At 67.0% G+C, this 57,671-nt stretch carries 47 protein-coding genes and 1 tRNA gene (2 of these 48 cut by a window edge); 28 read left to right on the top strand and 20 right to left on the bottom strand.

The window, feature by feature from the left end:
* From fmt to AC24R4_RS16820, 8 genes are all read left to right on the top strand, one after another.
* Positions 1-843, top strand: the 3' portion of a protein-coding gene (gene fmt, locus AC24R4_RS16785; protein WP_400393617.1) for a methionyl-tRNA formyltransferase. 159 nt of this gene lie to the left of the window's left edge; 843 of the gene's 1,002 nt are visible here — the last part of the coding sequence; its start codon lies beyond the left edge, outside the window; it ends in the stop codon at positions 841-843.
* A 135-nt stretch (positions 844-978) separates the two neighbouring features.
* Positions 979-1,839, top strand: a complete 861-nt coding sequence (gene htpX / locus AC24R4_RS16790; protein ID WP_153946280.1) for a zinc metalloprotease HtpX — start codon at positions 979-981, stop codon at positions 1,837-1,839.
* A 163-nt stretch (positions 1,840-2,002) separates the two neighbouring features.
* Positions 2,003-3,376 carry a 16S rRNA (cytosine(967)-C(5))-methyltransferase RsmB gene (rsmB, locus tag AC24R4_RS16795; protein WP_400393615.1) on the top strand — a complete coding sequence of 458 codons (1,374 nt, stop codon included), beginning with the start codon at positions 2,003-2,005 and terminating at the stop codon, positions 3,374-3,376.
* Between the two features lie 11 nt (positions 3,377-3,387).
* Positions 3,388-4,212: a DUF4390 domain-containing protein gene (locus tag AC24R4_RS16800; protein WP_153946282.1), complete on the top strand. Its 825-nt coding sequence runs from the start codon at positions 3,388-3,390 to the stop codon at positions 4,210-4,212.
* Positions 4,209-6,692 carry a sensor histidine kinase gene (locus tag AC24R4_RS16805; RefSeq protein ID WP_400393613.1) on the top strand — a complete coding sequence of 828 codons (2,484 nt, stop codon included), beginning with the start codon at positions 4,209-4,211 and terminating at the stop codon, positions 6,690-6,692. The genes AC24R4_RS16800 and AC24R4_RS16805 overlap by 4 nt, the downstream gene beginning before the upstream one ends.
* Before the next feature lie 53 nt (positions 6,693-6,745).
* Entirely contained in the window at positions 6,746-7,462 is a 717-nt protein-coding gene (locus AC24R4_RS16810; protein ID WP_400393612.1) for a response regulator, read from the top strand.
* 59 nt (positions 7,463-7,521) lie between these two features.
* Positions 7,522-7,597, top strand: a tRNA-Phe gene (locus AC24R4_RS16815).
* Positions 7,598-7,713: 116 nt separating this feature from the next.
* Entirely contained in the window at positions 7,714-8,136 is a 423-nt protein-coding gene (locus AC24R4_RS16820) for a YkvA family protein (protein ID WP_487523374.1), read from the top strand.
* Here the strand turns inward: AC24R4_RS16820 and AC24R4_RS16825 are convergent, their stop codons facing one another.
* The 6 genes from AC24R4_RS16825 to AC24R4_RS16850 all read right to left on the bottom strand — a co-directional run bounded on the left by AC24R4_RS16825 (position 8,137) and on the right by AC24R4_RS16850 (position 14,437).
* Positions 8,137-9,618, bottom strand: a complete 1,482-nt coding sequence (locus AC24R4_RS16825) for a dihydrolipoyl dehydrogenase family protein (RefSeq protein ID WP_487523375.1) — start codon at positions 9,616-9,618, stop codon at positions 8,137-8,139. It abuts the gene before it with no gap.
* Positions 9,619-9,689: 71 nt separating this feature from the next.
* Positions 9,690-10,583: a patatin-like phospholipase family protein gene (locus AC24R4_RS16830; RefSeq protein WP_400395146.1), complete on the bottom strand. Its 894-nt coding sequence runs from the start codon at positions 10,581-10,583 to the stop codon at positions 9,690-9,692.
* A gap of 8 nt (positions 10,584-10,591) precedes the next feature.
* Positions 10,592-11,005 (bottom strand): PaaI family thioesterase, encoded by a 414-nt coding sequence (locus tag AC24R4_RS16835; RefSeq protein ID WP_400395148.1) that lies wholly within the window; start codon positions 11,003-11,005, stop codon positions 10,592-10,594.
* A gap of 96 nt (positions 11,006-11,101) precedes the next feature.
* Positions 11,102-12,616, bottom strand: coding sequence for a tripartite tricarboxylate transporter permease (locus AC24R4_RS16840; protein ID WP_400395150.1), 1,515 nt, complete (start codon positions 12,614-12,616; stop codon positions 11,102-11,104).
* 24 nt (positions 12,617-12,640) lie between these two features.
* Entirely contained in the window at positions 12,641-13,114 is a 474-nt protein-coding gene (locus AC24R4_RS16845; RefSeq protein WP_153946290.1) for a tripartite tricarboxylate transporter TctB family protein, read from the bottom strand.
* A gap of 354 nt (positions 13,115-13,468) precedes the next feature.
* Positions 13,469-14,437, bottom strand: a complete 969-nt coding sequence (locus AC24R4_RS16850; RefSeq protein ID WP_400396301.1) for a Bug family tripartite tricarboxylate transporter substrate binding protein — start codon at positions 14,435-14,437, stop codon at positions 13,469-13,471.
* Between the two features lie 474 nt (positions 14,438-14,911).
* On the opposite strand from AC24R4_RS16850, the gene AC24R4_RS16855 reads away from it, so the two are divergent.
* Complete coding sequence (locus AC24R4_RS16855; RefSeq protein ID WP_400396300.1) at positions 14,912-15,406, top strand: hypothetical protein; 495 nt, start codon at positions 14,912-14,914, stop codon at positions 15,404-15,406.
* Positions 15,407-15,439: 33 nt separating this feature from the next.
* Here AC24R4_RS16855 and AC24R4_RS16860 read toward each other — a convergent pair whose 3' ends face one another.
* Positions 15,440-17,266 (bottom strand): diguanylate cyclase, encoded by a 1,827-nt coding sequence (locus AC24R4_RS16860; protein ID WP_487523376.1) that lies wholly within the window; start codon positions 17,264-17,266, stop codon positions 15,440-15,442.
* Between the two features lie 168 nt (positions 17,267-17,434).
* On the opposite strand from AC24R4_RS16860, the gene AC24R4_RS16865 reads away from it, so the two are divergent.
* Complete coding sequence (locus AC24R4_RS16865) at positions 17,435-18,127, top strand: aspartate/glutamate racemase family protein (RefSeq protein ID WP_400395763.1); 693 nt, start codon at positions 17,435-17,437, stop codon at positions 18,125-18,127.
* Positions 18,128-18,144: 17 nt separating this feature from the next.
* On the opposite strand, the gene AC24R4_RS16870 is transcribed toward AC24R4_RS16865, so the two are convergent.
* From AC24R4_RS16870 to AC24R4_RS16885, 4 genes are all read right to left on the bottom strand, one after another.
* Entirely contained in the window at positions 18,145-19,338 is a 1,194-nt protein-coding gene (locus AC24R4_RS16870) for an MFS transporter (RefSeq protein WP_400395761.1), read from the bottom strand.
* 153 nt (positions 19,339-19,491) lie between these two features.
* The gene (gene dinB / locus AC24R4_RS16875; protein WP_400395760.1) at positions 19,492-20,664 is read right to left on the bottom strand and encodes a DNA polymerase IV; all 1,173 of its coding nucleotides are present in this window, start codon (positions 20,662-20,664) and stop codon (positions 19,492-19,494) included.
* Positions 20,665-20,780: 116 nt separating this feature from the next.
* The gene (gene rarD / locus AC24R4_RS16880) at positions 20,781-21,686 is read right to left on the bottom strand and encodes an EamA family transporter RarD (protein WP_487523377.1); all 906 of its coding nucleotides are present in this window, start codon (positions 21,684-21,686) and stop codon (positions 20,781-20,783) included.
* A gap of 137 nt (positions 21,687-21,823) precedes the next feature.
* Positions 21,824-22,963, bottom strand: coding sequence for a TRAP transporter substrate-binding protein (locus tag AC24R4_RS16885; RefSeq protein ID WP_400396365.1), 1,140 nt, complete (start codon positions 22,961-22,963; stop codon positions 21,824-21,826).
* A 346-nt stretch (positions 22,964-23,309) separates the two neighbouring features.
* On the opposite strand from AC24R4_RS16885, the gene AC24R4_RS16890 reads away from it, so the two are divergent.
* Entirely contained in the window at positions 23,310-25,082 is a 1,773-nt protein-coding gene (locus AC24R4_RS16890) for a carbohydrate porin (protein ID WP_487523378.1), read from the top strand.
* Here the strand turns inward: AC24R4_RS16890 and AC24R4_RS16895 are convergent.
* The 3 genes from AC24R4_RS16895 to AC24R4_RS16905 all read right to left on the bottom strand — a co-directional run bounded on the left by AC24R4_RS16895 (position 25,066) and on the right by AC24R4_RS16905 (position 27,472).
* A complete protein-coding gene (locus AC24R4_RS16895; RefSeq protein WP_400396097.1) occupies positions 25,066-25,839 on the bottom strand; it encodes an aquaporin in 774 nt (257 codons plus the stop codon). The two genes, AC24R4_RS16890 and AC24R4_RS16895, sit on opposite strands and share 17 nt — an antisense overlap.
* Positions 25,840-25,967: 128 nt before the next feature.
* Positions 25,968-26,954, bottom strand: coding sequence for a DUF2272 domain-containing protein (locus AC24R4_RS16900; RefSeq protein ID WP_487523379.1), 987 nt, complete (start codon positions 26,952-26,954; stop codon positions 25,968-25,970).
* Between the two features lie 239 nt (positions 26,955-27,193).
* Positions 27,194-27,472: an HU family DNA-binding protein gene (locus tag AC24R4_RS16905; RefSeq protein WP_066737795.1), complete on the bottom strand. Its 279-nt coding sequence runs from the start codon at positions 27,470-27,472 to the stop codon at positions 27,194-27,196.
* A gap of 971 nt (positions 27,473-28,443) precedes the next feature.
* Here AC24R4_RS16905 and AC24R4_RS16910 point away from each other — a divergent pair.
* The gene (locus AC24R4_RS16910) at positions 28,444-28,962 is read left to right on the top strand and encodes an SET domain-containing protein (RefSeq protein WP_400396283.1); all 519 of its coding nucleotides are present in this window, start codon (positions 28,444-28,446) and stop codon (positions 28,960-28,962) included.
* A gap of 18 nt (positions 28,963-28,980) precedes the next feature.
* Here AC24R4_RS16910 and AC24R4_RS16915 read toward each other — a convergent pair whose 3' ends face one another.
* The 4 genes from AC24R4_RS16915 to phhA all read right to left on the bottom strand — a co-directional run bounded on the left by AC24R4_RS16915 (position 28,981) and on the right by phhA (position 32,988).
* Entirely contained in the window at positions 28,981-30,720 is a 1,740-nt protein-coding gene (locus tag AC24R4_RS16915; protein WP_487523380.1) for a sensor histidine kinase N-terminal domain-containing protein, read from the bottom strand.
* Between the two features lie 59 nt (positions 30,721-30,779).
* Positions 30,780-31,484, bottom strand: a complete 705-nt coding sequence (locus tag AC24R4_RS16920; RefSeq protein WP_153946304.1) for a response regulator transcription factor — start codon at positions 31,482-31,484, stop codon at positions 30,780-30,782.
* Positions 31,485-31,587: 103 nt separating this feature from the next.
* A complete protein-coding gene (locus AC24R4_RS16925; RefSeq protein WP_400391476.1) occupies positions 31,588-31,890 on the bottom strand; it encodes a 4a-hydroxytetrahydrobiopterin dehydratase in 303 nt (100 codons plus the stop codon).
* A 168-nt stretch (positions 31,891-32,058) separates the two neighbouring features.
* On the bottom strand, positions 32,059-32,988 hold the full coding sequence (gene phhA, locus AC24R4_RS16930) for a phenylalanine 4-monooxygenase (RefSeq protein ID WP_400391473.1): 930 nt from the start codon (positions 32,986-32,988) through the stop codon (positions 32,059-32,061).
* Positions 32,989-33,151: 163 nt separating this feature from the next.
* Between phhA and AC24R4_RS16935 the strand changes: the two genes are divergently transcribed.
* The 4 genes from AC24R4_RS16935 (at position 33,152) to pbpC (ending at position 42,648) form a co-directional block, all read left to right on the top strand.
* Positions 33,152-33,631, top strand: a complete 480-nt coding sequence (locus AC24R4_RS16935) for an Lrp/AsnC family transcriptional regulator (RefSeq protein WP_092600716.1) — start codon at positions 33,152-33,154, stop codon at positions 33,629-33,631.
* A gap of 90 nt (positions 33,632-33,721) precedes the next feature.
* On the top strand, positions 33,722-39,697 hold the full coding sequence (locus AC24R4_RS16940) for an alpha-2-macroglobulin family protein (RefSeq protein ID WP_400391470.1): 5,976 nt from the start codon (positions 33,722-33,724) through the stop codon (positions 39,695-39,697).
* Positions 39,694-40,401: a lysoplasmalogenase gene (locus AC24R4_RS16945; RefSeq protein ID WP_487523381.1), complete on the top strand. Its 708-nt coding sequence runs from the start codon at positions 39,694-39,696 to the stop codon at positions 40,399-40,401. The genes AC24R4_RS16940 and AC24R4_RS16945 overlap by 4 nt, the downstream gene beginning before the upstream one ends.
* A 30-nt stretch (positions 40,402-40,431) precedes the next feature.
* Complete coding sequence (gene pbpC, locus AC24R4_RS16950; protein ID WP_400391465.1) at positions 40,432-42,648, top strand: penicillin-binding protein 1C; 2,217 nt, start codon at positions 40,432-40,434, stop codon at positions 42,646-42,648.
* A gap of 31 nt (positions 42,649-42,679) precedes the next feature.
* Here pbpC and AC24R4_RS16955 read toward each other — a convergent pair whose 3' ends face one another.
* Positions 42,680-43,612, bottom strand: a complete 933-nt coding sequence (locus AC24R4_RS16955; protein WP_400391463.1) for a LysR family transcriptional regulator — start codon at positions 43,610-43,612, stop codon at positions 42,680-42,682.
* A gap of 122 nt (positions 43,613-43,734) precedes the next feature.
* Between AC24R4_RS16955 and AC24R4_RS16960 the strand changes: the two genes are divergently transcribed.
* From AC24R4_RS16960 to AC24R4_RS16970, 3 genes are all read left to right on the top strand, one after another.
* Positions 43,735-44,730: an aldo/keto reductase gene (locus AC24R4_RS16960; RefSeq protein WP_400391460.1), complete on the top strand. Its 996-nt coding sequence runs from the start codon at positions 43,735-43,737 to the stop codon at positions 44,728-44,730.
* A gap of 75 nt (positions 44,731-44,805) precedes the next feature.
* Positions 44,806-45,777: a delta(1)-pyrroline-2-carboxylate reductase family protein gene (locus AC24R4_RS16965; protein WP_400391458.1), complete on the top strand. Its 972-nt coding sequence runs from the start codon at positions 44,806-44,808 to the stop codon at positions 45,775-45,777.
* A gap of 294 nt (positions 45,778-46,071) precedes the next feature.
* On the top strand, positions 46,072-46,797 hold the full coding sequence (locus AC24R4_RS16970) for an OmpW/AlkL family protein (protein WP_153946313.1): 726 nt from the start codon (positions 46,072-46,074) through the stop codon (positions 46,795-46,797).
* Positions 46,798-46,870: 73 nt separating this feature from the next.
* Here AC24R4_RS16970 and AC24R4_RS16975 read toward each other — a convergent pair whose 3' ends face one another.
* On the bottom strand, positions 46,871-47,071 hold the full coding sequence (locus AC24R4_RS16975) for a heavy-metal-associated domain-containing protein (RefSeq protein WP_400391454.1): 201 nt from the start codon (positions 47,069-47,071) through the stop codon (positions 46,871-46,873).
* A gap of 186 nt (positions 47,072-47,257) precedes the next feature.
* On the opposite strand from AC24R4_RS16975, the gene AC24R4_RS16980 reads away from it, so the two are divergent.
* From AC24R4_RS16980 to AC24R4_RS17020, 9 genes are all read left to right on the top strand, one after another.
* On the top strand, positions 47,258-49,744 hold the full coding sequence (locus AC24R4_RS16980) for a heavy metal translocating P-type ATPase (protein WP_400391451.1): 2,487 nt from the start codon (positions 47,258-47,260) through the stop codon (positions 49,742-49,744).
* Positions 49,741-50,175, top strand: a complete 435-nt coding sequence (gene cueR, locus AC24R4_RS16985; protein ID WP_400391448.1) for a Cu(I)-responsive transcriptional regulator — start codon at positions 49,741-49,743, stop codon at positions 50,173-50,175. The genes AC24R4_RS16980 and cueR overlap by 4 nt, the downstream gene beginning before the upstream one ends.
* Before the next feature lie 54 nt (positions 50,176-50,229).
* Positions 50,230-51,141: an alpha/beta hydrolase gene (locus AC24R4_RS16990; protein WP_400391446.1), complete on the top strand. Its 912-nt coding sequence runs from the start codon at positions 50,230-50,232 to the stop codon at positions 51,139-51,141.
* A gap of 87 nt (positions 51,142-51,228) precedes the next feature.
* Positions 51,229-52,896 carry a GMC family oxidoreductase gene (locus tag AC24R4_RS16995; protein WP_400391443.1) on the top strand — a complete coding sequence of 556 codons (1,668 nt, stop codon included), beginning with the start codon at positions 51,229-51,231 and terminating at the stop codon, positions 52,894-52,896.
* 307 nt (positions 52,897-53,203) lie between these two features.
* A complete protein-coding gene (locus AC24R4_RS17000) occupies positions 53,204-53,977 on the top strand; it encodes an ABC transporter ATP-binding protein (RefSeq protein ID WP_400391440.1) in 774 nt (257 codons plus the stop codon).
* 1 nt (position 53,978) lies between these two features.
* Positions 53,979-54,716: an ABC transporter ATP-binding protein gene (locus tag AC24R4_RS17005; protein WP_061958431.1), complete on the top strand. Its 738-nt coding sequence runs from the start codon at positions 53,979-53,981 to the stop codon at positions 54,714-54,716.
* Positions 54,717-54,827: 111 nt separating this feature from the next.
* The gene (locus tag AC24R4_RS17010) at positions 54,828-56,036 is read left to right on the top strand and encodes an ABC transporter substrate-binding protein (RefSeq protein WP_400391436.1); all 1,209 of its coding nucleotides are present in this window, start codon (positions 54,828-54,830) and stop codon (positions 56,034-56,036) included.
* Positions 56,037-56,209: 173 nt separating this feature from the next.
* Entirely contained in the window at positions 56,210-57,094 is an 885-nt protein-coding gene (locus tag AC24R4_RS17015; RefSeq protein WP_400391435.1) for a branched-chain amino acid ABC transporter permease, read from the top strand.
* Positions 57,094-57,671, top strand: the 5' portion of a protein-coding gene (locus AC24R4_RS17020) for a branched-chain amino acid ABC transporter permease (protein ID WP_400391432.1). It continues 466 nt past the right edge of the window; 578 of the gene's 1,044 nt are visible here — the first part of the coding sequence; its start codon is at positions 57,094-57,096; the stop codon falls past the right edge of the window. The genes AC24R4_RS17015 and AC24R4_RS17020 overlap by 1 nt, the downstream gene beginning before the upstream one ends.

Below are 57,671 nucleotides of genomic sequence, written 5' to 3' on the forward strand. Positions count from 1 at the left end.
GTCAAGCAGTTCGCGCTGGAAGCGGGGCTCGGCCCCGTGCTGCAGCCGCGCTCGTTGCGGCGCAACGGCAAGTATCCCGAGGAAGCCGGCGCCGCCGTCGACACGCTGGCGCAGATCGCCCCCGATGTCATGGTGGTGGCCGCCTATGGCCTGATCCTGCCGGCCGAGGTTCTCGATCTGCCGCGCCATGGGTGTCTGAACATCCATGCGTCGCTGCTGCCGCGCTGGCGCGGCGCGGCACCGATCCACCGCGCCATCGAGGCCGGCGACGCCGAGACCGGCATCACGCTGATGCAGATGGACGAAGGGCTCGATACCGGCGCGATGCTGTCGCGAGAATCGGTGGCGATCGGTCCGGAGGACAGTACCGGCAGCCTGCACGACACGCTGGCCGCACTGGGCGGCCGCATGATCGTCGATGCCTTGCGCCAGCTGGCCGCCGGCCAGCCGCTGGTGGCCACGCCCCAGCCCGAAGCCGGCATCACCTACGCCGAGAAGATCGCCAAGGACGAAGCGCCGCTGGACCTGACCCGCCCGGCCGCCGCGCTGGCCAGCCAGGTGCGCGCCTTCAATCCGTTCCCGGGGGCCACGATCCAGGTGGGCGACACCGTCATAAAGTGCTGGCAGGCGCTGCCGCTGGCCGCCGCCACGAGCCTGCCGCATGCGCCCGGCACCGTGCTGGCGGCGGATGCCGCCGGGGTCATCATCGCCTGTGGCGACGGCAGCGCCCTGCAGGTAACAGAATTGCAGAAGGCCGGCGGCCGCCGCCAGCTGGCGCAGCAGTTCCTGCAAGCCATGCCGCTGCCGCCGGGCACGCGCTGCCTGGTGCGCGCCGCGGCATAAGTTACGCTTGCGCCGCTTTGCATCGTAAAACCCTGTCATCCGCATTGAATTCCTGCGGTCCTGGCCCTATCTAACGAACATCGCGTCCCGCAGGGGCGGGTACGCGCCCCAATCGATCTCTCTGGAGACCAAGCCATGTTCAACTGGGTCAAGACCTTCATGCTGATGGCCGCCATCACGGCGCTGTTCATCGTCATCGGCGGCATGATCGGCGGCCGCAGCGGCATGATGTTCGCGCTGCTGATCGCGCTGGGCATGAACTTCTTTTCCTACTGGTTCTCGGACAAGATGGTCCTGCGCATGTACAACGCGCAGGAAGTGGATGCCAGCACCGCGCCGCAGTTCTACAACATGGTGCAGGAGCTGTCCCAGCGCGCGGGCCTGCCCATGCCGCGCGTGTACCTGATCAACGAGGACGCGCCCAACGCCTTTGCCACGGGCCGCAATCCCGAACACGCGGCCGTGGCCGCCACCACCGGCATCCTGCGCGTGCTGTCCGACCGCGAATTGCGCGGCGTGATGGCGCACGAACTGGCGCACGTGAAGCACCGCGACATCCTGACGTCGACCATCGCCGCCACCATGGCCGGTGCCATCTCGGCCCTGGCCAACATGGCGATGTTCTTCGGCGGCCGCGACGAGAACGGCAACCGTACCAACCCGATTGCCGCGATTGCCGTGGCCATCCTGGCCCCGCTGGCCGCATCGCTGATCCAGATGGCGATCTCGCGGGCGCGCGAGTTCGAAGCGGACCGGGGCGGTGCCGAGATCAGCGGCGACCCGCAGGCGCTGGCCAGTGCGCTGGACAAGATCCATCGCTATGCACAGGGCATCCCGTTCCAGGCGGCCGAGGAACATCCGGCCACCGCGCAGATGATGATCATGAACCCGCTGTCCGGCGGCGGCATCGCCAACCTGTTCTCGACGCACCCGGCCACCGAGGAGCGCATCTCTCGCCTGATGCACATGGCGCAGACCGGCAGCTATCCGGCCTGATGCCGGCGCCGGCGCGGGATTTGGCCAGTTTGACCGGCCAGTCCGCGACAACGGGTAAACTGCCCGCTGTGTTCCCCCGGGGACCGGCGGGCATTCTTGTATCCGCCCGGCCCGACGCCCGTTGCGTCACTCCTTTTCCTACGTTGCCTGTCTGATTTTCCGTATGCGCCTGCCTCACGATTCCCTTGCCTTCCAGATGCTCGGTGCTGCCGCGGCTGTTCGCGGCGTGCACGAAGGCGCGGCCCTGCCGCAGGCCATCGAAGATGTTGCCACCCACTTGCGGCTGGACCGCGTGCGCGACGCCGCCACGCGCGGCGCCATCCAGGATCTGGCGTATCGCTCCGTGCGCCTGTTCGGCACCACGCGCGCCCTGGTCACGCAACTGGTGACGCGTCCGCCCGGGGCGCTGGTCGATTCCCTGCTGGCCGTGGCGCTGGCGCTGCTGATCGAGGGCGAGGAGGGCGATGGCAGCAAGGTGGGGCGCGGCGGCTATTCCGACTTCACCGTGGTGGACCAGGCGGTCAGCGCGGCGGCCTCTGAGCCCAAGACCGCGCATGCGCGCGGGCTGGTAAATGCCGTCCTGCGCCGCTTCCTGCGCGAGCGCCGCGCGCTGATGCCGAAGATCATGCAGGACGAGGAAGCGCGCTGGAACCTGCCCTCGTGGTGGCTCGCGCAACTGCGCCGGGCCTACCCCGACCAGTGGATGGCCCTGGCCCAAAGCGTCAACGAACGCCCGCCGATGACCCTGCGCATCAATCCGCAGCGCATTTCGGTGCAGGCGTATCTCCAGGCGCTGGCCAATGCCGGCCTGGCCGGCACCGCCGTCGGCGAGCAGGCCGTGCGCCTGGCGCGGGCCTTTCCGGTATCGCAGATCCCCGGCTTTGCACAGGGCGACGTCTCCGTGCAAGACGCCGGCGCGCAACTGGCCGCGCCGCTGTGCGAAGTGTCCGACGGCATGCGCGTGCTGGACGCCTGCGCGGCGCCTGGCGGCAAGACCGGCCATCTGCTGGAGCTTGCCGACATCCACGTGACGGCGGTGGAAAGCGACGCCGAACGCGCCGCGCGCATCCACGACAACCTGGCCCGCCTGGGACAACGCGCCGAAGTGATCGTGGGCGACGCGAGCCGCCCCAAGGACTGGTGGGATGGCCAGCCATTCGATCGCATCCTGGCCGATGTGCCATGCTCGGCGTCGGGCATCGTGCGCCGGCACCCCGATATCCGCTGGCTGCGCCGCGAGTCCGACGTGGCCAAACTGATGACCGAGCAGCGCCGCATCGTTTCGCAACTGTGGCCGCTGCTGAAACCGGGCGGCATCCTGGTCTACGTGACCTGTTCTATTTTCCCAACGGAAGGCGAGGAGCAGGCGCTCTGGTTTGGTGCGCAGCTTCCAGATGCGATACGATTGCAGGCGCCGGGGCAGCTGCTGCCCGGCATCAAGGCGCCTGAGACGACCGGCAGCGGGACCGCCGGCAAGGCAAGCCTGCCATCGGATCACGATGGCTTCTACTACGCCCGCTTCCAGAAACGCGCCTGATATTTCCACCAATGCCGAACCTGCAGCGCCTGCTCGTCCTACGTGCCCCCGGCCGCGCGGTGCGCGAATGGCCGGCAGCACCGCTGGCCGGCATCCTGCGCACGTGGTACGCCACCGCTTTGCTGCTGCTGGCGCTGCTGGTGTACATGCCCCATGCTGGCGCACAGCTGATTGAAACCACCGAGGCTCGCATCGACTATCAGGACGGCGGCTTCGAGCTTGGCGCCTCGTTCGACTTCGATCTCCCGCCCGCGCTCGAAGACGCCCTGCACAAGGGCATCTCGCTCTATTTCGTGGTCGACTTCCAGCTGTCGCGGGCGCGCTGGTACTGGTTCGATGAAAAGCCGGTCAACACCTCGCGTTCGGTGCGCCTGTCGTATCAACCGCTGACGCGGCAATACCGCGTATCGACCGGCGGGCTGCAACTGCCGTTCAACCGCCTGAAGGGCGCGCTGCAGTTCATCCAGCAGGTGCGCGGCTGGCGCGTCTTCGAACGCCGCGACGTGAAGGCTGGCGAGACGTATCACGCTGAGACGCGCATGCGGCTGGATCTGTCGCAACTGCCCAAGCCGTTCCAGATCAACGCCGTGAACACGCGCGAGTGGAACCTGTCGTCGGAGTGGAAACGCTTCAACTACACGGTGCCGACCAACCTGGACGCACCGCCGCCGCCGCCTCCGCCACCGCCGGTGGCACCGCCCGCGCCGCCGGCCATGCCCGGGTCCGCGCCGTCCGCGGCGTCGGCCGCCTCCGCCGAACTGCGCGCCCCGTTCGCGCAAACGGTGTCGAACGTGCTGTCGCCGAGCCAACTGGTCCAGCCGGCCAGCCAGCCATGAACGGCAATCCGTGGGATAGCCGCTTCCGCCGCGTGCTGTACCGCGTGGTGGTGGGCATCATCGTCTTTCTGGCACTGGTGCTGGTGGGCCTGCTGGCCGGCGCGTCGGCCAATACCGAATTCTTCGACCGCTACTTCACGCTGCTGTTCAAGATCAACCTCGTCGTCGGGGCGTTGCTGGTTCTGACGGTTGGCGCGCTCGCGTTCACGCTGTGGGTACGCTACCGGCGCGGCAAGTTCGGTACGCGGCTGATGAGCAAGCTGGCCGTGTTCTTCGGCGTGGTGGGCGTGCTGCCGGGCGTGCTGATCTACCTGGTGTCGCTGCAGTTCGTATCGCGCAGCATCGAATCGTGGTTCGACGTGCGCGTGGAAAACGCGCTGGAGGCGGGGCTGAACCTGGGCCGCTCCACCATCGACAGCCAGCTGGCCGATCTGCAGGGCAAGGCGCGCCTGATGGCCGACCAGCTCACCGGCGCGTCGACCATGGCGTCGTCGCTGCAGCTGAACCGGCTGCGCGAGCAGTACGGCATCCAGGAAGCCGCGATCTTCACCGGCAGCGGCCGCGTGCTGGCCACGGCGTCGAGCAGCTACGCCACGCTGGTCCCGGACATTCCATCGGGCGTGCTGGCCGAACAGGCGCGCATGGCGGGCGGATACGCGGCCGTGGAAGGCGGCTCGGACCCCACCGGCAGCGACAAGGCGCCGGTCAATCTCGACAGCAGCCACCTGTACCGGATCCGCGTGATCATTCCGCTCGGCCCCGCGCCGGCCGCGACCACGCCCGATGAAGCGGCCCAGGCTTCGGTCAGCATCAGCGCCAGTGCGGCGGCCGCGGCCGCGGCGGCGCGGGCTCGCACGCGGCTGGCGCCGCCGGGCAGCCGCTGGGCCGGCTCGGGGCTTTCCATCGAACGCCGCCCCGAGGATGCCCCGGCCACGGGCTTCGGGCTGGTTGGCGACACGGTCCGCGAGGAGCGCTATCTGCAGGTGCTGCACCCTGTGCCGGCGGTGCTGGCGCGCAATGCCGACGAGGTCCAGCGCGCCTACCAGGAGTACCAGGAAAAGGCGCTCGGACGCACGGGCCTGCGCAAGATGTACATCGGCACGCTGACGCTGACGCTGTTCCTGGCCGTGTTCATCGCCGTGATGCTGGCGCTGCTGCTGGGCGGGCAGCTGGCCCGGCCGCTGCTGATGCTGCTTCAGGGCACGAAGGAAGTGGCCGAGGGCGACCTGTCGCCCAAACGCGAGTTGAAGAGCCGCGACGAACTGGGCCAGCTGACGCAGCAGTTCAACCAGATGACGCGCCAGCTGTCCGAAGCGCGCATCGCCGTGGAAGACAATCGCGTGGCGCTGGAACAGTCGAAGGCCTACCTGGAGAGCGTGCTGCAGAATCTGACCGCCGGCGTGCTGGTGTTCGACCGCCGCTTCACGCTGATCACGGCCAACCCCGGTGCCGAACGCATCTTCCGGCAGCCGTTCTCGGGCGTGCTGGGCCAGCCCGTGGAACAGATTCCGGGCATGGGCAACTTTGCCGACATCGTGCGCCAGGCATTCTCCGAGCAGACCACCCGCGAGGTGCTGGGCGGCTCGCAGCACTGGCAAAAGCAGATCGAACTGCCACAGGGCGACGAAGAACAGCCGCTCACCTTGCTGGTGCGCGGTGCACACCTGCCGGGCGGCAGCCGCGACGAGCCCGGCTACGTGGTGGTGTTCGACGATATCTCCGATGTGATCTCGGCCCAGCGTTCGGTGGCATGGGGCGAGGTGGCACGCCGGCTGGCGCACGAAATCAAGAATCCGCTGACGCCGATCCAGCTGTCGGCCGAGCGCCTGCAGATGAAGCTGTCGCCCAAGCTCGAACAGGCCGATGCCGAAGTGCTAAAGCGCGGGGCCACGACGATCGTTAACCAGGTAGCGGCGATGAAACGCATGGTGGACGATTTCCGCGACTATGCGCGCACGCCGCCCGCGGTGATGCAGTCGCTGTCGCTGAATGCCCTGGCCGCGGAAGTCCTGCATCTGTACGGCATCGACGATCCCGCCGTGCATGAACACCCGGTGATTCATGCTGCGCTGGGCCCGGATCTGCCTGAAATAAAGGGCGATCCGACACAGTTGCGGCAGGTGATCCACAACCTGTTACAGAATGCGCAGGATGCGGCTGCGGACAACGTGGCGGCCGGTAGGGCGGCGCCCCATATCACTCTGCACACCGAGACTGTAGAATACAAAGATTCCGCCGGCGAAGACCGGCAAGCCGTCAAGTTGTCCATTACGGACAATGGTCCTGGATTCGCACCACGCATCCTGAGTCGTGCGTTCGAACCGTATGTGACCACCAAAGCCAAGGGTACGGGTCTCGGGCTTGCGATGGTGAAAAAGATCATTGACGAACATGGCGCGCGCATTGAGTTGCGCAATCGCATGAACGGTACCGAGATCGCCGGAGCGCAGATCTCGATCCTGTTCGTTAAACTGGCTTAAATCTTGCGCGCCGGCGCCTCCGGTTGCGCTGCGGTGGGGTTAAGAGGGGAAGTATGGCAACCATCCTCGTAGTCGATGACGAAATGGGAATCCGGGAGCTGCTCTCGGAGATTCTCAGTGACGAAGGGCATGTGGTCGAGCTTGCGGAAAACGCCCAGAAGGCGCGTGAATTCCGTGCGAACGCCACGCCTGACCTGGTGCTGCTCGATATCTGGATGCCGGATACCGATGGCGTAACGCTGCTCAAGGAGTGGTCGGCGCAGGGCTATCTGACGATGCCGGTCATCATGATGTCGGGGCACGCCACGATCGATACCGCGGTGGAAGCCACGAAAATCGGCGCGCTGAATTTCCTTGAGAAGCCCATCGCGCTGCAGAAGCTGCTGTCTGCCGTGGAAGCAGGCCTGGCCCGCGGCATCGAGCGCCCACGCACCGCGCCTGCGGCCCCCGCACCGCTGACGGCGACCGGCATGCCGGAAGCGGCCGCCGCGACCGTCGCGCCGGCCGAGGCACCTGCCGAGGTGGCCGCCAACGGCAACCCATCGCGCGGCGTGCCCGAGGGCGAAATGCAGTTCTCGTTCGACATGCCGCTACGCGAGGCGCGCGACCTGTTCGAACGCGCGTATTTCGAATATCACCTGGTACGCGAACACGGCAGCATGACCCGCGTGGCGGAAAAGACCGGCCTGGAGCGCACCCACCTGTATCGCAAGCTCAAGCAGCTGGGTGTGGAGCTGGGCCGCAACAAGCCCGAACCGACCGAACAGTAGGCCGTGGCGCAGAAATCGCTTGACGAGGGCCAATCCCCCGGTTATAGTTTCGCTTCTTTGGCCCGGTAGCTCAGTCGGTAGAGCAGAGGATTGAAAATCCTTGTGTCGGCGGTTCGATTCCGTCCCAGGCCACCAGATTCAAGAAAACGGACGCTCAGGCGTCCGTTTTTGTTTTTGTGGTCTCCGTTTTTTGTTGCCTCGCCTATCGAATCCGGCTTCGGGTCACAATATCGCCAGCCGGAGCCGCGCCATTGCACCCCCAAAACGAATCACCACTCCCCCTGACCCAACGCCTGCGCACCTGGGCGCGTGCCATCAAGCGCGATGGCGTTGCGCTCTGGTTCGCGTGCCGGCATCCCGATACGCCCTGGTATGTAAAGGCGCTGGGCGCGTTCGTCGTGGCCTATGCGTTGAGTCCGATTGACCTGGTGCCGGACTTCATCCCGGTGCTCGGCTATGTCGATGACGTGCTGCTCTTGCCTGCACTGATCTGGCTGGCGGTCAGGCTGATGCCGGCCGCCGTGCTGGCTTCGTCGCGGGAACAGGCGAGTGCGTGGATGGCCGCCAGCGGCGCGAAGCCGCGCAGTCGCTGGGGCATTGTCCTGGTGGTGAGCGTGTGGGCGGTGGTGGCCTATGGCATCTGGCGCTGGCTCGGGCCTACCACCCTTCGCTAATTAGCCAAACAGCTCTTCGGCCACGGTGGGATGCAGCGGCATGGTGGTCTGCAGGTGCGAGGCCTTCGCGCCGAGCCGCAGCGCCAAGGCCATCGTCTGGACGATTTCCGGTGCGGCGCCATCCATCAGGTGGACGCCGAGCACCCGGCCGCTACGCGCGTTGAACACGAGCTTGAAGACCGACTGCTGCGGCACGCCGCCGAAGCGGCTTTCCAGCGAGACAAAACGCCTGATCTCGGTGCGGATGCGGTCGGCCTTGCCGCCGGCTTCCTCCAGGGCCTGGGCTTCGGTCAGCCCCACGGCGCCAATTGCCGGCTCGCAGAATACGGCCGTGGGCAGGAATTCGAAGTCCGTCATGTCACCGCGCCGGCCGAATAGCCGATCCGCCAGCCAGCGGCCTTGCGCAATCGCCACCGGCGTCAGGTGCACGTTGTCGGCCATGCAATCGCCGATGGCGTGGATCGACCGCACGCTGGTGCGGAATTGCCGGTCCACCTCGATGCCACCCTTGGCGTCGCGCTTCACGCCCAGGTCATCGAGTCCCAGTCCATCCACATTCGGCTTTCGGCCAATCGCGGCCAGCACCGCCTGAGTGCGCACGGTCTGCGTGCGGCCCCGATTGTCTTCCTGCGTGTAGCAGACGTCGAATGCACCGTTCGACTGCGACACCATTGTGACCTCTGTGCGGAAATGTATGCGTATGCCCTTGGCGATCAGGGCTTCTGCCAGGGCAGCGGCAATATCGTGATCGAACTTTGGCAGCAGCCGGTCCTCACGCACCAGCAGGTCCACCTTCACGCCGTAGCGGGACAGGATCGATGCCATCTCCACGGCGATATGGCCACCGCCGATCACGACAATCGAGGCGGGCACGGTCTGCCACGTGAACAGGTCGTCCGACGAGCTGACCAGTTCGCCCCCCGGCACCGGCAGATCGATCGGGCTGGCGCCCGTTGCAATCAGCGTCTTGCGGGCGCGGATGACTTCATTGCCGACGACGACATCGCCGCGCGCGTTGAAACCTGCCTCGCCGTGCCAGATCTCCACGCCGGCCTCGTTGAGCCGCTGCTTGTACGATGCGTTGAGCCGCGCCACCTCGGCATTCACGCGCACGATCGCATCGCGCCAGTCTTCCTTGCCGCCCGTGTGCGACAGGCACGTGGACAGGATCGATGCCCATCCCGCGCCGTACGACAGCATTTTCTTGGGCACGCAACCGCGATTGACACAGGTGCCGCCGACGGCATCGCGCTCCACCAGGATCACGCGCGCACCGTGCGATGCGGCGCGGCGCGCGGCAGCCACGCCGCCCGAGCCCGCACCGATCACCACGAAGTCGGCTTCGCGTGTCTTGGGGCGGGCATCGCGCTTGCGGGGCACCCGTTCGACAACGGGTTCGGCGCTGGCCTCGCTGGCGCGCCGACGCGCCTTCACGGTCCTTGCCTGGGTTGCGGTTTCGGTTGATGCCTGACGCTTTGTCATTCAATCCTCCTTGCCTGCGCGGCACCATCGCCGCATGCCAAACAATTGACCGGCGCCACGTGGCGCTTTGGCTATGACGCCGGCAACAGATCCTGCTGGATGACGGGCCAGTCGCGCAGGAACGATTCCGCGTCGCGCCGGCCCAGGTCATACGCATGCGTCATGGCTTCGGGCCTGGTGTAGTCCCAGCTCGAAATCGGCACGCGTTGCGAAGGTTGCAGATACAGGCGGCGCTGGCCGCCCGTGTCGATCAGGAAGCGGCGCGGCCGCGGATACAGCCGCGTCACCAGCACCAGGACATTGCCCGGCGTGGCATCGAGCGCATCGACCGGCACGTTGTCCACCAGCCCGCCGTCCAGCACCGCATGGCCATTGCGGCGCAGCACCGGCGTAAAGGGCGGCGTGGAGGCCGATTGCAGTAGCAGATCGGCCAGATCCTCGGGCGAGCCGCAGTCCTGCGCCAGCACGAATTCGGGATGGAAGCCAAGCTTGCGGCCCAGGCGCGGATGCAGCGTCTTCAGCAGGTGCTTGTCGATGTTGTACGCCAGCAGCCCAGCGGCCACGGCCAGGCGCGGGCCGGTCCAGCGCGGGATATGGGCCACGCCGATGCGGATCTCGGGCGCCTGTTGCAGCCGGTGCAGGCGGTTATCGCCAAACAGCGAGAGCAGGGCGTTGCGATAGATGCCGTAGTGCGGAAACACGCGCTCGCGGCGCAGCAGGTTGCCCCAGTATGCGTTGCGCGAATTGTTGGCCAGCACCTCGCGGTAGTAGGCCATGGTCTGATGCGAATCGTGCGCATAGACCATGCACGCCGTGGCCGCGCCCGCCGAGATGCCGGCGATGACACGCGGCCGCAGGTGCAGTTCGGGCGCCACGGTATCCCACCATCCAGCCTGCCACCAGCAGCGGTTGCCGCCGCCGGCAAAGACAATCTGGTCAAAGGGTTGGGGGGTGAGGTCGGACATCCTGGAATTCAAAGCAGCGCGTAGGTGGTGGTGGCCTGCACCGCGACCTTGCCGTCCTGGCCGGTCAGCGCGATTTCGCCGAAGACCACGGTCTTGCCCAGCCGCAGCACGCTGGCACGCACCAGCACATCGCCGTCGATCACGGGACGCATGAAGTTGGTGGTCAGCGTGACGGTGGTCATTGGCCGGAATTCGCCCAGTGCGGCAGAGATGGCGACGATCATCGCGGTGTCGGCGGCCGACATCAGCACCTGTCCGCAGACCACGCCGCCGGCATGGCGAAACGCCTCCTGGAAGGGCAGGCGCAGGGTCACGCCGGTGGCGTCCGCGGCCTCGGCACGCAGGCCCAGCTGGCGCACCCAGGGCGCCAGCACGCGTTCGAGCGTGGCATCGACATCCGCGATGGTGAAAGTGGCAGGCACGTCCCGGTCTCCTCGGCGCGCGGCATGTTGTTTGCGCCAATGATACAGGGGGCCGAAGCCCCCTGCCGATTCCTGCCAGGAACGCCCGCGCGGGCGTCAGGCTGCGTTGTCCGCCTCGGCGCGCGCCGTCGAACGGTTGGCGTGCCAGCGCAGCACGCGCGGCACCACCACCACGGCCACCGTCATGGCCAGGATCGTGGCCGAGATCGGCTGCTTGACGAACAGGGTCCAGTCGCCCTGGCCGATCGACAGCGCATTGCGCAGCTGCTTCTCGGCCATCGGCCCCAGGATCAGGCCGACGATCACCGGCGCGGTCGGGAAGTCGAAGCGGCGCATGGCCATGCCCAGCAGGCCGATCACGAACAGCAGCAGCAGGTCGAACCACGACTGGCGGATGCCGTACGCACCCAGACCGGCAAAGATCAGGATGCCGCCGTACAGCAGCGGCGTCGGGACGCGCAGCATGCGCACCCACAGGCCGATCGCCGGCAGGTTCAGCACCAGCAGCATCACATTGCCGATGTACAGCGACGCCAGCAGGCCCCAGACCAGGTCGCCCGAGGTCTGGAACAGCATCGGACCCGGCTGCAGGTTGTAGTTCTGGAACGCCGCCAGCAGGATGGCCGTGGTGTTCGAGGTCGGGATACCCAGCGTCAGCAGCGGGGCCAGCGTCGCCGTCACGGCGGCGTTGTTGGCCGCCTCGGGGCCGGCCACGCCTTCGATGGCACCCACCTTGCCGAATTCCGCCTTGTGGTTCGACAGCTTCTTCTCGGTGGCGTACGACAGGAAGGTCGGGATCTCGGCACCGCCGGCCGGGATCAGGCCAAACGGGAAGCCGATGAACGTGCCGCGAAGCCAGGCCGGGATCGACCGCTTCCAGTCGGACTTGCTCATGTGCACCGAACTGAGCTTGTTGAACGAGCCCTCCGGCTGCGGGAAGAACGCATTGAACAGCGCCTCGCCCACCGCGAACAGGCCCACGGCCACCACGACGATGTCCACGCCGTCGTACAGTTCCTGGACGTTCATCGAATAGCGCGTCTGGCCAGACAGCGAATCCATGCCGATCAGGCCGATGCCCAGGCCCAGGAACAGGCTGGTCATGCCGCGCAGCAGCGACGAACCCAGCACGGCCGACACCGTGGTGAAGGCCAGCAGCATGATCATGAAGTACTCGCCCGGGCCGAACTGCAGCGCCACGTCGGCCGCCACCGGCGCGAACATCGACAGCAGCACGGTGGCGATCGTGCCGGCCACGAACGAGCCGATGGCGGCGGTGGCCAGCGCGGGGCCTGCGCGGCCGTTCTTGGCCATCAGGTTGCCCTCCATCGCGGTGACCATCGTCGACGATTCACCCGGCGTGTTCATCAGGATCGACGTGGTCGAGCCGCCGTACATCGCGCCATAGTAGATGCCGGCGAACATGATCAGCGCGGCCGTGGGCTCCACCTTGGCTGTCAGCGGCAGCAGCATGGCCACGGTCAGGGCCGGACCAATGCCGGGCAGCACGCCAATGGCCGTGCCCAGGAAGCAGCCCACCAGGGCCCACATCAGGTTGATTGGCGTGATGGCCACGGCAAAGCCGTGCATCAGCTGGTTCAGGGTATCCATGTCAGTGTCTCCCGTAGGCGTGGATCAGAAGCCCGCGACGGGCAGCAGCGGCAGGTTGATGCCGAGCAGGAAATCAAACAGCGCCCACATCGGCAGCGTCAGCATCAGGCCGATCAGCGCGTCGCGCACGATGCGGCGGCTGCCGTAGCCGCGCGCCACGCACACCATCATCAGCGTGGACGAAAACACGAAGCCCAGCGTGCCGATCAGCGCCATGTTGGCCACCAGGCCGGCGGCCACCCACAGGAAGCCCTTGAAGTTGTGCGGCGCCGCGGGCAGCTCGGCATCTTCCTCGGGCATGTTCCGGAAGCCGCCGCGCACGCCCTGCCACAGCAGCAGCGCGCCGCAGACGGCCAGGCCGATGGCCACCAGCGTGGGCACGAAGCGCGGCGACAGGCCGGCATAGCCCTCGTCGCCCGAAATGCCCGGTATGCCGGCGAAGAAGAACACGGACAACGCCAGGACGGCGACGCCGATGGATACATGGGATGGTTTCATGGTGGGGCTCTCGGATGGTCCTGCCGCCCGCGCGGTCACGGGGCCCGGTGACGTAATGGTCTGTTTTTTTCGGTGTTGCGCAGGGGATGGCGGCACCGGGGCCCCGTGCCGTCCGCCGTGCGTGCCGATTTTGGATCGGCGGCCGGGCGGGAACGACAGGGTGAAGCAAACTTCCGCGACGCGGGTAACGAAATCCTGTACTGCTGTCTCGTACTGCTGTCTCGTATTACTTTTTCGTACTTCTACGACTTCACTGGCGGCGCCGGCGGCGGTGGCTGGCCGGTCGTCGACATGCGGAACCGAGGCGGCCGTGCCGATACGGCGCGGCGTGCGCCCGGTCCCTGCGGGCAGGTCTTACTTCGCTACGCCCAGTTCACGCAGCGTGGCGCCCAGACGGGCGGATTCCGCTTCCACGAACTTGCCGAACTCGTCGCCGGTCAGCAGGAACGGCGTCCAGTCGTTCTTCTGCAGCGCGTCCTTCCAGACCTGGTTCTCGGTGCCCTTCACCACGGCATCGATCAGGGCCTTGCGCTGGTCGGCGGTGATGCCGGGCGCGCCGTACACGCCGCGCCAGTTGTAGATCTCGACGTTCACGCCCTGTTCCTTCAGGGTCGGGATGTCGGCGGTGCGGTCCTTCGACGTCACGGCCAGCGCGCGCATCTTGCCGGTCTTGATGAACGGCAGGAATTCCGACACGCCGGCGATGCCCACGGTCACGTGGCCACCGAGAATCGACGCCGAGGCCTCGCCACCGCCCTGGAACGGCACGTAGTTGATCTTCTTCGGATCCACGCCGATGTCCTTGGCGATCAGGCCGGCCAGGATGTGGTCGATCGACCCCTTCGAACCGCCGCCCCAACTGACGCTGCCCGGATTGGCCTTGAGCTGCGTGGTCAGGTCTTTCATCGACTTGATCGGCGAGCTGGCCGGCACCGTGATCACCATCGTGTCGGCGAACAGGCGTGCGATCGGCGTGGCGTTCTTGAGCGTCACCGGCGGGTGGTTGGTCTCGATGGCACCGACCATCACGGCGCCCGTCACGATCAGCGCGTTCGGGTTGCCCTTGTCGGTGTTCACGAACTGCGTCAGGCCGATGGTGCCGCCCGCGCCGCCCTTGTTGTCATACGACGCCGACTTGGCCGTGCCAGCCGCCACCATGGCCGCGCCGAGCGAGCGGCCGGTCTGGTCGAAGCCGCCGCCGGGGTTGGCGCCGATCATCACCTTGAGGTTGTCGACGGCATAAGCCGGTGCGGCCACCACGGCAGCAGCCAGCGCAGCCGAAGCGACGAAGACATGGGTAAAGCGGGCAAGCGTGCGAGGCATCGCGTGTCTCCTGTCTTATTGGAATTTGGGTTGTGCTTTTAGGTTTTTGGCTATTGACCACCATCCACAAAGAGACAGCAGTAGCCATGGCCCGAATTCTAGAAGCGTGAAACTGTCAAAACCCTGTCAAAACGTCTGCTTGATGCTCGGGGTTTACGTGGTGTTGTCTGCTTTGTCTGCCTCTCTCCCGTCCCGGCCGTACCAGGCGCCTGTCGTTTTTTGGCATCGTTGTATCTGCCAGATCAGATCTGCACATCTTTGACTTGGCTCAGGTCGGACATCTCACTACGATTTATCTCAGTTGCCTGCCGCACCGACAGCGTCTTGCTGAAGCTGCATGGCGGCACGGCGGCCAGACACAAATGCAACAAAATTGAGATGGACCATCGCCCAACGAGGCGCTGGCCGATTCGGGATATCCGGTCTTTCCGGTTTTCGGGTGAAGTGACAAACAAGAAGTCTCAGGGGTCAATCATGGATACAACGATCAAGGCGTCGGACGTCTGGTCGCCGGAACGCGACGCAGGCGCCGACCGCGGCCTGTGGAAAAGCACCGTTGCGGCCGCCAACCAGGCACTGGAGGCGGCCAAGGGCATGCAGGCGGCCGTGGGGCAGACGCTCAAGCTGCAGCACAAGATCATGGCGCTGCGCGACGAACTGCATCGCGCCGAAGCCGAGCGCGACATGTATCGCGACCTGCATGCGCGCACCGTCGACGAACTCAACCACACGCTGGACCTGAGCCCTTCCGAATGGCAGCGCCTGCGCGCCGACAACGAGACGCTGCAGATCCGGCATCGCGCCTACAAGCTGCTGGTGCAACACTACGCGCGCGCGGGCACGCCGATCGATCCGGCCACGTTTGCCGAGCAGCGCAGCCGCGTGCAGCAACACATCCTGTTTCAGCGTCGCAAGGGTATTCCGGTGTCGGTCATCACGGCCGACGACATCGCATTCCTGTTGCGCTAGGCAAAACCGCGGCGGAGACGTCCATGAACTGTCTTATCCCTGAACAGATGGCGCCACAGTATTGCCGACCGGCGCATCAGCCGCGCACACCCGGTTACGGCCCGCTTGCTTGGCGGCATATAGACGGCGGTCGGCCGTCGCCAGCATGGCATCGAGTGTCGGGCAACCGTCGCTCACGGCTTCTGCGACGCCAATCGATACAGTGAAATGAATGCGTCCGTCGCCCTCGCCGGGCGACGGCGCATCGGGTGCCGGTTTCACGGGCGTGGCCTGCACGGCGGCGCGCAGCCGTTGCGCCGTTGCCTCGGCATCGGCCAGCGTGGTCTGCGGCAGCAGCACCGCGAATTCCTCTCCGCCAAGCCGCGCAGGCAGGTCGATCTCGCGCAGGTTCCGGCGCAGCACGTCGGCCAGCGCCACCAGCACGTGATCGCCGCTGGCATGGCCCCAGCGGTCGTTCACGCGTTTGAAGAAGTCGATGTCGAGCATCAGCATCGCCAGCGGTGCGGGGGGTGATGCATCGACACGAGCCGGGGCGCCGCCGGCCAGGCTTTCGTCCGCGCCGGCCGCCTCGCCCTCGCGCCGGCGTCGTGCCGATTCCCTGCCGAACGCCTCGCCGAAGTGCCGCCGGTTGGCCAGCCCGGTAAGCGGGTCGGTCTCGGCCAGGCGCTGCAGTGTCTCGCCGGCTGCCACGTAATGGCGGAACAGCAGCGTCACCACGCGCAATGTGACAAACATCAACAGCGGCAGGGCCAGCCAGATCGACAACAGCGGTGTGCTGGTGCGTTGCAGGACCGCGCGCCATACGTCGGCATCGCTGAAGGATTCCACCAGCAGCCACGTACCGCGCTGGCCCACCGGCTGGTAGATCAGATATTGGCCATCCGCGTGCCGCATGCCGGCGCCTGCGTGGAACAGGTCCTGCACGGGAACACCGCGCCAGGCCCGGTTCACATCGTCGGGCCAGTGCATGTCGATGCGGACGTTGTGCTGGCTCGACGCGATGATGCCGCCGCGATAGTCCATCAGGTATCGCGTGGTGCCGGCGTCTTCCGGCACGCCGATCAGGTCGCGCAGACGTGCCAGTTCCACGTCGATGGCCACCACGCCGCGAAAACGGTTTTTCACATAGACCGGAATGCTCAATGTCGTGCGCAACTGCGTGCTTTCGAACTGCGTGTAGACCCGCGTCCAGCGAATGTCGCGCGACGCGTCGCGCTCGGGCAGCATGTCGCGGTAATACGAGATATCGCTGAACCGCCGGAAGAGTGCCGGCGCCTTGTCCGGCGCCAGCGGCGGGTAGGTGACGTAGAGCCCGTTGCTGGAGATATAGCTCACGGTACCGCCGGCATTGTCGTCGTCGCGCAGCCGCAGGCTCAGGCCCAGCACATGGCTGAGCTGACGCGCCGCGTACAGGTCGGCCCGCAGGTCGGCGTCGCGCCGTTCAAAGCCTTCGAGTTCGTCGAGCACCGCGGGCGCCGTGCCGATCACCGGAGAATCGCCAAGCGGCACCTCCATCTGCCAGATACGCTCGTTGCGCTGCGCGAAGGCCCGCTCCACGGCGGGCTCTGCCTGGGCCGCGCCGTTGTCGTAGAGGGTGATCAGTTGCTGCGCATAGTCGCGCACGAAAACGAGCCTGGAGCGTTCGGCGGCGAAGACCGCTTCGCCGCCCAGCGCGCGCAATGTCAGGTCGTGGTGGCGCGATGACAGGACACGGTCGCGCAGCAGGTACAGGTCACGCGCGCCGACGATGAGCATCAGCAGCATCGCCAGGCTGAAGCCGACGATGACCACGCGCTGCGGGTGCATGAGCGCCGCGCGCGGCAGCCAGCGCGGCCTCGGCAGCAGTTTGCGCCATGACATCGATCGTCTCCCCGGCAAGGCCCGCCCACGGGACGGGTAGTAAAACGGCGACTTTTACCTGCTACATCGACGGCGGGCACGCCAGGGCGTGGCGCGCCGGCTCAGTGTAGTGCAGCCGCGCGGCGCATGCCATCATGAAAGCCTGACAACCATCAAGGGGGATTTCTCATGCCACGGCACATCGGTATCGCTGCCTGTTCCGCCGAAGGCGCGGCACTGTGCTATCGCACGATCTGCATGGAAGGGGCCGGATTCCTCGGCGCGCACGGACATCCGGAAATTACGATGCATACGCCATCGCTTGCCACCTATGTGGCCTGCCTGGAGCGCGGCGACCTGCAGGGCGTGGCGAACCTGATGCTGCGTTCGGCGTACAAGCTGGCCGCGGCCGGCGCCGATTTCGTGATCTGCCCCGACAACACCATCCATGCGGCGCTGGACCTGGTGCGGCCCACGTCGCCGCTGCCGTGGCTTCATATCGCCGAGGTGGTGGCCGACGCCGCCGTGGCACGCGGCTTCCATCGGCTTGGCATCACCGGCACGCGGTGGCTGGTGGACAGCGAGGTGTATCCGGCCGCGCTGGCCGCACGCGGGCTGGAAGCGGTGCGCCCGCCGGTGGAAGACCGCGCGTTGATCGACCACGTGATCATGAACCAGCTGGTGCCCGGCATCGCCACGCCTGAAGGGGTAGCGACGTTCCGGCGCGTGATCGATGACCTGCGGCACAACGGTTGCGACGCCGTGGTGCTGGGCTGCACCGAGATTCCGCTGATCATCGACGACGGCAATTCATCGTTGCCGACGCTCGATTCAACCCGCCTGCTCGCGCGCGCGGCATTGCAGCACGCAGTGGCCGCGTAGCCCCCCGGATTGGCCGATCAACGACGTTCCGTGCGGAAGTACAGCAGCGCGATGGCGGGCAGGGCGAAGCCGATCCAGCTGGCCAGGGGCCAGCCCGCACGCGCATAGGCCCACGCGCCCACTGACGATCCAATGGCGCCGCCCACGAAGAAGATAGCCATGTACAGGCCGTTGAGGCGGCTGCGGTGTTCGTCGGACAGCGAGAAGATTGCGCGCTGGCCGATCACCAGATTGGTCGACACCGCGAAGTCGAGCAGCACGGCAGCCACCGTCAGCGACAGCAACGACAGCAGCGATCCCTCCGTACCCACCCGGCTCAGCAGGAACGATGCCGCGCCCAGCACCAGTGCCAGCGCGGTCATCTGCCGGCTGTGGCCACGGTCGGCGTAGCGGCCCGCCATCGGCGCGGCAATGGCACCGGCCACACCGACCAGCGCGAAGATCGCGATACCGGTCTGCGACAGATGGAACGCGGGCCCGGCCAGGTACAGCGGCGTGGTGGTCCAGAACAGGCTGAAGACGCCGAACATGGCGGCCTGGTACGCGGCCCGGCGGCGCAGGATCGGCTGGGTACGCAACAGATGGCTCATCGAGCCAAGCATCTGGATGTAGTTGACGCCCGGCGCCGGCCGGCGCTGCGGCAGCTTGCGCGCCAGCACGATGCCGAGCAGCACCATCGCCACGGCCGACGCCGCGAAGATCGCGTGCCAGCCGAACAGGTCTGACACCAGGCTCGACACCGGACGCGCCAGCATGATGCCCATCAGCAGTCCGCTGGTGACATTGCCGACCGCACGGCCGCGCGCATGCTCGGGGGCCAGGTGCGCCGCGAACGGCACCAGCACCTGCACCGCCACCGAGCACAGTCCAATCGCGCAGCCCGCCACCAGGAACACGCTGGCATGCGTGGCCAGCGCCGCCGCCAGCAGGGCCGCCGCGCAGCCGCCCACCAGCGTCAGCACGAGCTTGCGGTTTTCGACGATATCGCCCAGCGGCACCAGCAGCAGCAGGCCCACGCAGTAGCCGATCTGGATCAGCGTGACGATCAGGCCGGCAATTTCCGGCGACAGCTGCAGCGCGCGTGCAATCGGCCCGACCAGCGGCTGGGCGTAGTACAGGTTGGCGACGATCATGCCGCAGGCCACGGCCAGCAGGGGCGTGATCCAGGCGGCCGGGGCGGCGGTACGTTGGGCGGGAGCGGCGGTTGTCATGGGGCGCGCGTGGGCGGAGGGTGGGGCGTGGCGCTCTCGAGCTCTCGATGGGGCGCCCGTCGAAGCCGCCGATTCTACCGGGAGATAGATAGGGCCGTATGACGTGGGGGTTTTTGGCCTCGGGTCGGCCCGATTCGCCCGGCGGAAGGCCGTTCAGCCTTCCGCCTCGTCGTCGAAGCGGAATTCCTCCTGCACCGGCGCGGGATCGTCGCCTTGCTCGGCCGCCGGGAGCAGGGCGCTGACGCGCACGCCCAGCAGCCGGATACGCCGCTCCAGCGGGATCCGCTTCAGGCACTCGGTGGCACCGCGCCGGATCATCGCGCCATCGGCGGTATGGGCCGTCATGGTCAGGTCGCGGGTCACGGTGTGGAAATCGTCAAAGCGCAGTTTGATGCCCACCGTGCGGCCCACGTATCCCTTGCGGCGCAGGTCGTCGGCCACGCGCATGCACAGCCGGGTGAACTGCTCCGACAGCACGGGGCGATCGGTACGCGGGTGCAGGTCGCGCTCGAACGTGGTTTCGCGGCTCATCGACTTGGGCTCGGAACTGACCACCACCTGGCGGTCGTCGCGGCCATGGGCCACTTCCACCAGCCAGCCCGCGTAATTGCGGCCGAAGTGGGCCTGCAGCAGCGCCAGGTCGGCCTCGGCCAGGTCTCCCACGGTGTCGATGCCGATGGCCTGCAGCTTCTCCGCGGCCTTGGGGCCGATGCCGTTGACCTTGCGCGCCGGCAGCGGCCAGATGCGCGTGGGAATATCGGCCGGGGTCAGGATGGTCAGCCCGTCCGGCTTGTCCAGTTCGGACCCGATCTTGGCCAGGAGCTTGTTGGGGGCCACGCAGATCGAACACGTCAGGCCTGTCGCTTCATGGACAGCCGCCTTGATGCGGGCGGCTACCTCGTGCGCCTCGCCCTCTATATCACTCAAATCGATATATATCTCGTCGATCCCGCGATCTTCTATTTGTCCGGTGAATGTTCGGACGGCTGCCTTGAAGAGTCCCGAGTAGCGGCGGTAGGCGTCGAAGTCAGTCGGCAGCAGGATCGCGTCGGGCGCCAGCTTGGCGGCCTTCATCATGCCCATGGCCGAGAACACGCCAAGGGCGCGGGCCTCGTAGGTGGACGTGGTGACCACGCCACGCCCCACATAGTCACGCAGCCGGGCGTAGCGGCGCGAGCCGTCGGGGAGTACCTCGGGCACCGCATTGCGGCCGCCGCCGATCACGACAGCCTGGCCACGCAGGTCCGGATAGCGCAGCAGTTCCACCGAAGCGTAGAACGCGTCCATGTCGAGATGGGCAATGCGCCGGGGAGCGTTCGGGGGCATGAGCGTGGAGAGGCGATCGATACTGTATATCCGTACAGTATAGTGTGGCGACGTTGTTTCCGGAATAGCGCGCGGTTGCCACGTATATTCACATCACGGATAGAAGTGGCTATTTTTTAAGCCAGTTCATTTTTCGCACGGATGGATCGCTTCGCATTCAGACGCGTGACCAGCAAACCCTCGGCCGCGTAGATTGCCAGCGAGATCCAGATCAGGGCATAGCCGATCTGCTTCTGTGCCGGAAACGGCTCGTGGTAGAGCCAGATGCCAAGTACCAGCTGAATGGTCGGCCCCGCGTATTGCAGCAGGCCGAGCAGCGACAGCGGGATACGGCGCGCGCCGGCGGCAAAGAACAGCAGCGGCACCGCCGTGAGCGGGCCGGCCAGCAGCAACAGTATCTGCGTACCCGTGCCTGCGCTGCGCGTGGTGTCGTGGCCGGTCAGCAGCAGGAAGCCCAGCGCCGCGGCGGCCAGCGGAAACAGGATCAGCGTTTCCAGCGACAGGCCTTCGAGCGCCCCCAGCGCGCCGGTCTTGCGCAGCAGACCATAGCCGCCAAACGACGCCGCCAGGCCCAGCGCAATCCACGGCAGTTGTCCGGCCGACCACGTGAGCCAGAGCACACCGGCCGCCGCGATGGCGATCGACAGCCACTGGCCCGGGCGCAGCCGCTCGTGCAGCAGCAACACCCCCAGCAGCACACTGAATAGTGGATTGATGAAATAGCCCAGGCTGGCATCGACCACGCGATCGGCCGACACCGCCCAGATATAGAGGAACCAGTTGCAGCACAGCAGCCCCGCGCTGGCCGCGAAGTTCAGGATCAGGCGCGGATTGGCCGCCACGTCGCGCAGCCAGCCGAAATGACGGCGCCACAACAGTATGGCCCCCAGGAATACCAGCGACCACACCATGCGGTGCAGCAGGATTTCCAGCGGCGCCACGCCGTGCAGGGACTTGATATAGAGGGGCAGCAGGCCCCAGATGATGTACGCCAGCAAGGCGTAGAAGATGCCGAGTTGCATGGGAATGTTCCCGGTAGAGTCCGGTTGTGGGGCGGATTCTACCGGGGTGTGGGCAGGCGCGTGGCGCCATGAAAAAACCCGGCCGGAGCCGGGCTTGTCGTGAGCGAAATGGCCGAATGGCCAAATCATCGGTTCGCTTACAGCTTGCGCGCGTAGCTGAACTGCGCGAACGCCTGCTCGGCCACGTTGAACCAGGCGGCCTCGTTGTTGCGGAACACGCGCCAGTCGTCGTAGATCTTCTTGAACGACGGGTTCTTGGCGCTTTCGTCGGCGTACGCTTCCTGTGTGGCCTTGAAGCAGGCTTCCATGATCTCCTTCGAGAACGGACGCAGCTTCACGCCGCTTTCCAGCAGGCGGGCCAGCGCCTGCGGGTTCACGGTGTCGTACTTGGCCATCATGTTGGTGTGCGCCTCGATGGTGGCCGTTTCCAGCGCGCGCTTGTAGAGCGCCGGCAGCTTGTCGTACTCGGGCTGCGATGCGTAGAACGACAGCTGCGCGCTGCCTTCCCACCAGCCCGGGTAGTAGTAGTACGGCGCCACCTTGTAGAAGCCGAGCTTTTCGTCGTCGTACGGACCCACCCATTCGGCCGCGTCGATCGTCCCCTTTTCCAGCGCCGGGTAGATGTCACCGCCGGCAATCTGCTGCGGCACCACGCCCAGGCGTGCCAGCACCACGCCGGCAAAGCCGGCCACGCGGTACTTCAGGCCCTGCAGGTCGGCCACGGTCTTGATTTCCTTGCGGAACCAGCCGCCCATCTGGGCGCAGGTGTTGCCGCCCATGAAGTTGACGACGTTGTATTCCTTGAAGAATTCGCGCATCAGCTTCATGCCGTTGCCCTGCATCATCCAGGCGTTCTGCTGGCGCGCGGTCAGGCCGAACGGGATGGTCGTGTCGAAGCACAGCGTCGGGTTCTTGCCGAAGTAGTAGTAGCCGGCCGTGTGGCCGATCTGCACGGTCTGGTTCTGCACGGCGTCCAGCACCTGCAGCCCCGGCACGATTTCACCGGCGGCGAACACCTTGATGTTGAACTTGCCGTCGGTCAGTTCCTTTACGCGCTGGCTCAGCAGTTCGGCCGCGCCATAGATGGTGTCGAGCGATTTCGGGAAGCTGGACGCCAGGCGCCATTCCACCGCCGGGTTGCTGCCGACCACGGCGGGCGCGCCCGGCGCGCTGGCCGATGCGGCCGGGGCCGCGGGCTTTTCTTCCTTGCCGCAGGCGGCAAGTGCACCCGTGGCGGCTACGGCCGAAGCCTTCAACAGGAAGGAACGACGTTCCATGGACATCTCCTCTTTTATAGATATATAGGCGTGACTGCCTTGCACCCGTTATGCGTTGCCCGGAAGACAGGTCGGACGATTATAGCGGTGGCGTTTTCAGCACGGATGCCCTCGGGGATGGGGGTTTTCGCTAGGAATTCGGCACTTCCGCAACGGTTTTGCCATGCCGCCCGGGCATGCTTCGATGCGGTGCATTTCGCGTTCCGCAATGTGGGAATCCGGACGCATTTCCAACGCTTTGTGACGCGATCGCGGGATTTTGTAACCCGGCTTGCGGTCAAAAAGTTCGCCTGTTAAAAACTGAGCCCTCCCTCCGGAGTTCTTCCACGCCGGCCCTGTTGTGTCCATGCTGCAATCCGTACTGCCTCCCGCCCGCCCATTTGCCCGTCGCCGCCTGACTTTTGTCGTCCTGGCCGCCTGGGGGCTCAGCGCGTGCGCGCAACCAGGCACTTCGGTAGCGCCGCCGCCGATGATCGCGGAGAGCACGACCCAGCTGGTGACCTCCGCCGTGGCGGCCGGGGCCGTGCCTGCCGCCCCACCTGTCGCCGTACCTGCCGCCCAACCTGCCAGCGTACCGGCGACCGTACCCGCCGCTGCGTCCGCCGATCCACTGGCGGATCTGATCCAGTCGGCCAATGCTGTCGAGGGTGCCGATGCTGCAAACGACCGGGCTGCCGCACCTGCCAGTACGGCACTGGCGGCCCAGGGTGGCGAAACGCCTGCGGCCGCCGAGGGCACCGCCACGGTTGCCCAGGCGCCAGCCAACGAGAATCCGGACTTCGTGGGTCCGCCCGATTCGCTGGCCCCGCCGCCCCCGCCGCCACCGCCGGTGGTGCTGTTCCCGCATCGGCTCGGCGAATTCCCGGCACTGCCACAGGACGGATCGCCAACACCAACGCGGCATTCGGAAAACGCCGATGTTGCATCGGAAACCCCATCCGACGCGCCGCCAGTGCTGCGTTCGCAACTTCCCGCCGACGACCCGGCCGGGGATTCGGTCTGGCGCCTGGGCTACAGCGGCCGCGCAGCGGTGGAAGACCGCTCCGGCACGCAGCGCGCGTGTCCCGGTGGCGGCACGCCCTCGGCAGGGTTTGGCCAAGGCCTGGCCTGCACCAGTTCGGGCGAGGTCAAGATCCGCGAATCGGTGGCGGATATCGGCGGCGGCGCACAGGTGCAGCTGGTCGCCCAGGCCAAGGGGACCAACGCCACATCGGTCAACGGCAATGCGGCCGCGGTCGATCCGTACGCGCTGGTGCCGAACTTCTATACCTCGGTCAGCGGCCTGTCGGGGCTGACCGTGCTCGACGGCGCCAGTGTCTGGGCAGGGCGTCGCGACAGCAATCCGTTCCTGATGTCGTCGGGACTGTTGCCGCCGAACTCGCCATCGATGCGTTTTGGCATCGACAACGCCAAACTGGGCGAATTCGGCGTGAGTTATCAATACACCGCGCGTAACGACCTAAATGGCGCCAAGCTTCCCAGCTATCACTCGGTGCTCTCGACCCCGATCGACACCAATGACAAGGGTTCGGTACGGGTCGGCTTTACGCGGGTAGAGCCGCTCTCGCAAATCGAAGACACCGGCAGCGCATGGTGGGCATCGGCCATGCACGAGCAGAAGGGCGTGCTGTATGGCACCAACCGGCTGGGCTTCCAGTACGGGCAGGGGTCGCGCACGGCCATGACCGGCTATTCGGGCATGGGCAACGCGCTGTCGCGGGTACGGGTGTCGGAATCGATGGAGTGGAAAGGCCGCTCGGGCCTGGCCGGCTCGGTGGAATCGAGCCTGCAGCTGGATCGGTCGGGCATCGGCACGTTGCAGTGGGCCGCCACCCGCGTGCGGCCGGCCTTTGTGGCCAACGACCAGTTCAAGCTGAGCTTCGAGGTGGCGCACGACCAGATCTCGTCGGGGTTTGGCGTGGGTGGCCAGCGCACCGCGTTCACGGTGGCCCCCACGATGACGCTGGGCAAGGCCACCGGCAATGCCAACCTGCGCGCGTTCTATACGTACAGCCGTGCCAGCGACGTGGACGGCATTACCTTCGCGGCCCCGGCCGACGCCTGGGCTTCGCAGACCAGCGGCTCGATCTTCGGCGTGCAGCTCAATCGGCGCTGGTAAGCCCCGGATGGCCCTTCCACCGACGCCTGGACAGGACGCCCGGCGCCGTCGTCACCGGCGGACAAAGCCAGTGGAACAATAGCGTTGCATTCATCGCACCAAATATCTGAGCCAGAATGAACGCGGGAATATCCATCATGCGAATACCCGTGAACGTATTGGTCAGCGCGCAGGCCAGTGTCAGGGCCGGGTTTGCGAACGACGTCGAGGACGTGAACCAGTAGCCGGCCGTGATATAGCCCGCCACGACAAACGGCACCAGGCCTGGCCGCGACCGCCCGGTGGCCATGGCCAGCCCGATCAGCCCGAACGACGCCAGGCATTCGCTCCACCACATCGGCGCCCCGGTGCGCGCCTGCGTCGACAACGACAGCGCGGGCAGGCCGAACATCGCATGCGCGGCCATCACGCCCAGTACGGCACCCATCAGTTGCACCCCCACATAGCCGGCGGCTTCGCGCGGCGACAGCCGTCCCTGGATCAGGTTCGACAGGCTGACCGCCGGGTTGAAGTGGCCGCCGGACACCGGCCCCAGCGACACCAGCAGCGCCACCAGGCCGGCCCCGGTGGCCAGCGCGTTGCAGAGCAGGGCCAGCGCGGTATCGCCGGCGGCCAGGCGTTCCGCGCGGATACCCGAGCCTACGACGATGGCCACCAGCAGGGCCGTACCCAGTGCTTCGGCCACCAGGCGGCGCGCGAGATCGGGCGGGGAATGGGGGACGGGCGAAGAAGTAGAAGGAGGCGCTGCGGCGGACATGCGAAAGATCGTCGAAATACGATCGCGCAGTGTTTCGCGGCGGGGGACGGCCCGTCAATGCAACGGGGCGATGTTGAGAAACTACCGCCGGTACCGAATCGGCCTGGCGGCGGCAGTGATGACTGCGTTCACTGCAGGTCGTTACGCAGGATCAGCAGCCACGGCATGTGCGAATTCGTAAAGCCGTCAAGCTGGCCCGCGTCGTTCAGGTCGATCACATCCATCGACACCGACTGCTGGACGTTGCCGCCGATGGCCTTGACCACATTGGCGGCACGATCCACCTCGACCACGATGTCGCAATGCATGGGCGTGGTGCCAAAGCCGATTTCGGACGGATCCGAAAGATATTTGTCGCGCCCGCGGCCCGCGCAGATCATGTCGCCAGGGCGCGGCACGGCGGGCACCCGCTCCACATGGAACGCCGGACGCGGCAGGATGCCATCGCGCGCGTCCACCACGTACATCGAATGGGACTGGCCCGTCAGGAACTGGTCGTTATCGAGCCCGGCCTTGCGCATCACCCAGGAAATAAACACGGCCGACCACGCCCACGCGCCCTGCGTGACCTGGCGGCAGTCCGGCGCCTCGCCGACGATGGCCCAGTAACGCTGGGCCATCCGGCATCCCTGCGGCGTGGCCTCCATGCCGGTGCCGTCGGGAAACCGCAGGCATTGGCTGTCGCCATCCTCTTCCATATCGATGTCGGCCGACGGCTGCATCGCCGTGCCCTGGCCCCCGGCGCCATTGGCCGGCAGCGCGGCCGCCGGGGCGGGCAACGGACTCTGGGTGACGCACGCCGAATCGTCACGACCGATGCGCACCACCTGGCTGCCCCACTTGCGCCATTCCTGCAGGGCAATATCGACGATCCGCTCACGCGCCGTGGCGCCGGGCGGCGTGGCCACGCGCCCGTAGTCGGGCAAGGGCACGGCCTGCGGGCGGGCCGTACGCGTCGGCGAGGTACTGCAACCGCACAGGACGGCCAGCGCCACCACCGCCATCACACCCTGCCAGGTACGCGTGCGTGCCTGTGGAGAATGCTGTGGAAGTTTGTGTGGAAACTGCTGTGAATAAGGCTGTGGAAATGTGCGCTGCGGCAAGCGGAACGACATGTCAGGCTCGTGATTCCTGATCTCGCGCAAGGCCTTGATTAGCCAAGCGTGGATGACATTTTCGCGTGGTCGCGGCAGGCCTGTGAAGGGACCTGGCCAACTGTGCGATTCTCCACGCGGAGCTGGGGGAAAAATGGTGTGGATAACGTCCCCGCGCGCTGCGCACCTGCGCCGCTTTCGGGCTATGGCGGCGGCACGGCGGGGTCATGCGAACCGGGCGACAAGCTTGCCCGTCGGCATTACTGGTTGACGGCGTCCTTGAACTTCTGACCTGCCTTGAACTTCACGGTCTTCGCAGCTTCCACCTTGATTTCTTCGCCGGTGCGCGGGTTGCGGGCCATGCGCTCGCCACGTTCGCCCTTGCTGAAGGTACCGAAGCCGATCAGGCTGAGGGTCTCGCCCTTGGCCACGGCATCCATGATGGCGTTCAGGGTCACATTCAGGGCCTGTTCGGCCTTGGCCTTGGTCAGACCGTCCACGCCTGCTGCGATCGCGTCGATCAGTTCAGTTTTCGTCATGCTTCACTCCGTATCGAGTTGAAAAAACACTGACGTCCGGGCCGGCGACTTCGCTGGAAGCCGCGCCGGCAAAGACGCCGCGGGCCACATCATACCGTGTCGGACACGCCGCACCGGGAACAGTTTGTTACCGGCCCCTGGCGTGCAGGCCGCGTCAGGTCAACGTTGGCGGGTTTTTTACGAAGAAGCACGCGCCTGGCGCGCCGGTATACGCCAGGGTTCGGCAGGGGGCGGCGAGGCGCGGTATACGGCCTCGGAGCCACGTATACGCCCCAGGACGCTCCAGAACGCGTTCTGGCAGCGAGGACAGCCTCGGGTAGGTCGGGAGCGCGTATACGCCCCGAGAGGCCCGGAGAGGGCCGTATACGGCGCCGCAAGGCTGTCGAGCGCCTCATTGTGGCGACCAGGCCTCAGGCGACGACGTATACCGCTGCCTTCATGCCCCTTGGGGCCTGCCCAATTTTTCATCGTGCGTGAAAACGTGCCGATCGCAAGGGGAGCGCGCGCGTGGCTTCGGACATTCGCGGTATACGCCCCGGCGGCGGTACTCCTGCGTATGGTTTACATCTTTCTTTCATGTATACAGATAGTAGTGATAGGTAAACCCCCTGCCTTTCTGTGGATAACCCGGTATACGCCAATCAGATCAACCGTTTACGTATACCGAAAGGACAGGGATGACATGTTGGCGCGCGTGGATGACTCATCCTTCGGGATGGGATGAGGGACGTATACCTGCCAGGTTGTTCGTATACGTTCCCCATGCCAGCCCCAGGCAGCCCACACCAAACCCATGCGCTTATCCACAAAAATGGCCCCGGTTATCCACATTGGCACCGGCCGGTATACGTCGCCGGCCCTGGTAAACGTGCCGGGCCTGGTCAAGCGCCGATGCGTATACCTGACACAGCCGCACGGGTATCATCCGGTTCGCCGGACTGGACCGGCCCACCACCGCAGGAACATCAGACATGTCGGACAAGGCCAACGACGCCAAGGAACAGAAAGGGCAGGCGGGCAGGAAGAAGACCGCCAGCGACCGTATCGAGGTGCGCCAGTCGGGCGTGCATGGCAAGGGCGTCTACGCGATTGGCGCCATTGCGGCAGGCGAGCGCGTGATCGAGTACAAGGGCGAGCACATTTCCTGGAAGGAAGCCCTGAAGCGCCACCCGCACGATCCGGCGGACCCAAACCACACGTTCTATTTCAGCCTGGACGACGGCAACGTCATCGATGCCAAGTTCGGCGGCAACCGGGCGCGCTGGATCAACCACGCCTGCGACCCGAACTGCGAAGCGCGCGAGAAGAAGGGGCGCGTCTTCATCCACGCCCTGCGCGATATCGCCGCGGGCGAAGAGCTGTTCTATGACTACGGCCTGGTCATTGATGCGCGCTATACGAAGAAGCTGAAGAAGGAATACGAATGCCGTTGCGGCAGCCCGAAGTGCCGCGGCACGATGCTGGCGCCCAAGGAGAAGTCGGGTAAATAAGAAGCCGCCCGGCCCGGATCAGGCCGGTGTGGTGCCGGGTGCCTCGCACGGGATCCGGATCACGAAGCGCATCGACGCGCGGCGTGCCGGCGCATTCGACAAGGCGGACGCTTCCGGCGATGCCGGGGCATGCGGCGAAACCGCGCCGGCGCCATCGTCCAGACCGCCGGCCATGGCGGCCGTGACCGGGGCGGAAGCGGCGGACCCGGCCGACGCCGGCACATCCTCGATCCGGATCGTGCCCTGGTGCAGCGTGATGATCTCGTGCACGATGGCCAGACCCAGGCCGGCCCCACCGGGCGAGGCCTGCAGGGCGGGCGTGCCAGGTGTGTGATCGCCGCGGAAGAAGCGTTTGAAGACCTCCTCGCGGCGGGCCGGCGGAATGCCGGGGCCGTTGTCTTCCACCATCACCACGGCCATGCCACGGTGGCCCATGGCCTCGCCGCCGGCGCGCACCGTAATGCGTCCACCGGCCGGCACATACTTCACCGCGTTATCGATCAGGTTGGACAGCGCCTCGCGCATGAGCAGCCGGTTGCCGCGCACCACGGCCGGGGCGCCGCCGGTGAACGTGGGGCCGGGCAGGACCTCGAAGCCCAGGTCCACACGCCGCGCCAGTGCCTGCGGCACCCATTCCGCGCCAATCTCGAACGCCAGTTCCGCCAGGTCGAAGTGTTCGACCGGTCCCAGCCGCTCCAGCGACAGGCCGGGCTCCGCGCGCGCCAGCGACAGCAGCTGGTTCGACAGCCGCACCGCGCGGTCGGCGGCGGTTTGCACCTCGCGCAGCGCATGACGCGCCACATCGAGCGAATCGGCTTCCACGGCGCGGTCGGCATGAAGCTTCACCGCCGTCAGCGGCGTGCGCAACTGGTGTGCGGCGTCGGCGATGAACTTGCGCTGGGCATCCAGGGCATCGCGCAGGCGCGACAGCAGCGCGTTCAGGGCGCGGATCAGCGGCTCCACCTCGGCCGGCACCTGGGTCTCGTCCAGCGCCGCCAGGGACCGCGCGGTCTGGCGGTTCAGCTTGTCGGTCAGGATCTGCAGCGGCACCAGTTCTTCCTTGAGCACGTGCGACAAGATCAGGCTGCCCACCAGCAGCAGCAGGATCAGCGGCACCGACACCGACAGCAGGATCTCGTTGGCGGCCGTTTCGCGCCGGTCCAGCAGTTCGGCCACCTCGACCACGATCGGCCCGCGCGGGATCTGCGCCTCGGACGGCGTCGTTGCCAGTTCGTCGGCGGCCGGGCTGGGCAGGCTCACCGGCAGGCGCACCGCGCGCACCTGGCGGCCGCTGAACCACGCGTAGAACAGGCGGGCATCGTGCAGCGACGTCTGGCCCGTGCCGTAGCCCAGCCAGGTGTCCATGCCGCCGATCAGCCCGTCCGGACCATGAATGCGCCAGTAGATGCGGTCGGTGCCCTCGGCCTCGACCAGCGTCTGGGCGATGATCGGGATGTCCTGCTCCAGCCGCGGGCCCGCAATGCGGATCTGCTGGGCAATGTTGTTGGCCACGCCATAGAGTGCGCGATCGAAGACCTGCGTGGTGTAGTGCGCCGCCAGCCAGTACGACAGCGATCCGCTGGTCAGCACCAGCGCGAACAGCGGCGTGGCCAGCGCGCGCAGCAGGTGGATGCGCAGGCTCGGGTTCGATGTGCCGCGGGCCGCCGCGCCGGCACGGCTGCGTCCGCCGCGTGTGCGCTTGCCCGTGGCGCTCGCATCGCCAGGCGGGGCAGAAGAAGATTGCGAACGCGGCCACATGGCGGGTCAGGACTTCCGTTGAAGGCGGCCGCCACCCGGGCGGCGCGTGCCGGTCGGGCTCAGTGGCCCGCGCGGATTTGTAGCAGATAACCGAAGCCGCGCACCGTCACGATCTCGACGTCGGCATCCTCGAGCTTCTTGCGCACGCGATGCACGTAGACCTCGATCGCGGTGTCGCCCACCGTGTCGCCGCCTTCGCCGGCCGGGTGCGCGAAGGTGGCCAGGTGGTCCTGCAGCTGCGCCTTGCTGACCACACGGCCCTGGCGCTGGAGCAGCAGTTCCAGCACGGCAAACTCGCGCGGCGACAGTTCCAGCGGGCGGCCATCGACGAACATGCGGCGGTCGTTGCCCGACAGCCGCAGCCGGCCCAGGCGCACGTCGCGTTCCGGCGCGGCTTCGCCGTGCTGGCTGCGGCGCAGCAGCACGCGCACGCGGGCTTCCAGTTCGGGCAGGGCGAAGGGCTTGACCAGGTAGTCGTCGGCGCCCGCGTTCAGGCCCGACAGCTTGTCTTCGAGCTCGTCGCGCGCGGTCAGGATCAGCACGGGGGTCGTGCGATTGCGGGCACGGTAGCGCGCCAGCAGCGTCATGCCGTCGATGCCGGGCAGGCCCAGATCCAGGATGACAAGGTCGTGCTGCTCCTTGAGCAGGTGGTCGGTGGCGTAGACGCCGTCATGCACCACGCGTACCTGATGGCCGGCGCGGGCCAACCCGGCTTCCACGCCGCTGGCGATTTGACGGTCGTCCTCGATCAGCAGGATACGCATGGCGGTACAGGTGACATTGGATGGAAAACAATGTCGCCGATTGTACAGGGCAGGCCCGCGGCCTGCCTTTCAGTTGCCCTACAGCCGGGCCCCGGCGCCGCGTTCAGCGTGCCAGGCCGGCGGCGGCCTGTTCGATGAAGCGGGCCAGGTCGATATCGCGCTGGGTCAGGCCGTTGGCGTCGTGGGTGGACAGCGTGATGTCCACGCGGTTGTACACGTTGAACCACTCGGGATGATGGTCCACCTTGTCGGCCTGCAGCGCCACGCGGGTCATGAAGCCGAATGCCGCGTTGAAATCGGCGAACTTGAACGATTTCCGGATGGCATCGCGGTCCTGGACCGGGGTCCAGCCCGGCAGGGTTGCCAGCAGCGGCTGGCGGGCGTCTTGCGAAAGAGGGGTCATGATGGGCTCGATCTGAAGGGTTGTCTGTGGCTGCACGGGGAACACGACAAAAGCCGGCCCGCCCCGGCGCACACCGGATGACCGGCGGCCAGGGCATGCCGGCATTGTTTCACAAAGTGGGATAACGGGCGGGGCCGCGGGCGGGCAGCGGCCTTCGCCCCGCGCGGCGCGTCAGATATCGTCGCTGCTGGCCCAGCCCTCGCGGGTGCCAACGTTGATGACCTGGTCGCCCGCGACGATGTCGCCGGCGCCCAGCGTCGGCAGCGCGCGCAGCGCCGGGTAGATGTCGGTGAAGTCCGGGCGCGTGGCATCGAACAGCTGTTCGAAGCTGTCGATCACAAAGTACGTTTTCTGGAACGTGTCGATGCGGTACCGGGTGCGCATGATCCGGTGCAGGTCGAAGCCGATGCGGTTCGGGCTGGCCGAATCGAGGCTGTAGACCGACTCGCCCTGGCTGGACAGGATGCCCGCGCCGAAGATGCGCAGGCCCTGCGGCGTGCGGATCAGGCCGAACTCCACCGTGTACCAGTACAGGCGCGCCAGCATGTCCAGCGCACCCAGCCGCGCCGCCTTGAGACCACCCTTGCCGTACGCCTCCATGTAGTCGGCGAAGATCGGATTGATCAGCAGCGGCACGTGGCCGAACACGTCGTGGAAGCAGTCGGGCTCCTGCAGATAGTCGAGCTGTTCCGGCTTGCGCATCCACCAGCTCGCCGGGAATCGCCGATTCGCCAGATGTTCGAAGAACACCTCGTCCGGCACCAGCCCGGGCACGGCCACCACCTGCCAGCCCGTGGCGCGCATCAGCATGTCGTTGAGCTGGTCGAACTCGGGCACGCGGTCGCGCGCCATGCCCAGCGTGGCCAGGCCCTGCAGGAATTCGTCGCAAACCCGGCCTTGCAGCATCGACGCCTGGCGGTCGTACAGCTTGCGCCATATCGCGTGGTCGGTGTCGGTATAGCGGTGCACCGGCTGGGCGATGGTGAAGTCGGGGCGCAGTTCCTGGCCGGACAGCAGGCCGGCATCGAACTGTTCCTTGAGCTTGGCGGTCATCGTGCCGGCAAAGTTGCCGGTGTCGAGGGTGGCGGCCGAGGGCGTCATGCGTTGCGTCTCCAAACTTGTGGTCTGTGTTCCGATCGGATGCGGAATTTATGCATAGTCTAGCGAGCGGACTCCGCAGGATGGCCGCAAAATCCACGTTATCCGCCGTCTCCGTGCATATAATCCGCACATACACAAAGATCGATGCGGGATATATGCGGACATGAACCAAGCCAACCTGGACCCCTATGACCTGGCCCTGCTGGCCGCCCTGCAGGCTGACGGCCGCTCCACCCATCAGCAACTGGCCGAACGGGTACACCTGTCGGCCAGCCAGGTAGGCCGGCGCCTGGCCCGACTGGAAGCCGACGGCGTGATCACCGGCTACCGGGTGAACCTGTCGCCACAGGCGCTGGGGCTGGGCGTGATGGTCTTTATCAGCGTGAAGCTGGCGCATCATGGCGACACCATGGTCGAACGCTTCGCCGAGGAAATCCTGCTGCTCGAAGAGGTGCAGGAGTGCTATTCGGTCGCCGGCGAGGCCGATTACCTGATTCGGGTGGTTGTGGCCGACCTGCCCACGCTGGCCGATTTCACGATGAAGCGGCTGATGCGCGTGCCGGGCGTGGAGAGCGTGCGGTCGAACATCGTCCTGACCGCGCTCAAGCGCGAAGGACCGCTTCCACTGTCACATTTGCGTTAAACCAAAGGACTTCTCCTGAAATGTGCAGAGGCTTGCGCTTGCCACCCGCGCATGTCACGCTCGCGCGGAGCCAATTCGGGAGAAGGCAGCATGATCGGGAGGATCGCCACGGCGGCCACGGCCACCGCAGCAGGTCTGGTATTCAGTGCGTTGACATGGGCGCCGGCCGCATCGGCCGCGCAGATCACGCGTTTCTCACCCGAAGGGGTGAACCCGCAGGTGCGCCAGGTGGCCATCCGGTTCGACGAACCGATGGTGCCGATGGGCGACCTCAAGGCTGCCGCGCCGGCATCGGTGTCGTGCGTGGGCGGCGTCGGCGGCAGCGGGCGCTGGGTCAATGCCACGAACTGGGTCTACGACTTCGAGCGTGACCTGCCGCCCGGCGTGCGATGCACCGTACAGATCACCCCGGCCCTCAAGAGCGTGGCTGGCAAGGCGTTCGCCGGCAAATCCGAATACCGGTTCGAAACGGGCGGTCCGATCGTGATCGCCGCGCGCCCGTCGGGCGGCCAGGTCGAGGAAGACCAGGTCTTTGCGCTGCGCTTCAACGGCGCGGCCACGGCCGGGTCGATCCGGTCCCATGCCTGGTGCCAGGCCGAAGGGCTGGGCGAACGTATTCCCGTGCGGCTGCTGGCGGGCAAGGAACGCGACAGCGTCATCGAGGCGCTGCACTGGAAGGAAGTGGTCAAGCGCGACGGCGATGCCGTGCATCTGCTGGCCTGCCAGCAGCGCCTGCCTGCGGGCGCACGCATGCAACTGGTGCTCGATGCGGGCATTGCCACCCCGTCGGGCCTGGCCACCACGGCGGCCCGCCGCTTCGACTTCCAGGTGCGCGACCCCTTTGCTGCGGGCTTTACCTGCGAGCGCGAGCGTGCCGAAGCTCCCTGCACGCCGCTGCGGCCAATGACCGTCACATTCACCGCGCCGATTTCGCGTAAGGCGGCCGAAGGCATCGTGATGAAGACGCCGTCCGGTCCGAAGACCCCGTCGTTCGATCCGGACGAGGCGCCCGATGCGCCGGTATCCACCGTCACGTTCAAGGGTCCGTTCCCGGAAAAGGCCAGCCTGACGATCGAGGCGCCGAAGGATCTCAAGGACGAAAGCGGCCGGACGCTCAGCAACGCCGACCTGTTCCCGATCAAGCTCACCACGGCGGCGCTGCCGCCGCTGGCCAAGTTCGCCGCCGCGCCGTTTGGCGTGGTCGAACGCTTTGCCGACCTGCCGCGCGGAAAATCGGCAAACGACTATCCGCCGCTGCTGCCCGTGACGCTGCGCAATGTCGAAGCCGACCTGCCCACACTGGCCGTGCGCGCCGAGGCCGGCACCGTGGCGCGGCTCAAGGTCGATGACGACGGCGCCATCCTGCGCTGGTTCGGCATGGTCAAGCGCATGCACGAGAACAGCTGGACCCGCGAGCAGATCGCCGCCATCCGCGCGGGTCAGGCACCGTATTCCGTCCAGAGCCCGCGCAACGCCCCGTCCATCGAGACGCGCTCGGTGTCGCTGCTCGAAGGCGTGGCTGGCGCCAGGACACTGGCCATTCCGAAGTCCACCGACACCACGCCGCGCCCGTTCGAGGTGGTCGGCATTCCGTTGCCCGAACCCGGTTTCCACGTGGTGGAGATCGCCTCGCCGATGCTGGGCGAGGCGCTGCTCGGCAAGAAGGCGCCGATGTACGTGCGTACGGCGGCACTGGTCACCAACCTTGGCGTGCATTTCAAGCTGGCACGTGGCGAGGGCGACGGCGACATGAGCGGCCTGGCGTGGGTGACCACGCTCGATGACGGCAAGCCCGTGGCCAACGCCAGGGTAGCCGTCCGCAGTTGCGAGGGCGAGCTGCTGGGGCAGGGCACCACCGACGCCACCGGCGTGGCGCGCTTCGCCAAGCTGGCCGACCGTCGCTACAAGGACTGCGCCAACGGCATGGACGGCTATTTCGTGTCGGCCCGCATCGCGGCCGACCATGCCCAGGCGCGCGGCAAGGCCGACATGGCCTTTGTCATGTCGGACTGGAATCGCGGCATCGAGACGTGGCGCTTCAACGTGCCCACCGATCTGAGCCCGAAGCAGACCGTGCGTGCCCATACCGTGTTCGACCGCACGCTGCTGCGCGCCGGCGAAACGGTATCGATGAAGCACCTGATCCGTAACGAGACCGCGCAGGGCTTTGCGCTGCCGCAGGCCATGCCGGCGAAGCTGCTGATCACCCATGTAGGCACCGGCCAGAAGTACGAGATGCCGCTCGCCTGGCGCACCACCGCCACGGGCGGGCGCAGTGCCGAGAACGCATTCCAGGTGCCGTCGTCGGCCAAGCTGGGCGTCTACGGCGTGGCGCTGGTCTACGACAACGACCGCACGCTCGATAGCGGCAGTTTCCGCGTCGAGGCCTTCCGGCTGCCGGTGCTGTCCGGCACGTTGTCGGTGACCAAGGACCCCAAGGCCAAGGGCAATGCGCTAGTGGCGCCTGCGGAGGTGCCGGTGGGCGTGGAGATCCACTACCTCAACGGCGGCGGTGCGGCCGGCCTGCCGGTGCGCCTGTCCGCGCTGATGCGCAGCAAGGCGGTGGACTTCCCGGACTACGACGACTACGCGTTCAACCCGCCGCGTGCGCAGCGGCAGAGCGGCAGTGGCGACGAGGAAGACGACCAGGACAGCGAAGGATCGCACGACGAATCCGAAAAGCTCGTGGCCGACAAGCTGCCGCTGACGCTGGACAAGGATGGCAACGGCAAGCTGACGGTGAAGAACCTGCCGAAGGTCGATGCCCCGCGCGATCTGGTGCTGGAGGCCGGCTTTGCCGACCCGAACGGCGAGATCCAGACGCTACGCCAGACGGTGCCGCTGTGGCCGTCGGCCGTGGTGGTGGGCATTCGCGCGGCCAACTGGGTATCGGTCAGCCAGAAGCTGGCGGCGCACACCGTGGTGCTGGATACCCAGGGCAAGCCGGTGGCCGAATCGCCGGTGCAAATCAAGGCACGCGCGCGCATCACCACGTCGGCGCGCAAGCGCGTGGTGGGCGGCTTCTACCGCTACGACAACCGCAGCGAGACCAAGGACCTTGGCGTGGTGTGCGATGCGCGTACCGATGCCCAGGGCCGCGCACGCTGCGAGCTGGAATTATCCCAGGCCGGTGAAGTGGAGTTGATCGCCAGTGCGCGCGATGCCGACGGCCGCTCGGCGCAAGCCGGCACGACGGTATGGGTCACGCGCCAGGGCGAACTCTGGTTCGGTGGCGAGAACCACGACCGCATGGACGTGCTGCCCGAAAAGAAGGCGTACGCGCCCGGCGACACCGCCGTGTTCCAGGTGCGCATGCCGTTCCGCCGCGCCACGGCGCTGGTGGCCGTGGAACGCGAGGGCATCCTCGATACGCAGGTGGTGGAGCTGAACGGCAGCGATCCGACGATCAAGCTCAAGGTCAAGCCGGAATGGGGGCCGAACGTCTACGTGTCGGTGCTGAGCCTGCGTGGCCGACTGCGCGAAGTGCCGTGGTACTCGTTCTTCCAGTGGGGATGGCGCCAGCCGCTGGACTGGTGGCACGCGTTCCGCAGCGAAGGGCGCGAGTACGTGGCGCCGTCGCCGCTGGTTGATCTGTCGAAGCCGGCGTTCCGGCTGGGGCTGGCGCAGATCCACGTCGGCAACGAGGCGTACCGGCTCGACGTGAGCGTGACACCGGACAAGGCGAGCTACCCGGTGCGGGGCAAGGCGCGCGTGACGGTGCAGGTCAGGCTGCCCGACGGCAAGCCGGCGGCCAACGGCGAGGTGGCGCTGGCCGCCGTGGACCAGGCGCTGCTGGAACTGATGCCGAACACGAGCTGGAACCTGCTCGACGCCATGGTGCAGCCGCGCAGCTATGGCGTGGAAACCTCGACGGCCCAGATGGAAATCATTGGCCGCCGCCACTATGGGCGCAAGGCGGTGCCGGCGGGCGGCGGCGGGGGCAAGAGCCCCACGCGCGAGCTGTTCGACACGCTGCTGCTGTGGAATCCGCGCGTGCAGCTGGACGGCGAAGGCAAGGCCACGCTCGAGGTGCCGCTCAACGATTCGCTGACCAGCTTCCGCATCGTCGCCGTGGCCGATCTGGGCGTGAACCGCTTCGACAGCGGCAGCGCCAGCATCGCCGCGACGCAGGACCTGCAGATGATCTCGGGCCTGCCACTGCTGGTACGCGAGGACGACAAGTATCGCGCGATGTTCACGCTGCGCAACACCACGCAGCGCGCGATGACCGTGGAAGCCACGGCACGCGCCACGCTGGTGGACGCGCAGACGCTGCCGGCGCAGACCGTGCAGATTCCCGCCGGCGAGGCCCGCGAGATCGGCTGGGACGTCACCGCGCCCGCGCTGCTGGCGTACAGCCGCAGCGGCACGATCCTGTGGGAGGTGGCCGCCGCCGAGAAGGGCACGGGCGGCGCCAGCGACAAGCTCAAGGTGTCGCAGCAGATCGTGCCGGCCGTGCCGGTGACCGTGCAGCAGGCGACGCTGGCGCAGCTGACGCCGAACCTGTCGGTGCCGGTGCAGGGGCCGGCCGGTGCGCTGGCCGATCCGTCCGGCAAGCTGCGCGGCGGCATGCAGGTGACGCTGCAGTCCTCACTGGCCGGCGGCATGCCTGGCGTGCGGGAATGGTTCCGCAACTATCCGTTCAGCTGCCTGGAGCAGCGATCGTCGAAATCGCTCGGGCTGGGCGATGCGGCGGCCTGGGATGCGCTGATGGCGCAGCTGCCGTCGTACCTCGACACGAACGGGCTGGCGTCGTACTTCCCGCTGCGCAGCGACAGCGAGTCGGGCAGCGAAGTGCTGACGGCCTACCTGCTGGCGATTGCCGACGAGGCGTCGCGCGCAGGGCTGCCGATGCGCATTCCCGACGCACAGCGCGACCAGATGGAGCGTGGCCTGACGGCGTTTGTCGAAGGGCGCATCGCGCCGCCGCGCTGGGCCCCGTCGTCGGCGACGATGGATCTGGACGTGCGCAAGCTGGCGGCCATCGAGGCGCTGTCGCGCAGTGGCAAGGCGCAGGGCCGCATGCTGGGATCGATCCAGATCCTGCCGGATCAGTGGCCGACGTCGGCGCTGATCGACTGGCTGGGCATCCTGTCGCGCGTGCAGGACATCCCCGAGCGCGACAAGCGCATGGCCGATGCCACGCAACTGTTGCGCAGCCGCCTGACGGTGCAGGGCACACGCCTGGTGTTCTCGACCGAGCGCGCCGACAACTGGTGGTGGCTGATGGCGGGCGGCGACGTCAACGCGGCGAAGCTGCTGGCGCTGGCGTCGCAGCTACCGGCCTGGAAGGAAGACGTGCCGCAGCTGGTAACGGGCCTGCTGGGCCGCCAGACGCGTGGGGCGTGGTCGACGACCACTTCGAACGCCTGGGGCGTGATGGCGATCCGCCGCTATGCGCAGGCCTACGAGAAGACGCCCGTGGCGGGCAGTGCGCGTGCCACGCTTGGCGAGGTGTCGCGCACGTTCGACTGGTCCAGGGCGACGCATCAGGACGGCGTGGCCAGCGGCATGGTGGAGCTGCCGTGGCCGGCGGCCTCCGCCAGCGCGCCCGCTGCGCTGCAGGTGGAGCAGCAGGGCACGGGCCGTCCGTGGGCCACGGTGCGGGTGCTGGCCGCCGTGCCGCTGCGCGAGCCGGTGGCGGCGGGCTATCGCATCCGCCGCAGCGTCACGCCGGTGGAGCAGGCCGTTGCGGGCAAGTGGTCGCGTGGCGACACCTATCGCGTCAAGCTCGACATCGACGCGCAAGCCGGCATGACCTGGGTGGTGGTCAGCGATCCGGTGCCCACCGGGGCGACGATCCTGGGCAGCGGCCTGGGTCGCGATTCGGTGATCGCCACGCGCGACCAGAAATCGGCATGGTCCGACTTCACCGAGCGCACGCCCGAGGCCTATCGCGAGTACTTCAGCTATGTGCCCAAGGGCGGGCTGTCGGTCGAGTACACGGTGCGGCTCAACAACGCGGGCGAGTTCGCGCTGCCGCCGACACGCGTCGAGGCGATGTACGCCCCGGACGTGTTCGGTGAAACCCCCAACGCGAAGCTGACGGTGGGAGCGGCCAAGTGAGCTGGATCGCCATGCGGATGCCCCCACGCGTGCGCGAATGGTGGATGGCCGGCGCACTGGCCGGCATCACCTACGGTGTGCTGCTGTTCCAGGCGTCGCTGGAACTGCCGCCCAATACGCCGCTGACCGGGCAGATCGCGTACCAGCCGGTCTGGAAGACGGCGATGGTGCTGCTGCTGGCGCGGGCGGCGTGGTTCCATCGCCCGTCGGCCGAGCGGCGCTGGCTGGTGATCGCGCTGGTCTTCTCGGGCCTGGGCGATTTTCTGCTGGCGCTGCCGGGGCTCCGGGTGTCGTTCGTCGGTGGGCTGGGCGCCTTTCTGATGGCGCATCTGGCCTACCTGCGGCTGTTCGTGCCACTGGGCGGCGACATGCGTCCGCAGCGGCTGGTGGGCTGCGGGCTGGTGCTCGGTGCGGCCGGTGCGTTGCTGGGGCGCTTCTGGCCTAACCTCGGACCGTTGATGTGGCCCGTGACGGTCTATATCGGCGTGCTGGCCGCCATGGCGTGCGCGGCGCTGCTGGCGCGCCTGCCGACGCCGCTGACGGCGCTCGGGGCGCTGTGCTTTGTGGTGTCCGACGCGCTGATCGGCACGGCGAAATTCCTGTCGCCGTTCGACACATACCAGCTCGGCATCTGGTGGACCTACGCCATCGCGCAGCTGCTGCTGGTGGCCGGTGTGGTGGCGGGGCGCGACGCGCACGATTGAGGCATCTGGTGAGGCAAGGCGGGACGAAGCATGCGATGGAAGCGAAGTGCATGGGTGGTGACAAGCCTGTTGCTGTGGTCGGCCGGCGCGGCCCATGCCGTGCCCGGTTTCCGGGAGGTGCGCGACAACTGGCGCAGTGCCGATATCGTGGTCACCGATCGGCACGGGCAGACCGTGGCGCGCGTGCGCGACGACTTCCAGGCACGGCGTGGCGACTGGGTGACGCTGACCGATACCTCGCCGGCCTTGCGCACGGCCATCGTGCTGTCCGAGGACAGGCGCTTCTATGCGCATAGCGGGGTGGACTGGCAGGGCGTGGCCGCGGCGGCGTGGGCCAACCTCTGGAACACGCGCACGCGCGGGGCATCGACGCTGACGATGCAGTTGGCCGGGTTGCTCGATGCCGATCTGCGCGCCGGCCGTGGCCGCAGTTTCGGGCAGAAGATGGGGCAGGTGGTCAGTGCGTCGTCGCTGGAGCGCGGCTGGAGCAAGGATCAGATCCTGGAGGCCTACCTGAACCTGGTGCCGTTCCGGGGCGAACTGGTGGGGCTGTCGGCGATGTCGCAGACGCTGTTCGGCAAGGTGCCGAGCGGGCTCGATGCGCGCGAATCGGCGGTGGCGGTGGCGCTGGTGCGCAGCCCGAATGCGTCTCCGCTGCAGGTGTCGAGGCGGGCCTGCGGCATCTTGCGCGACATGAAGCTGCCGCGCGAATGCGACGGGCTCGACGGCTTTACCACGCTGGTGCTGGCAAAGACATCGGGCGCGGCGGCCGATGCGATGAACGCGCGCCGCGACATCCAGCTGGCACCGCATCTGGCGCGGCAACTGGTGGCCCAGGCGCGGGCTGCGACGCCGGCCGGAAAGCCGCTGCCGCCGCGCATCGTATCGACGCTTGACGCCGAATTGCAACGCGTGGCGGCGGACAGCCTCGGCCGGCATCTGCGCGAACTGGCCGGCCGCAATGCCGAGGACGGTGCGGTGGTGGTGATCGACAACGCCAGCGGCGACGTGCTGGCCTATGTGGGGTCGTCGGGCGTGCTGTCGGCGGCGGCACAGGTCGATCATGCGGCCGCACTGCGGCAGGCCGGATCGACGCTGAAGCCGTTCCTCTATGCGCAGGCGATCGAGGAACGCCGGCTTACCGCCGCATCGTTGCTCGACGATCGCCCGGTCAACCTGCCGACCGGCGGCGGCCTCTATATTCCGCAGAATTACGATCATCGCTATGCCGGCTGGGTCAGCCTGCGTGCCGCGCTGGGGTCGTCGCTCAACGTGCCTGCCGTGCGCACGCTGGTCATGGTGACCCCGCATCGCTTCCATCGCCGCCTGGTGTCGCTGGGGCTGCCGCTAACGCAGTCGGGCGATTACTACGGCTACAGCCTGGCGCTGGGCAGTGCCGATGTGTCGCTGCTGTCGCTGACCAATGCGTATCGTACTTTCGCCAATGCGGGCGCGTACTCGGCACCGCGCATGACGGCGGGTGCCGCGATGCCCGCGAAGCGTGCGGTGATGACAGCCGATGCGACGTATGTGATCGGCGACGTGCTGTCGGACCGCCATGCGCGGGCGCGCACGTTCGGGCTCGACAGTCCGCTGACAACGCGTTTCTGGACGGCGGTGAAGACCGGCACCAGCAAGGACATGCGCGATAACTGGTGCGTGGGATGGTCGCAGGCCTATACGGTAGGCGTATGGGTGGGCAACGCGAGCGGCGCGAGCATGCACGACGTGTCCGGTGTATCGGGCGCGGCGCCCGTGTGGCACGAAGTCATGGAGGCGCTGCACCGGGGCAAGCCGAGCCGGGCGCCGGCGATGCCGGCCGGTGTGGAGCGCGTGGCGCTGGATTTCGAGGACGACCTGGAGCCCGCGCGTGACGAGGTGTTTCTGACGGGTACGGCCGTGCCGCACATCCGCATCGGCAAACCCGGCAAGACATCAGGCACGCCGGCGATTGCCAGCCCGGCGGACGGCACGATCTTCGCGCTCGATCCCGATATCCCGCCGGCGGCGCAACGGGTCTGGTTCCATGCCGACGGGCTGACCGGCCAGACCGCCAACGCCGTGACATGGCGCATGGACGGCAAGCCGCTGGGCAAGGGGGGCCAAGTGGGCTGGCTGCCATGGCCGGGACGGCATCGTGTGCAGCTGGTGGATGCCGGCGGCAAGGTGGTGCACGAGATCGGCATCGAAGTGCGCGGCGCCAGCGTGCGCGAGACCACGGCGCAGAAGGCGTCGCTGCGGCGCTGATGCCCGCTGATGCCGCGCGGCCGGCCGGAGGCTACAGCGGGGATTGCGGCAGTTCGCGCGCCTTGAGGAAATCGACGAACACGCGCAGCTTGGGCGGCATCAGCGCGCGGCTCGGGTAGTAGAGGTAGAAGCCCGAGAACGGCGGCGTCCAGGCATCGAGCACGGTGACCAGCGCCCCCGACGCCAGCGCCCCGGCGATATGGTGCGGAAACTCGTACACCAGCCCCAGCCCTGCCAGCGCGGCCTGATGCAGCATGGTCTTGTCGTTGGCGATCAGCGCGGGGCGCGTGTCGACGGTGAACGGGCGGCCGCCCGCGCGCGAAAACTCCCAGCGGTACATCGACCCCGTGGGCCCGAAACGATATTGCAGGCAGGCATGCCGATGCAGGTCATGGGGCGTTTCCGGCGTGCCATGGGCGGCCAGGTAGTCGGGCGAGGCGGCTACCACCATGCGCAGCGGGCCTGTGACAGGAATCGCGACCATATCCTGCTGCAGGGCTTCGCCCAGGCGCAGGCCGGCATCGAACCCTTCGGCGATCAGGTCGATGAAGCGGTCGTCGGTCACCAGGTCGACGCATATCGACGGGTACGCACGCATGAAATCGGTCAGGATGGGCCGCAGCGCGATGACCACGGCCGAATGCGAACTGGTGAGCCGCAGCGTGCCCACCGGTACGTCGCGCTGCTGGCGTACGTCGTCGGTGGCGGCATGGATTTCGGCCAGCGCCGGTGCCACGCGCGCCAGCAGGGCCGCGCCAGCCTCCGTCAGGCCCACGCGGCGCGTCGTGCGTTGCAGCAGGCGCACGCCAAGCCGGTCTTCCAGATGGCGCACGGTCTGCGAAATGGCCGATGGGCTGACGCCCAGGGCGGCGGCGGCCGCGGTGAAACCGCCAAGCTGCGCCACGCGCGTGAAGGCGGCCAGTGCGGGCAGGGAATCGGGGTCGATTGTGAAGTCAGGCTTCATGATGCGTGCAGCGTAGCACGCTGTTTCCCAATGCGGGGGATGGCGATACTGGCGCTCATCCGGTTGGGACGCTCTCGTTGTGCTGGTGCCCGCCGTGACCTGAAACCACAAGGAGTTTCCCGATGACCGCAATGCGCAAACTGGGGCAGGTTGGCCCCGAAGTCTTTCCCCTGGGCCTGGGCTGCATGGGCATGAGCGAGTTCTATGGCGACCACGACGACGCCGAATCCATTCGTACGATTCATTACGCTATCGATAAAGGCGTAAACTTTATCGATACGGCGGATATCTATGGTCCGCACACCAACGAGCAGCTGGTGGGCCGGGCATTGGCCGGACGCCGTGACAAGGTAGTGCTGGCCACCAAGTTCGGCATTGTGCGCGATCCCACCAATCCGGGGGCGCGCGGCGCCAATGGGCGTCCCGAGTATGTGCGGGCGTCTTGCGATGCCAGCCTGAAGCGGCTGGGCGTGGATCATATCGACCTGTACTACCAGCATCGCGTGGACCCGGACACGCCCATCGAGGAGACCGTCGGCGCGATGGCTGATCTGGTCAAGGCCGGCAAGGTGCGGTGGATCGGGCTGTCCGAGGCCGGCACGGCCACCATCGAGCGCGCCCATGCGGTGCATCCGGTGACGGCCCTGCAGACCGAATACTCGCTGTGGACACGCGACGTGGACGAGAACGGCATCCTGGCCACCTGCCAGCGGCTGGGCATCGGCTTTGTGCCATACAGCCCGCTGGGGCGCGGCTTCCTGACCGGGGCCATCCGTACCCCCGACGATTTCGCGCCGGACGACTACCGCCGTACCAATCCGCGCTTCACGGGCGAAAACTTCGCGCGCAACCTGAAGCTGGTGGATGCCGTGCGCGAGCTGGCGGCAGCCAAGGGATGCACGGCGGCGCAACTGGCGCTGGCGTGGGTGCTGACGCGCGGCGAGCAGGTGGTGCCGATTCCCGGCACGCGCCGTATCGCCAATCTCGACGACAACCTGGGCGCACTGAACGTCACACTGTCGGCGCGGGATCTGGCCGACATCGAGGCGGTGTTCCCGCTGGGCGCGGCGGCGGGTACGCGCTACGCCGAACAGGTGATGTCGCTGCTGTCGCGATGATCGGTGTCCGGCAACGGGGCCGGCCGGGTGACAATGTCGGCTTTCGCCTCTTTTTGCCTGTACGGGCCCCCACCGATGACTGTCGAGCCGACCGCCCCCCTGTCTGCCCTGGATGCCGCCGCCACGGCGGCACGCCTGCCGTATCCCGCGCTTGCCCGGGCCATTGCATCGATGCTGGGCGAACTGCGCGACGGCACCGCGATGGCGCCGCCGCGCATTGCGCTGCCCGTGGGCGACGCCGCGCGCGGGCAGGGCACGCTGCTGGTGATGCCGGCGTGCAATCGCGACATCGTGATGACCAAGAACATCACCGTGCATCCCGGCAATCCGCAGCGGGGCCTGCCCAATATCCTCGGCGAAGTGGTCGTGGCCAACGCGCATACCGGCGAGCGGATCGCCATGCTCGACGGCCCGACGGTCACCGGGCGGCGCACCGCCGCCGTATCGTTGCTGGCAGCGCAATCGTTCGCACCGATGATTGACGGGGAACTGCTGATCGTCGGCGCGGGCGTGCAGGCGCAAACCCATCTCGAAGCGTTCGTGGCTGGCCTGCCCGTGCGCAAGGTCTGGCTGCAGTCGCGCACGCGCGACAAGGCCGACGCGCTGGCTGCGCAAGCGCGGGCGCTGGGCGTGGCCGCCGACGTGATCGACGATGTCGCGGCGGTGCTGCCCCGGGTGTCGATGGTGGTCACCGTGACATCGAGCCGGACGCCGGTGCTGCCCGATCTGGACAGCGGCCTCTGGACCGACCGCCATTTCGTGGCGGCCGTCGGCGCATTCCGGCCCGACATGTGCGAACTGCCGCCGCAACTGTGCCAAACGGCATCGGCGCGGGGCCGCCTGCTGGCCGACACGCTGTTCGGTATCGAGGACGAAGCAGGCGACCTGCTGCAGGCGGGCATCGACTGGAACACGGTGCAGCCGTTCGAGACGGCCATCCTCGACGCCGACACCCTGCGTGCGCGAACGGGCAGTCCGCTGGTGTTCAAGAGCGTGGGCTATGCGCTGTGGGACCTGGCTGCCTGCATCCTGGCCAGCCAGAAGTGACGCGGGGCTGGCGCCCGCCTCCCGTCCGAACGGCTGTTTGAGCATTCGGCTATGCAGTCAAAAAACCACTCGCAGTGAGTGGTTTTTCATTTGTGAAACAGAACCGTTGTGCTGACGCGTCGTTTTGGATGCAAAAACGCCGAAATCCGTGTCCGCCTTTTGGGTTAACCCTGTCTTTAGGGCATTTCTTCTATCATCCCGCCCCGTGTATGAAACAGTCCGCGCAAGCGCCGCAGGATAATTGCCGCCAGCAGTGGCTGTATTCAGAAGAAAGAGGACGGAGTAAGAGGAACAATGAAAAAGATCTATAAGAACATGCTGATGGCGGGTGCCGCCATGGCAATGGCTGGCGCCGCACAGGCCCAGTCCGCGGGCACGAACGTGGTGAGTCTTGGCTGGATGCGCGTGATGCCGACGGGCGACTCGCAACTGCTGACGATCGATTCGATCGGTGGCCGTCCGGCTGGTGTGCAGCGCCCGAACACCGGCGCCAAGATCGACGGCGCGGATACCGCCGGCCTGACGTTCGGGCACTTCTTCACCGACAACATTTCGGCCGAATTCGTCGTGGGCATCCCGCCCCAGCACGATGTCAGCGGCGACCGCGGCTATGCCCAGTACGGCAAGCTCGGCGAAGTGCGTCAATGGAGCCCGGCGATCGTCGCCAAGTGGCATTTCTTTGACGCCAAGACCAAGTTCCGCCCGTACGTCGGCGTGGGTGTGAACTACACCTGGTTCACCGGCGAGACGGTTACCAACCAGACCTTCGTGCAGCGCGAGTTTGGCCCGGGCTCGACCATGACGGCGACCGCCAGTTCGTCGTGGAACCCGGTGTTCAACGTCGGCGCGAACTACGCGATCAACGAGAAGTGGTTCCTCGGCTTCTCGGTGTCGTACGTGCCGATCTCGTCCACGGCCCACTTCACGACCACGCTGGCCAATGGCGCCAAGGTCGAGTCGCACACCAAGATCAAGATCGATCCGGTCGTGACGTTCCTGCACGTCGGCTACAAGTTCTGATCCGTCACGGACCAGACGCCAGATGGCGAAAAGGGCACCCGAGGGTGCCCTTTGTCATTGGCGCGACCCGATATCAGGCCGCCGACTTCACCGGATAGCCGGCATCCTCGATGGCTTGCTGCAGCGCCTGGCGATCCGCGGCCGATTCGACCTTGACCGACTGGGCCGGCACGTCGGCGGCCACCTGGGCGGCCGGATCGACGGCCTGCACCGCGCGGGTGATCGCGCCGACGCAGTGGTTGCAGGACATGCCTTCGACCTGGAACTGGATCATGGTGTGACTCCTTGTGAACGATTTGAGACCAGAAACGACTTCGGAAGCAGTATGAACCTTCCCACCGTGGGAAGCGCAAGCCCGCGATGGTGACGCGGAAATAACGCCGCCGGCCTTGACCTTCCAATGATGGTAAGGTCCACAGTACAGTTGTCGCGCCCCCGTGCGCCTTGCCGGATTTCGCCCATGTCCACCCCTGCGTCGTCCCTGAGTCCCGTCCCGAACACCACGCCGAATGCGGCCCGGCATGCCGTTGGCGCGGCCGAGTGGCGCCTGCCTGTCGAGGGCATGACCTGCGCGTCGTGCGTGGGCCGTGTCGAGCGGGCGCTGGCGAAGGTGCCCGGCGTGCATGACGTGGCCGTCAACCTGGCCACCGAGCAGGCCACGCTCCATGTCGACAGCGGCGCCGCACTCACCGCCGCCGCGCAGGCCGTGGCCGATGCGGGCTACGACGTGCCGCGCGACGAGGTCGAGCTCGACATCGCGGACATGACTTGCGCGTCATGCGTGGGCCGCGTGGAGCGTGCGCTGCGTGCCGTACCGGGCGTGCAGGACGCCCAGGTCAACCTGGCGACCGAGCGCGCCACGGTGACGGTGCTGCGCGGCACAGCCGATGCCGCGGCACTTGCCGAGGCCGTGGCGCGCGCCGGATATGGCGCCAGGCCGGTGGTCGATGCGGCAGCCGCTGCATCGGGTACGGAAGCGCGGCGCACCGATTTCTGGTCCGGTCCGTGGCCCGTGGCGATCTCCGCCGTGCTGTCGCTGCCGCTGGTGGCGCCGATGGTGCTGGAATGGTTCGGCATCCACGCGATGCTGCCGGGCTGGCTGCAATGGCTGCTGGCCACGCCGGTGCAGTTCGTGTTCGGCTGGCGCTTCTACAAGGCCGGCTACAAGGCCGTGCGCGCCCGTGCCGGCAATATGGACCTGCTGGTGGCACTGGGTACGTCGGCCGCGTATGCGCTGTCGATCTGGCAGATGTTCGATGCCGAGCCCGGCGCCATGCCTCACCTGTACTTTGAAAGCGCCGCAGTCGTGATCACGCTGGTGCGGCTTGGCAAATGGCTGGAAGTGCGCGCCAAGCGCCAGACCGCCGATGCCATCCGCGCGCTGGCCGCCCTGTGCCCCGATACGGCGCGCGTGGTCCGCAGCGGCGTGGAGCAGACCGTGCCGCTGGCCGACGTGCGCGTGGGCGACGACATCATCGTCCGGCCCGGCGAGCGGATTCCGGTCGATGCCGAAGTGGTGTCCGGCGCCAGCCATGCCGATGAATCGATGCTGACCGGCGAGTCGCTGCCGGTGCCGAAGCAGCCGGGCGACCGCCTGACCGGTGGATCGATCAATTTCGAGGGCCTGCTGGTGGCGCGTACCGTGGCCGTGGGTGCCGAGACGGTGCTGGCCAGGATCATCCGCATGGTCGAGCACGCGCAGGCGGCCAAGGCGCCGATCCAGCGCATGGTGGACCAGGTCAGCGCGGTGTTCGTGCCCGTGGTGCTGGGCATTGCGCTGGCCACGCTGCTGGGCTGGGGCGTGATTGCCGGCGACTGGAGCCAGGCGCTGCTCAACGCCGTGGCGGTGCTGGTGATCGCCTGCCCCTGCGCGCTGGGCCTGGCCACGCCGACCGCGATCATGGCGGGCACTGGCGCCGGTGCCCGCGCGGGCATCCTGATCAAGGACGCCGAGGCGCTGGAAGTGGCGCATCGCGTGTCGATCGTGGCGTTCGACAAGACCGGCACGTTGACCGTCGGCAAGCCCGAGGTGGTGGCGCTGCAGGCCGCCGATGGCGATGACAACGCACTGCTGGAAAAGCTCGCGGCATTGCAGGCCGGCAGCGAGCATCCGCTGGCACGCGCCGTGGTGGCGCTGGCGGCCGAACGCGGTATCGCGGCGCCCGTGGCCAGCGACGTGCGCGCGCTGCCGGGCCGCGGCATTGCCGGCGTGGTGGCGGGGCAGGCGCTGCAACTGGGCAGCGAAGGGCTGCGCGCGTCGCTGAACGCCGATGCGGGTGCGCTGCAGGCCGATGCCGAACGGCTGCGCGGCGAAGGGCGCACGGTATCGTGGCTGATCGACGCCGCGACGCCTTCCGTGCTGGGGCTGGTGGCGTTTGGCGATGCGCTGAAGCCGGGCGCGGCGGCCGCCATCGCACGGCTGCGCGAGGCCGGCATCCGCACCGTGATGCTGACCGGCGATAACGCCGGCGCGGCGGCCCGCGTGGCCAGCGTGCTGGGTCTGGACGACGTGCAGGCCGAGGTATTGCCCGGGGACAAGGCCGCCCGCGTGACGGCGCTGCGGGCTGACGGCAAGGCCGTGGTGGCGATGGTGGGCGATGGCATCAACGACGCGCCGGCGCTGGCGGCGGCCGATGTCGGCATCGCGATGTCCACGGGTACCGACGTGGCGATGCACGCCGCCGGCATCACGCTGATGCGTGGCGATCCCGCGCTGGTGGCCGATGCGCTGGCGGTGTCGCACCGCACCGTGCGCAAGATCCGCCAGAACCTGTTCTGGGCCTTTATCTACAACGTGATCGGCATACCGCTGGCCGTGGCGGGGCTGCTCAACCCGGTGGTGGCGGGCGCCGCGATGGCGTTCTCCAGTGTCAGCGTGGTCGGCAACGCGCTGCTGCTGCGCCGCTGGCACCCGCTGGCGGGCCAGCAAGCCAAGGAGGCAAGATGAATATCGGAGAAGCGGCGGACGCCTCGGGCGTATCCGCCAAGATGATCCGGCACTACGAATCGATCGGCCTTGTCGATGCGCCGCCGCGCAGCGAGGGCGGCTATCGCCGCTACGACGAACGCGCGGTGCATACCTTGCGCTTCGTGCGGCGCGCCCGTAATCTCGGCTTCTCGCTCGACGAGATTCGCAACCTGCTGTCGCTCTGGCATGATCGCGGGCGGGCCAGCGCCGACGTGAAGGCGCTGACGCTGCGGCACGTGGCGGAGCTGGAGGTCAAGATTGCCGAGCTGGCCGCCATGCGCGACACGCTGCGCGCACTGGCCGAGGCCTGCAGCGGCGACGACCGGCCCGATTGCCCGATCCTGTCCGACATGGCGTCGGAGGCGTCGGAAGGGTCGGAAGGGTCGGGTTGTCCGGCATGCCACGCCTGAACGCAGGCCCTCCGCAGCATCACGACAAGCAGGTCCCAACAAGGAGAGATTGGGATGAACGAGCCTGTGACCGCCTTTGCGCTGGCTTCCGCGCCGGCGCCCGCCATCGCGCCGACCGAATCGCGCCAGCGCATGCGCGATGGCACCGAACTGCTGCTGCGTACCTGGCTGCCCGATCCGCAGCAATTTCCCGAGCCCCTTGGCACCGTCCTGCTCGTGCACGGACTGGCCGAACATAGTGGCCGCTATCCGCATGTTGCGGCCGCGTTGTGCGCGCTGGGGCTGCGCGTGCGGGCCTACGACCACCGGGGCCATGGCGCGAGCGGCGGCCCGCGCATGGTGGTGCCGCATCCCGACAGCTATCTCGACGATCTGGCCGAAATCCACGATGCCGCAGTGCGGCAATGGCACGAACTGCCGATCGTGCTGGGCCACAGCATGGGTGGCCTGGTGGCGGCACGATTTGCGACGGCCCGCGTGCGGCCGATCCGGGCGCTGATCCTGTCGTCGCCGGCGCTGGCGTTGAAGTTGTCCAACACTATGCTCACGCTGCATCGCGTGCTGCTGGCGCTGGTGCCGCATATGCGCGTGCCGAATCCCATCGACGCCCATCTGCTGTCGCACGACCCCGAAGTGGCGCGGGCCTATCGTACCGATCCGCTGGTGCAGGGATCGATCAGGGCCAGCGTGCTGGAGTCGTTCCTGCGCGGCATGGCGCAGGCCCAGGCCGATGCGCCGCGGCTGGAAGTGCCGATGCTGATGCTGGTGGGCGGCGCAGACCGCATCGTCGATCCGCAGGGTAGCCGTACCTTCTTCGGCCACGCGCCGGAGGGCCTGCGCGAAATGGCCTGGTTCGAGACCGGTTTTCACGAGATTTTCAACGAGGCCGAGCCGTTGCGCGGCGCGGTCTTCGCGGCACTGACCGACTGGCTTCGCCGGCACCTGGAGAATCCGGCAAAGCCCTGACGACGGCCGCTGCCAAGTCGTGCGATGATGCCCGGCATTCCACAAGAAAAAGAAGCGCCCTCAGGGCCGGCAAAGGAAGCAAGGGATATGGAGACGTACGACTACATCATCGTGGGCGCGGGCTCGGCCGGCTGCGTGCTGGCCAACCGCCTGACGCAGGACGCCGATGTCAACGTGCTGCTGCTCGAAGCGGGCGGCAAGGACGACTACCACTGGATCCATATTCCGGTGGGCTACCTGTACTGCATCGGCAATCCCCGCACCGACTGGCTGTACCGCACCGTCGAAGAGGCCGGCCTCAATGGCCGTTCGCTGGGATACCCGCGCGGCCGCGTGCTGGGCGGGTGTTCGTCGATCAACGGCATGATCTACATGCGCGGGCAGCGCGAGGATTACGACGACTGGGCACGCATCACCGGGGACGACGGCTGGCGCTGGGACAACGTGCTGCCGCTGTTCAAGCGTAGTGAGGACCATCATCGCGGCGCCAACGAATTCCACGGCGCTGGCGGCGAGTGGCGCGTGGAAGGGCAACGGCTGCACTGGGACATCCTGGAGCGGTTCATCGACGCCGCCGAGCAGGCCGGCATTCCGCGCACCAGCGATTTCAACCGCGGCGACAACTTCGGCGTGGGCTATTTCGAGGTGAACCAGCGGCGCGGCATTCGCTGGAACACGGCCAAGGCATTCCTGCGCAAGGCGTCGGACCGGCCCAACCTGACCATCGTCACGGGCGCCCAGGTCAGCGGCCTGGTCTTCGATTCGCCCGACGGCCGGCGCTGCACGGGCGTGCAGTACGTGGGCGGCGGCCAGCAGCTGGAAGCGCGGGCCACCGAAGAGGTGATCCTGGCCGCCGGTGCGATCAATTCGCCGCAATTGCTGGAACTGTCGGGCATCGGCCAGCCGGAACGGCTGAAGGCGCTGGGCATTCGCGTGCGCCATGCCTTGCCCGGCGTGGGCGAGAACCTGCAGGATCATCTGCAGCTGCGTACCGTCATCAAGGTGCAGGGAGTGCGCACGCTCAATACGCGCGCGTCGAAGTGGTGGGGCAAGCTTGGCATCGGCCTGCAGTATGCGTTCAACCAGAGCGGGCCGATGAGCATGGCGCCGTCGCAGCTGGGCGCGTTCGCGCGCAGCGACGAGGGCCAGGCGCGCGCCAATGTCGAATATCATGTGCAGCCGCTGTCGCTGGACAAGTTTGGCGACCCGCTGCACGACTTCAATGCCTTCACGGCCAGCGTCTGCAACCTGCGGCCCACGTCGCGCGGCAGCGTGCATATCGACAATGCGGACTTCCGCCGCGCACCGCGGATCGCGCCGAACTACCTGTCGACCGAGGCCGACCGCAAGGTGGCCGCCGATTCGATCCGCCTGACCCGGCGCATCGTCGCATCGCCGGCGCTGGCACCGTACCAGCCCAGCGAATGGCTGCCTGGCCCCGCGTTCCAGACCGACGAGCAGCTGGCGGAGGCGGCCGGCGCCATCGGCACCACGATCTTCCATCCGGTGGGCACCTGTCGCATGGGCGCCGGCGACGACGCCGAGGCGGTGGTCGACAACCGGCTGCGCGTACGCGGCATCGCCGGACTGCGCGTGGTGGACGCCTCGGTCATGCCGCTGATTACCTCGGGCAATACCAACTCGCCGACGATCATGATTGCCGAGCGGGCCAGCGACATGATCCGCGCCGACCGCAAGGCGCGCGCGAGCGGTGCAGCAAATACCCCGCAAATCGTCACGTCGGTGTCGGCATAAGGGTCTTCCACGATACCTGGCGAAGCCGACGGCGCAGACGTCGGTACGGCTTCGCACATCGCATTGCCGTCACGTCGCTAATGTATTACGCCTAGTGCAAACCCCGATGTTTTGCGACGCAGCAGGCGCACACAATAGTCGCCGGTATACGGTGCCGCCGCCTTCACTTCGCGCACGCGTATCCACGGTAGCCGCACCGTTCCCACTCATACCTAAAGCGGCAAACATGGCGACAAAGCGCCGCAGTTCGGACCATTGTCAGTAGCCGGGCACAACCTGGCAGCAGCAAGAGGGCGGGCAGGAGACTATGACTCAGGAAATCATCCTGGAAACGAAGAACCTCACGAAGGAATTCAAGGGGTTCACTGCGGTGAGCGACGTCAACCTGCAGGTGCGGCGCGGCTCGATCCATGCCTTGATCGGACCGAACGGCGCGGGCAAGACGACTTGCTTCAACCTGCTCACCAAATTCCTGGAGCCCACCACGGGCACCATCCTTTTCAACGGTATCGACATCACGCGCGAGAAGCCCGCACAGATTGCGCGGCGCGGCGTGATCCGGTCGTTCCAGATTTCGGCCGTGTTCCCGCACCTGACCGTGCGCGAGAACGTGCGCATCGGCCTGCAGCGGCAGCTGGGCACCGCGTTCCAGTTCTGGCGCAGCGAGCGGTCGCTCGACGTGCTCGACGCGCGCGCCATGGACCTGCTGGACCAGGTGGGGCTGACCGAATTCGCCGAGACCACCACCGTCAACCTGCCGTACGGCCGCAAGCGCGCGCTGGAGATTGCCACCACGCTGGCGATGGAGCCCGAGCTGATGCTGCTGGACGAGCCCACGCAGGGCATGGGCCACGAGGACGTGGACCGCGTGACGCAGCTGATCAGGAAGGTCTCGGCCGGCCGCACCATCCTGATGGTCGAGCACAACATGAACGTGGTGTCGTCGATCGCCGACAAGATCACGGTGCTGCAACGGGGCGCCATCCTGGCCGAAGGGCCGTACGCCGAGGTGTCGAAAGACCCGCGCGTGATGGAAGCCTACATGGGCACCGCCGACGCCGAACTGCAGGGGGCGCACTGAGATGAGCACGAACGCATCCAATGTCCCGGCGCTGGAGATCAAGGACCTGCACGCCTGGTACGGCGAATCGCACATCCTGCACGGCGTGGACCTGACCGTGAACCGTGGCGAGGTGGTCACGCTGCTGGGCCGCAACGGCGCCGGCCGCACCACCACCATGCGCGCGATCATGGGCCTGACCGGCGCGCGCAAGGGATCGATCAAGATCAACGGCAACGAGACCATCGGCCTGCCCACGCACAAGATCGCGCACTACGGCATCGGCTACTGCCCGGAAGAGCGGGCCATCTTCTCCAGCCTGTCGTGCGAGGAAAACCTGCTGCTGCCGCCCGTGCTGAAAGGTGCGCGGGGTGGCGACACGCCCGGCATGAGCGAGGCCGAGATCTACGAGATGTTCCCGAACCTGCGCGAGCGCAAGCAGAGCCAGGGCACGCGGCTGTCGGGCGGAGAACAGCAGATGCTGGCCGTGGGCCGCATCCTGCGCACGGGCGCGAACCTGCTGCTGCTCGACGAGATCTCCGAGGGCCTGGCGCCGGTGATCGTGCAGGCGCTGGCGCGCATGATCCTGATGCTCAAGAAGAAGGGCTACACCGTGGTCATGGTGGAGCAGAACTTCCGCTTTGCCGCGCCGCTGGCCGACCGCTTCTACGTGATGGAGCACGGCACCATCGTCGAACGCTTTGCCGCCAGCGAGCTGCAGGCCAAGATGCCGGTGCTCAATGAACTGCTCGGGGTCTGACCCGCTGCGCCCGACCGGCGCCAGGGTCGTAATTCCGGATCGTGTGAATCGTATTTTTACGAGATGGCAGGAACGGGTGGCAGCACGCCGCCGCAACTCAGGAGACAAGACATGAAGATGAATCGGCTGGCTGTCGCAGTGGCGGCAACTGTCTTTGGCGCGTTTGCAGGGGGCGCTTCGGCGCAGGTATCGAACGATACCGTGAAGATCGGCTACATCACCGACATGTCGGGCCTGTACGCCGACATCGACGGCCCGGGCGGCCTGGAAGCGATCAAGATGGCCATCGAGGATCACGGTGGCAAGGTGCTGGGCAAGCCGGTCGAACTGGTCAGCGCCGATCACCAGAACAAGGCCGACATTGCTGCGTCCAAGGCGCGCGAATGGATGGACCAGCAGGGTCTGGACATGCTGGTGGGCGGCACCAACTCCGCCACCGGCCTGGCCATGAACAAGGTGGCGCAGGAAAAGAAGCGCGTCTACTTCAACATCGGCGCCGGCACGGCCCGCCTGACCAATGAAGAGTGCTCGCCGTACACGGTGCACTACGCCTATGACACGGTGGCGCTGGCCAAGGGCACCGGCAGCGCGGTGGTGAAGCAGGGCGGCAAGAAGTGGTTCTTCCTGACCGCCGACTACGCCTTCGGCCATTCGCTCGAAAGCGATACGTCGGCGGTGGTGAAGGCCAATGGCGGCACGGTGGTGGGCCAGGTGCGCCACCCGCTGTCGGCGTCGGACTTCTCGTCGTTCCTGCTGCAGGCGCAGTCATCGAAGGCTGACATCCTGGGCCTGGCCAATGCCGGCGGCGACACGATCAACGCGATCAAGGCCGCCAAGGAATTCGGCATCACCAAGACCATGAAGATTGCCGGCCTGCTGATGTTCATCAATGACGTGCACAGCCTGGGCCTGAAGAACACCGAAGGCCTGCTGATGACCGACAGCTGGTACTGGGACATGAACGACGACACCCGCAAGTTCGCGAACCGCTTCTTCGGCAAGATGAAGAAGATGCCGAGCAGCCTGCAGGCCGCCGACTATTCCGCCGTCAGCACGTACCTGAAGGCCGTGGAAGCCGCCAAGACCGATGATCCGGACAAGGTCATGGCCGAGCTCAAGAAGATGAAGATCAACGACTTCTACAACAAGAGCTACATCCGCGCCGATGGCCGCAATATCCACGACATGTACCTGATGCAGGTCAAGGCGCCGGCGGATTCGAAGAAGCCGTGGGACTACCTGAAGGTAGCGGCGACGATTCCGGGCGACCAGGCGTTCACGACGGTGGCCGAGTCGAAGTGCTCGATCCTGAAGAAGTAAGGTCGCAGGCAAATCAGCGATGGTTTGCTCCCCTCTCCCGCTGGCGGGAGAGGGGCAGGGGGAGAGGGATGGCGTACCAGGGCCGGATGATGGCAGGTTGAGCCGCTGAACCCTCTCCCCCGACCCCTCTCCCACGCGTGGGAGAGGGGAGACACCAACAGGCAAATCAGCCCATGGAAATTTTCGGAATTCCGCTACCCGCCATGCTGTCCCAGCTGCTGCTGGGCCTGGTCAATGGCGCTTTCTACGCGATGCTGAGCCTGGGTCTGGCCGTGATCTTCGGTCTGCTCAACGTGATCAACTTCGCGCACGGCGCGCTGTTCATGCTCGGCGCCGTGCTGGCGTGGGCCGGCATGGAATACGCCGGCCTGAACTACTGGGTGATGCTGGTGCTGTCGCCGCTGGTGGTGGGCCTGCTGGGCGTCATCATCGAGAAGACGATGCTGCGCTGGATCTACAAGCTCGATCACATCTACGGCCTGCTGCTCACGCTGGGCATCACGCTGATCATCGAAGGTATCTTCCGTTCGATCTACGGCGTGTCGGGCCTGCCATATTCGCCACCCGATGCGCTGCAGGGCGCCACGGACCTGGGCTTCATGATCCTGCCGAACTATCGTGCCTGGGTGGTGGCCGCGTCGGTGGTGGTGTGCCTGGCCACGTGGTTCACGATCGAAAAGACCAAGCTTGGCGCGTACCTGCGCGCCGGCACCGAGAACCCGAAGATGGTGGAAGCCTTCGGCGTCAACGTGCCGCTGATGGTGACGCTGACCTACGGCTTCGGCGTGGCGCTGGCGGCGTTTGCCGGCGTGCTGGCGGCGCCGGTGATCCAGGTGTCGCCGCTGATGGGCCAGAACCTGATCATCATCGTGTTCGCCGTGGTGGTGATCGGCGGCATGGGCTCGATCATGGGATCGATCATCACGGGCCTGGGGCTCGGCGTGATCGAGGGACTGACCAAGGTGTTCTATCCGGAAGCATCGTCGACCGTGGTGTTCTTCATCATGGTGATCGTGCTGCTGCTGCGCCCGGCCGGGCTGTTCGGGAGGGAAAAGTGATGAGCGGACCGACTGGACAAACGGCTGTGGCCGTCGAGGCCAAGGGCTTCAAGGAAGGCACGGGATTGCAGAAGAAGGTGCTCTACGGCCTGCTGCTGCTGGGCCTGATCGTGGCGCCGCTGGCCGGCGCCTACCCGGTGTTCGTGCTCAAGGTGCTGTGCTTCGCGCTGTTCGCGTGCGCATTCAACCTGCTGATCGGCTTTACGGGTCTGCTGTCGTTCGGCCATGCGGCGTTCTTCGGCGGCGCGGGCTACGCGGCCGGCCATGCGATGAAGGTGTGGGGCGTGACGCCGGAGCTGGGCCTGCTGTTCGGCACGCTGTCCGGCGCGGCGATCGGCTACGTGGTGGGTTCGCTGGCCATCCGCCGCCAGGGCATCTATTTCTCGATGATCACGCTCGCGCTGGCGCAGATGCTGTTCTTCTTCTGCCTGCAGGCGCCGTTCACGGGCGGCGAGGACGGCCTGCAGGGCATTCCGCGCGGCAAGCTGTTCGGCGTGTTGCCGCTGGCCGACGACATGACGCTGTACTACGTGGCGCTGGTCATCATCGTGGCTGCCTTTGCGCTGATCGTGCGTAC

The organism is Cupriavidus sp. CER-90, from assembly GCF_057652055.1.

Excerpts from the sequence above, each read along its gene's own strand:
- AC24R4_RS16870 (WP_400395761.1), bottom strand. The coding sequence starts at position 19,338 with ATGACAACCGCCGCTCCCGCCCAACGTACCGCCGCCCCGGCCGCCTGG.
- AC24R4_RS16850 (WP_400396301.1), bottom strand. The coding sequence starts at position 14,437 with ATGCCTCGCACGCTTGCCCGCTTTACCCATGTCTTCGTCGCTTCGGCT.
- AC24R4_RS16990 (WP_400391446.1), top strand. The coding sequence starts at position 50,230 with ATGAACGAGCCTGTGACCGCCTTTGCGCTGGCTTCCGCGCCGGCGCCC.
- AC24R4_RS16995 (WP_400391443.1), top strand. The coding sequence starts at position 51,229 with ATGGAGACGTACGACTACATCATCGTGGGCGCGGGCTCGGCCGGCTGC.
- htpX (WP_153946280.1), top strand. The coding sequence starts at position 979 with ATGTTCAACTGGGTCAAGACCTTCATGCTGATGGCCGCCATCACGGCG.
- AC24R4_RS16910 (WP_400396283.1), top strand. The coding sequence starts at position 28,444 with ATGTCGGACAAGGCCAACGACGCCAAGGAACAGAAAGGGCAGGCGGGC.
- AC24R4_RS17005 (WP_061958431.1), top strand. The coding sequence starts at position 53,979 with ATGAGCACGAACGCATCCAATGTCCCGGCGCTGGAGATCAAGGACCTG.
- AC24R4_RS16955 (WP_400391463.1), bottom strand. The coding sequence starts at position 43,612 with ATGAAGCCTGACTTCACAATCGACCCCGATTCCCTGCCCGCACTGGCC.
- AC24R4_RS16905 (WP_066737795.1), bottom strand. The coding sequence starts at position 27,472 with ATGACGAAAACTGAACTGATCGACGCGATCGCAGCAGGCGTGGACGGT.
- pbpC (WP_400391465.1), top strand. The coding sequence starts at position 40,432 with ATGCGATGGAAGCGAAGTGCATGGGTGGTGACAAGCCTGTTGCTGTGG.
- AC24R4_RS16895 (WP_400396097.1), bottom strand. The coding sequence starts at position 25,839 with ATGTCCGCCGCAGCGCCTCCTTCTACTTCTTCGCCCGTCCCCCATTCC.
- AC24R4_RS16830 (WP_400395146.1), bottom strand. The coding sequence starts at position 10,583 with ATGTCCGACCTCACCCCCCAACCCTTTGACCAGATTGTCTTTGCCGGC.
- rsmB (WP_400393615.1), top strand. The coding sequence starts at position 2,003 with ATGCGCCTGCCTCACGATTCCCTTGCCTTCCAGATGCTCGGTGCTGCC.
- AC24R4_RS16840 (WP_400395150.1), bottom strand. The coding sequence starts at position 12,616 with ATGGATACCCTGAACCAGCTGATGCACGGCTTTGCCGTGGCCATCACG.
- AC24R4_RS16980 (WP_400391451.1), top strand. The coding sequence starts at position 47,258 with ATGTCCACCCCTGCGTCGTCCCTGAGTCCCGTCCCGAACACCACGCCG.
- AC24R4_RS16805 (WP_400393613.1), top strand. The coding sequence starts at position 4,209 with ATGAACGGCAATCCGTGGGATAGCCGCTTCCGCCGCGTGCTGTACCGC.
- AC24R4_RS16960 (WP_400391460.1), top strand. The coding sequence starts at position 43,735 with ATGACCGCAATGCGCAAACTGGGGCAGGTTGGCCCCGAAGTCTTTCCC.
- AC24R4_RS16860 (WP_487523376.1), bottom strand. The coding sequence starts at position 17,266 with ATGTCATGGCGCAAACTGCTGCCGAGGCCGCGCTGGCTGCCGCGCGCG.
- AC24R4_RS17015 (WP_400391435.1), top strand. The coding sequence starts at position 56,210 with ATGGAAATTTTCGGAATTCCGCTACCCGCCATGCTGTCCCAGCTGCTG.
- AC24R4_RS16825 (WP_487523375.1), bottom strand. The coding sequence starts at position 9,618 with ATGACAAAGCGTCAGGCATCAACCGAAACCGCAACCCAGGCAAGGACC.
- AC24R4_RS16890 (WP_487523378.1), top strand. The coding sequence starts at position 23,310 with ATGCTGCAATCCGTACTGCCTCCCGCCCGCCCATTTGCCCGTCGCCGC.
- AC24R4_RS16975 (WP_400391454.1), bottom strand. The coding sequence starts at position 47,071 with ATGATCCAGTTCCAGGTCGAAGGCATGTCCTGCAACCACTGCGTCGGC.
- AC24R4_RS16810 (WP_400393612.1), top strand. The coding sequence starts at position 6,746 with ATGGCAACCATCCTCGTAGTCGATGACGAAATGGGAATCCGGGAGCTG.
- AC24R4_RS16970 (WP_153946313.1), top strand. The coding sequence starts at position 46,072 with ATGAAAAAGATCTATAAGAACATGCTGATGGCGGGTGCCGCCATGGCA.
- AC24R4_RS16845 (WP_153946290.1), bottom strand. The coding sequence starts at position 13,114 with ATGAAACCATCCCATGTATCCATCGGCGTCGCCGTCCTGGCGTTGTCC.
- AC24R4_RS16800 (WP_153946282.1), top strand. The coding sequence starts at position 3,388 with ATGCCGAACCTGCAGCGCCTGCTCGTCCTACGTGCCCCCGGCCGCGCG.
- AC24R4_RS16965 (WP_400391458.1), top strand. The coding sequence starts at position 44,806 with ATGACTGTCGAGCCGACCGCCCCCCTGTCTGCCCTGGATGCCGCCGCC.
- AC24R4_RS17000 (WP_400391440.1), top strand. The coding sequence starts at position 53,204 with ATGACTCAGGAAATCATCCTGGAAACGAAGAACCTCACGAAGGAATTC.
- cueR (WP_400391448.1), top strand. The coding sequence starts at position 49,741 with ATGAATATCGGAGAAGCGGCGGACGCCTCGGGCGTATCCGCCAAGATG.
- AC24R4_RS17010 (WP_400391436.1), top strand. The coding sequence starts at position 54,828 with ATGAAGATGAATCGGCTGGCTGTCGCAGTGGCGGCAACTGTCTTTGGC.
- rarD (WP_487523377.1), bottom strand. The coding sequence starts at position 21,686 with ATGCAACTCGGCATCTTCTACGCCTTGCTGGCGTACATCATCTGGGGC.
- AC24R4_RS16920 (WP_153946304.1), bottom strand. The coding sequence starts at position 31,484 with ATGCGTATCCTGCTGATCGAGGACGACCGTCAAATCGCCAGCGGCGTG.
- AC24R4_RS16865 (WP_400395763.1), top strand. The coding sequence starts at position 17,435 with ATGCCACGGCACATCGGTATCGCTGCCTGTTCCGCCGAAGGCGCGGCA.
- phhA (WP_400391473.1), bottom strand. The coding sequence starts at position 32,988 with ATGACGCCCTCGGCCGCCACCCTCGACACCGGCAACTTTGCCGGCACG.
- AC24R4_RS16940 (WP_400391470.1), top strand. The coding sequence starts at position 33,722 with ATGATCGGGAGGATCGCCACGGCGGCCACGGCCACCGCAGCAGGTCTG.
- AC24R4_RS16935 (WP_092600716.1), top strand. The coding sequence starts at position 33,152 with ATGAACCAAGCCAACCTGGACCCCTATGACCTGGCCCTGCTGGCCGCC.
- dinB (WP_400395760.1), bottom strand. The coding sequence starts at position 20,664 with ATGCCCCCGAACGCTCCCCGGCGCATTGCCCATCTCGACATGGACGCG.
- AC24R4_RS16855 (WP_400396300.1), top strand. The coding sequence starts at position 14,912 with ATGGATACAACGATCAAGGCGTCGGACGTCTGGTCGCCGGAACGCGAC.
- AC24R4_RS16915 (WP_487523380.1), bottom strand. The coding sequence starts at position 30,720 with ATGTGGCCGCGTTCGCAATCTTCTTCTGCCCCGCCTGGCGATGCGAGC.
- AC24R4_RS16885 (WP_400396365.1), bottom strand. The coding sequence starts at position 22,963 with ATGGAACGTCGTTCCTTCCTGTTGAAGGCTTCGGCCGTAGCCGCCACG.
- AC24R4_RS16900 (WP_487523379.1), bottom strand. The coding sequence starts at position 26,954 with ATGTCGTTCCGCTTGCCGCAGCGCACATTTCCACAGCCTTATTCACAG.